The organism is Paracoccus sp. SSK6 (assembly GCF_039770665.1).
Taxonomy (GTDB): Bacteria; Pseudomonadota; Alphaproteobacteria; order Rhodobacterales; family Rhodobacteraceae; genus Paracoccus.
In genome coordinates this window covers 1-56,076 of record NZ_JBDPNJ010000016.1, presented here as the reverse complement: position 1 = coordinate 56,076, position 56,076 = coordinate 1, and the positions used below count along the sequence as shown (strand labels likewise).

The window sequence follows — 56,076 nt, the reverse complement described above, 5'->3', positions numbered from 1 at the left end:
CTGCCGCCCTCCTCACTTGCCAGAACAGCCCCACTGTCCCAGATGCAGAGACGCAGGCGGAGGTCGCACGGTATGTCGTGCGACTGCACGCCGCCGGCCAGGATTGCCGGGCAAAATTGGGCGCAGTGAAAAAATGGTCGGAAAGTCAAGAAAAAATTCGCGGGACTCCTTGACCCAGTCCGGAAATCGGACAGATGAAGCACAACCAACAAGGATTTTCGATCTTGCCGCCCGCAGAAAATCGATCAATACCAATCGCATACAGCCCAGCGCAAGTCGCCGAGTTGCTGTGCGTGCCGTATTCGACCATCTGCGCGGAGATCCGTGAAGGGCGGCTGCGTGCACGCCGGATTGGGAAGACATACCGCGTGCATCACGAATCACTTGATGAGTATCTCAAATGGCCCGACCCAAAAAGCCAGCCCGCCTCTACCAGCGCCCAGACACGGGTGAATGGATCATCCGGGACGCCGGCAAAGACAGCCGCACTGGACACCGCGGCGACGGCGGCCGAAGCGCTGCTGAGGAAGCTTTCGGCAAATACCTCGCGCAAAAACTGAGCAAAGCCGCCCTTCCGACAGAGCCCCAGGCGCTGGCCGATGTGTCGGTTTCCTTGGTGCTGACACACTACCTGGAAACACTCCGGGAGGAGATGGCGGCGCCGGAGCGCCAAGCCTATGCTGTGAAAGCCATGGCTGCTTTCTGGATGAACAAGACGGTTGCCCAGGTCGATGAAAAGACCTGCCGCGAATATGTCAAAACACGCCGGTCTGCATCGACGGCGCGTCGCGAGCTGGGAGTTCTGCGCGCCGCCCTTGGAGCGGCGCACCGTGCCCGGATCCTGGCCGCCTGCCCCGCCGTCTGGCTCCCTTCCAAGGGGAAGGCCAAGCCTGACTGGCTACAGCGCGATGAGTTCGCCAAACTGCTCTGGGAGTTGTGGAAGCACAAGCGCAGCCGCCACGCGGCACGTTTAGCCCTATGCCAGTTCTACACCGGAAGCCGCCCCCGCACCGTGGCTCGAACGACTTGGGCGCGACGCGACGACGGCCCTTGGCTGGATTTAGACCGCGGGATCTGGTGGCGGTCCGGAGCAGATGAGCATGAGACGGTGAAGGCCCGCCGCCCGCACGGCATCCCACCCCGCCTGGCGGCTCATCTGCGGCGCTGGAAGAGGGTGCATGGTGGCACCTACATCGCCGAACATCCACGCCACGCAGGGCAGCCGGTTATGGACATCGGAGTTGCCTTGGCCGCGGCCGCCAAGCGTGCCGGCGTAAAGCGCATTACGCCGCACACCTTGAAGCATACTGCCATCACCCTGTTCATCCAAAGCGGTGGCAGCGCGGAAGACGCTTCGGACTATTTCTCCACCTCGATTGAGACGATCCAGAGCAACTACTGGCACCACTCCCCAACGCACCAGGCACGTGCAGTGGCACATATGGTCAATCTTGGAAGGAAAAATGGAGGAGAGAAAAGACCCTTGTGAGGGTCTCTGTTTAATCGTCGAGAGGTAGCTGCATCTGCTCGAACAATTCCTCCGGGTCGACCTTTCCGGAGAGAACTTTATAGAACGCAGCCTCACCAGAACTGCCTGGTTTGAAGGTCTTCGTCGTGAGGTCGGAGTCCTCGAGCTTCACATCTGCCAACGCTTTTAGGTAGCCTTTCGGGGAGACGACCCGTTCGCTCTCGAGCTGGGACAAGGAGGGATAGATGTCCCTCAGCCGCCGCATGAACGCACGGAACGCATTTGTCTTTGGCAAAATGCTGCTCTTCTTTCTCGTCTCCTCCCAGGCCTTGGGCCATTTCATCCGAACGGCCTCAAAGAAGTTATTCACGTTGTCCGCAATGTCAAAGTCATCCCCGTCGATGAACATGTTCCGGAACGGTGTGCGACCTTCCTCCCTGCCGGTAGCGCGTTCCAGCTTCTTGCCGTCGAGAAGAGCATTCCTATCAGCAAATGGATCGCGCGAAATAAGATCTGTGAGCGCCTCGACGAAGGCCGCTTGCGTAATCGTCTCATTGGAACGACCCGGAGTAACAACACCTAGACGCTTTATACGCTGATAAAGCGGACCCTCTGGTAAACTGTCGAGAGCGACGGCAATGTTATGGGCAGTCTTGAACGGGCTCCGAACCTCCGAGAGGTCTTCCAGTTCATAAACCAGGCTCTTGCTAACTTTGGTTTGAGCAAGGTTCACGGTTGCAAAAATCTGAGCTTGCACCGAGATGTCAGCTCCGACGAAGATGGAAACGTTGATGTCGAACGGCTTTCCGTCGATGTCATAAACGTCGTTTTCATCCAGAAAGCCTGCTAGCCGGTGCTGGCCGTCCAAAACCTTAGCGATACGGTGGAAGGGAAAACTAACGTCGCCCTCATCTTCAGGCACATAAGGTTTTAGAGTCATAAGCCGCAGGTCGGGGTCGTAGTCTACGCAGCGTTCATCGACTGCAACGATCACAGCCGTAGGAAACGTCGGATCTGGAGAAAGTATATATTTGCGAATTTCCTTGACCCGTTGCTTATTTAGGGGGCGTTGGACTCCAAGGTAGCGTTCAACGTCGCGCTCGTCCCGGACAAGACGCCGAACGTCGCTGAAAGTAACGGCAACTAAATCCTCGGCGGGGATAGATGCGCAAAAGAAAGAACCGCCCTTCTGCGACACTTCGAGAACCGGGAAGGGGCCAACCGATTTATTGCTCACTGCTTTTGGCCTTTCCTCTTGGCATACTCGTCAGCGAAGGTATTCGCCTGCTTCTTCTCCTTTCGCTCAAACGAGAAATCTGGATCTTGCTCCCACAAAATGACGCAATACCAGATTAGGAGCGAGACAACATAGACCAGCCAGCCTCGGTTGGTCAGTAGTTGCGCCATCAAAGTTTCAGGAAACCCCTCTGGATCCGACTTTGCGCTTCCGTAGGCCAACAGAGTCATACCGAGCAGGATTAGCGATGAAAGGATGATCCACGGCATTCCGCGCATGTTGTGAAGCAGCTGCTGCAGGTCACGAATCGACTTCATTTCCGTAAGGCGCTTAAGAAAATCGAACAGTAGGTAGAGCACGGGAGAGGCGAAAGATGCGGTATAGACAAACACCTCGGTGAAGGAAACGCTGGAAAGAACCCCAGTCTGGACATGCTCGGCGACGTCGGCATTTACCCCCGGCTTGCTCATGATAACTGCAGCAAATACTGGCGTAGTCGCGAAAAACCATAGGAAGAACGCTTTCGTCGCGGCGCTCCTCTGAACATCCCGCGGAAATCTCTTGATGAAGAAAATGGCGGGGATTGCTAGGAGGCCACAAAGGGCAAATCCGAAAACAGTAATAATCGTCATCTGCCCCCAACCGTAAAGCACTCGCACCTTGCGTTTTTGTATGAGCAAAATCAAGGCCAACGAAGCGAAGCCAACAAAGCCGCCTCTTCGAACGACTGTCGAGCCTTGACGCATCAAAACGCCCAGAAACCACCGCCCCCCGCCCACAATGACCAGCACGACCGGAGATTTTTTTCTGTAGTTTCAAGGTGCTTAGCATTGCCCCCCTGCCCTCCGAAGGCAGAGGCCAGGGGTTCGAATCCCTTCGGGTGCGCCATTTTCCATGACCCTCTGGACGTTGCGCGTTGTGTCAGGTCTTCTGACGCAAACGAGAGGGAACACGGCATGGACGATCTGGAACGGCGCATTGCGCAGGCGCGGGGGGATGAGCCCGCGGATCTGGTGCTGCGGGGCGGACAGGTCTTCGACCTGATCACCGGCACGATGATCACGGGCGATGTCGCCATCTGCGGCGACCGCATTATCGGCGTGGGAGAGGATTACGAGGGGTCGCGCGTGATCGACGTGACCGGACTGACGCTGGTGCCGGGCTTCATAGACACGCACCTGCATGTCGAAAGCAGCCTTGTCACGCCCTTCGAATTCGACCGCTGCGTGACGCCGCGCGGCATCACCACCGCCATCTGCGACCCGCACGAAATCGCCAATGTGATCGGCCTGGACGGCATCCGCTGGTTCCAGCAGGCTAGTGAGCGCACGGTGATGGACCTGCGGGTGCAACTGTCGTCCTGCGTGCCCGCTACCGACATGGAAACCTCGGGCGCCCGGATCGAGGCCGAGGATCTGCGCGCCGTGATGGGCCATCCGTCGAATATCGGCCTGGCCGAGTTCATGAACTATCCCGGCGTGATCCACCGCGACCCCGCTGCCATGGCCAAGCTGCGGCTGTTCCAAGGCGGCCATATCGACGGCCATTGCCCGCAACTGTCGGGGCGCGACCTCTCGGCCTATGTCGCGGCGGGCATCCGCACGGAGCACGAGGCGACCACGGCGGAGGAAGCCCTGGAAAAGCTGCGCAAGGGGATGCGCGTGCTGATCCGCGAAGGTTCGGTCAGCAAGGATCTGGTCGCCCTGCAGCCGGTGCTGACCGACGTGACGGCGCCCTATATGTGCTTGTGCACGGACGACCGGAACCCGCTGGACATCGCCGAACACGGGCACCTCGACCACATGATCCGCGAGTTGATCCGGCGCGGCAGCCCGGTCCTAGCGGTCTATCGCGCCGCATCCCTGTCAGCGGCCGAGGCTTTCGGGCTGAAGGACCGGGGCCTGATCGCACCGGGCCTGCGCGCCGATATCGTGGCCCTGGACAGTCTGGAAAGCTGCCGGGCGCAGATGGTGCTGTGCGGCGGGCGCGTGGTCGATGACGCGGGTTTTGCCGCGCGGGGCGATCTGGCCCCTATCAGCCGCCATTCGGTGAAGGCTCCCGCGATTGCGGCGCAGGATTTCCGCTGTCCGGGCAATCGTCGTGAAACCCCGGTGATCGGCATTGTCGAAGGCAAGATCATCACCGCCCACCTGACCCATGACATTGCGCCCGAGGACGGCGATAAGCGGCCCGATCCGGCCCGCGACCTTGCCCGCATCGCGGTGATCGAGCGGCATGGCAGGAACGGCAACATCGCCACGGGCTTCGTGCAGGGCTTCGGGATGCGTCGCGGCGCCATCGCCTCGACCCTGTGCCACGACCACCACAATATCGCCGTGGTCGGGACCGACTACGCCGACATGGCCTTGGCCGCGAACCGCCTGTCCCAGATCGAGGGCGGCTTTGTCGTGGCCGATTCCGGGCAGGTTCTGGCCGAACTGCCTCTGCCCGTCGCGGGCCTGATGAGCCTTGAGCCCTTCGAGTCCGTGCGCGACCGCCTGGTCCTGCTGCGCGACGCCGCCAGATCGCTTGGCGTCACGCTGGAAGAGCCGTTCCTGCAACTGGCCTTCCTGGCCCTGCCGGTCATCCCCGCCCTGAAGATCACCGACCGCGGCATGGTGGATGTCACCCGCTTCGAGATCATCGCGGGATGAAAGCTAAGTCCGAACAGTGGTTTGGAAGATTTTGGCTGGGGCGGTAGGATTCGAACCTACGGTACACGGTACCAAAAACCGATGCCTTACCACTTGGCCACGCCCCAACTGTGGGAGGGTGAATAGCCAAGGCCGCGCGGGGGTGCAAGCCGAAAATTCACAAAACTTGTCTGTTCCTTGGCGGCGCATTATGCGGCCCCGATGGAACAGGTCGATCTTCTGATATTGGGCGCCGGAGCGGCGGGATTGTTCTGCGCGGGCTCGTCCCTGCGGCAGGGACGGCGCGTTCTGGCGCTGGATCATGCCGGCGATCCGGGCGAGAAGATTCGCATCTCGGGCGGGGGACGGTGCAATTTCACCAATCTTGCGACGGCGCCGGATCGGTTCCTGTCGCAGAACCCGCGATTCGCGGCCAGCGCCTTGTCGCGCTATAGTCCCGGCGACTTCGTGCGGCTGGTGGATCGGGCGGGGATCGCCTGGCACGAAAAGACGCAAGGGCAGCTTTTCTGCGATGGCAAGGCGACGCAGATTACCCGGATGCTGCTGGACCGGATGGGGGACGCGGAACTGCGGATGCAGACGGCGATCCAGCAGGTTCGGCATGATGGGACCGGCTTCATCATTGAAGCCTCGGGCGGAACGATCCGGGCTGCGCAGCTTGTGGTGGCGACGGGCGGCAAGTCGATCCCGAAGATCGGCGCCACCGGCCTTGCCTATGAGATCGCGGCGCAATTCGGCCTGCGGCTGGTTCCCACGCGCGCGGGCCTTGTTCCCCTGACCTTCGCGGAACAGGAGCTTGCCCTGTGCCGCCCGCTGGCCGGTGTCTCGACCGAGGCCGAGATTCGCCATAATGGCGGATGTTTCTGCGATGCGCTGCTGTTCACGCATCGCGGCCTCAGCGGGCCGGTGATCCTGCAGATCTCCAGCTTCTGGCGAGAAGGGGAGGATCTGCGGATCGACCTTGCCCCCGGCCGGGACATCGCGGCAGAGCTGAAGACCGCGCGCGGGCAGGCAGGCCGGGTCAATGTCACCTCGGCCCTGGGGCGCATCCTGCCTGCCCGTCTGGCGACAGCGATTTGCGACGAGATGGGCTTGGCGCAGGCGCGGCTGGCCGATCAGCCGAATGCGCGGCTGGACGCCCTGGGCGCGCGGGTCAACCGCTGGCAGGTCCGGCCCGTGGGCACCGAAGGCTATCGCACGGCGGAAGTGACCCTTGGCGGCATCGACACGCGCGACCTGGACGCGCGGACCATGCAGGCCCGCAAGGTGCCGGGGCTGTTCTTCATCGGCGAGTGCGTCGATGTGACGGGTTGGCTGGGCGGATACAATTTCCAATGGGCCTGGGCATCGGCGGACGCCGCAGGCCGCGCGGCCTAGCCCATCACTGGGTCGGCCTTGGCCAGCCGGTCGAAGGCCATCAGCGATTTGACCAGCGCGGACATCCGGTCCAGCGGGATCATGTTCGGCCCGTCCGAGGGGGCGCAATCGGGATCCTCATGCGTCTCGATGAAGACCCCCGCCACGCCAAGCGCCACCGCAGCCCGCGCCATCACCGGCGCGAATTCGCGCTGCCCGCCTGACGATCCGCCCTGCCCGCCCGGCTGCTGCACCGAATGGGTTGCATCCATGATGACCGGATAGCCCGTGCGCGCCATGATCGGCAGCGACCGCATGTCGGCCACCAGTGTGTTGTAGCCAAAGCTGGCGCCGCGTTCGGTCAGAAGGATCCTGTCATTGCCGGTCGAGGCCACCTTGTCGGCCACGTTCGGCATGTCCCAAGGCGCCAGGAACTGGCCTTTCTTGATATTGACCACCGCGCCCGTCCGGCCCGCCGCCAGCAGCAGATCGGTCTGGCGCGACAGGAAGGCGGGGATCTGGATCACGTCCACGGACTGCGCTGCCAGGACCGCCTGTTCGGCATCGTGGACATCGGTCAGCACCGGGCAGCCAAGTCGTTCCCGGACGGTGGCCAGCATCTGCAAGCCCTCCTCGATCCCCACCCCCCGACGGCCCTTCAGCGAGGTCCGGTTGGCCTTGTCATAGCTGGCCTTGAAGACATAGCCCGCGCCTGCCTTCGCGCAGGCCTCCGCCATCCGTTCCCCGATCATCATGGCGTGGTCCAGCGTTTCAAGCTGGCAGGGACCGGCAATCACCACCAGGGGCAGATCGTTGCCGCAGGAAAGGTCGCGGATGCGGATGTGCTTGGCTTGGGTCACGTGGATACCTGTTCGCGGAGGATGGAGGCTGTCAGCGATAGCATCAGATAGATACCCGAAAAGATCAGGAAGGCCACCAGCGTATTCTGGAACGCCTTGGGGTAGGTCGCCTCGTCCGGCGGGACGGGGGCGACGGACAGGGACAGATAGCGGACCTGCTTGTTGGCCTCGATCCGCGCGGCCTCCATCTGGGCGGCCGCCGTTGCCAGCAGTTCCTGCCGGGTCAGCAGGTCGCTTTCCGCAATCCGCAGCTCGCCCGAGATCAGGGCCAGCGAATTGCGGCCATCGTTGTTCTCGGTCAGTTGCGTCCGCGTCTGGGCGATCATCTCCTCCAGCCGGGTGATGTCGCCGCGCAGGGCGGTCACGCGGCTTTGCAGCGGCTGGGGGTTCGACAGCAACTGCCCTAGTTCCAGCCGCTTCGTCGCAAGCTGCGTTTCAAGGGCCGAGATCTGGTTCATCACCACCGTACCTTCGGCCACGGGATCCAGCACGCCCAGGGTCTGCTGCAATTCCTGCACGCGGCGCTGCGCGGCAAGAACCTTGGCCTCGGCGTCCTGATAAATGGCGACGGCGCCCTTCATCTGGTCGTCGCGCAGGCGCGAGGTCATCCGGTCCACCTGCTCCTCGGCATAGGCGATCAGGGCCAGCGAGAAGTCGTGGCTTTGCTGCGGATCGGGGGCGATCACCTCCATGTCGATCATCCCCTCGGTCGGGTCATAGCCGATCTTGACCGAGTTCTTGTAAAGCTCGAACGTTTCCTCGTTCGTCGCGTCAGGCGGCAGGCGCTTGACCGGATCGATGACGGGATCCTGGTAGGCGGCGCGGAAGCCCTTGTCCGCGTCCAGCCGCAGCATGGCGTCGCGCGATGTCAGATAGCTTTGCACGGCAACCGAATCGGTGTTCGTCGCAAGCTGCGATCCCGACAGCAGACCGCCCAGGCCACCCGCGCCCGACCCTCCCTGGCCTTCCGCCGACTGGATGCGGAACTGCGACACGGTCGCATAAAGCGGCGTGGCGACGCGGAAGTAATACCAGCCCGCCAGCGCCGTCGGCAGCAGCACGAAGGCCAGCAGACGCAGACCCAGCAGGACCATCCGCCGCCGCCTGCGCCGCGCGATGTCGCGCTGGATGCGGAAGATCTCGGCGGCGCGCTTCTCCTCGGTCAGCACCTCTCGCGACGGCAGTTCGGGCTTGGTCGGACCCACCTCGGTGCCGGGCTTCGGCGCGGGCACGGCGCTCTGCTTGCGCGGCATCACCGCAGGCGTGTTCGCCGCAGGCCTGGCCTGCGCACGGCTGCCTTCGCTGGACAGGATCTGCCCCAGCGCGGCGCGGTGCGAGGGGTCGATGCCGCGCTGGCGCAGGCGCAGCACCGCTTCCTCGTCCGAGGCGGCCTCGATCTGGTGCAGGTCCGCGATCCGCCGGGCGATCCGCAACTGGCGTTCGGACAGGTTTTCCTTTCGGATCAGGTCAAGCTGCGCGTCCAGATCCCCCTCATCCTGCGGCGCGGGCGCATTGGTGGGCGGAACATGCGACAGCCCGTCATCGACGGGATCGGTGCGCATGAAGCGCGCACGCTCATCCTCGGGGGCCGCATTCGCCGTCTCGGGCTTCTTGCGGACCGAAATGCGGATGCTCGAATCCGAAAAGGGTTGCGCGGTTTCCGGCGCAGCATGTCCCCCGATCTCGGGGCGCACGGATTCGGCCACCGAGGCGTGATAGCGGCGGACCTTAGGCGGTGTAGTCATAATACTGTTTCGCCTCGGCAAGGGATTCGAAGGAATACAGCCGCCCGTCGCGCAGGATGGCGGCGGAACGGCAGAACTTTTCGATCGTGGCTGGCTGGTGGGACACGATCACCACGGTTGCGGTCTTCAGCCGGTCATACAGCACCGCGCCCGCCTTGCGGTTGAACTCCACATCCGTCGTCTGCGGCATGCCTTCGTCGATCAGGTAGATGTCGAACTCCAGCGCCAGCAGCAGCGAAAACGTAAAGCGCTGCCTCATGCCCGCCGAATAGGTGCCGACAGGCATGTCGAAATATTCGTCGATATCGGTCAGCCAGCGCGTGAAGGCCGAAACATAATCCGGGTCCAGCCCATAGATGCGGGCGATGTATCGCGCGTTTTCGTTCGCGGAATGCTTTGTGACCACGCCGCCCATGAAGCCCAGCGGAAAGGAAATGCGGCAGGTGCGGCGGATCGTGCCCTCATCGGGTTTTTCCAGCCCGCACATCATGTTGATCAGCGTCGTCTTGCCGGTGCCGTTCGGCGCTAGGATCCCCAGAGAATTGCCAAGCTCGACCCGGAAGGAGGCCCGGTCAAGAATCACCTTGCGCCGTGTGCCCGTCCAGAAGGACTTCGAGACATTGTCGAATTCCAGCATCAATCATCCCTGCCGCCGCGCGGCCCTTGGCCCGGATCGCCCGGCTGGCGACACTATTGTCAGGCGAACGCAGTGTCCAGTTTTCCCCTTCCGTGATGCCTGCCCGAAGCGCGTTTGTCACCCTTCAAACACGCAACATTTTCACTATCTGTTCCTCATGTCCCTGCTTGAACAGTCCATCCGTGCCTGCCGCCTTTGTGCCCCGCGCTTTGCCGCCACGGCCACGGCCCATGATCCCCGCCCCGTCGTCTGGTTCCGCCCCGGCGCGCGCATCCTTGTGGTGGGCCAGGCGCCCGGAATGCGCGTGCATCAAAGCGGGCGACCCTTTACCGACCGCTCGGGCGACCGGCTGCGCGACTGGATGGGGGTGGACCAGTCCATCTTCTATGACCAGGACCGCATCGCCATCGTGCCCATGGCCTTCTGCTTTCCCGGCTATGACGCGCGCGGATCGGACCTGCCGCCGCCGCCGCTTTGCGCGAAAACCTGGCGGGGTCAGGTCATGGCGCAGTTGCAGCCCCGGCTGACGCTGCTGGTCGGCGGCCATGCGATCCGCTGGCATCTTGGGCTGCGCGACGTGACCGGGGCCGTGGCGTCCTGGCGGGATCATGCGCCAGGGGTCTTTCCCCTGCCCCATCCATCCTGGCGCAACACCGGCTGGCTGCGGCGAAATCCGTGGTTCGAAACGGACCTGCTGCCCGACCTTCGTGCAGCCGTCCGAACGGAATTGACGCGCAACGACTGACCTTTTGGTCCGGCTTGCGCGTGCCCCATGTTGACAGGGCGGTGTGCGCTGCGCCATGCGCTGTCGGCATGACCACCGACATCCAGATCGCCCGCGCTGCCCGCAAGCTGCCCATCGCCGACATCGCCGCCCGGCTGGGCCTGGGCGACGACGACATCCTCCGATACGGCCCCGACAAGGCCAAGATCGCGCATCACGCGCTGGCAGGACTGGCCGACCGACCGCGCGGCCATCTGGTGCTGGTCACGGCCATCAACCCGACCCCTGCGGGCGAGGGCAAGACGACCACCACCGTGGGCCTTGGCGATGCGCTGAACCGCATCGGCAAGCGCGCCACCGTCTGCATCCGCGAGGCGAGCCTGGGCCCGAACTTCGGCATGAAGGGCGGCGCGGCAGGCGGCGGGCACGCCCAGATCGTGCCGATGGAGGAGATGAACCTCCATTTCACCGGCGATTTCCATGCGATCACCGCAGCGCACAACCTGCTCGCCGCAATGATCGACAACCACATCTACTGGGGCAACGACCTGGACATCGACACGCGCCGCATCACCTGGCGGCGCGTGATGGACATGAACGACCGCGCCCTCCGCGACATCGTGGTGGGGCTTGGCGGCGCCGCTAACGGGTTTTCACGCCAGACCGGCTTTGACATCACCGTCGCGTCCGAGGTCATGGCGATCCTGTGCCTTGCCCGCGACCTGGACGACCTGCACGCCCGCCTTGGCCGGATCGTCGTGGGCTATACCCGCGACCGCCGCCCCGTCACAGCCCGCGACCTCAAGGCCGACGGCGCCATGACCGTGCTACTGCGCGATGCCTTGCAGCCGAACCTGGTCCAGACCCTGGAGAACAACCCTGCCCTGGTCCATGGCGGCCCCTTCGCCAATATCGCCCATGGCTGCAACAGCGTGATCGCCACCGACACCGCGCTGCGCCTGTCCGACTATGTCGTGACCGAGGCAGGCTTCGGCGCCGACCTGGGGGCCGAGAAGTTCCTGGACATCAAGTGCCGCCTGGCAGGCCTGTCGCCTGCCGCCGCCGTGCTGGTGGCCACCATCCGCGCGCTGAAGATGAACGGCGGTGTTGCCAAGGAAAACCTGGGGACCGAGGACGTGGCCGCCGTGACGCGCGGCTGCGCGAACCTTGGCCGCCATATCGAGAACCTGCGCGGCTTCGGCCTGCCGTTGGTTGTCGCCATCAACCACTTCGCGGGCGACAGCCCTGCGGAAATCCGGGCTGTGCAGGACTATTGCGCCCGCCATGGGACCGAGGCGATCCCCTGCCATCATTGGGCCAGGGGCGGCGCGGGCGCGGAAGACCTGGCCCGTCGTGTCGTCAGCCTTGTGGAAAGCGGCAAGGCCGATTTCCGCACCCTTTATCCCGACTCGATGTCGCTGTGGCAGAAGATCGAGACGATCTGCACCCGCATCCACCGCGCCGCCCATGTCGAGGCCTTGGCCGGCGTCCGTGCCCAACTGGACCTGTGGGAGGAAGAAGGCCACGGCCACCTGCCCGTCTGCATCGCGAAGACGCAATATTCCTTTTCGACCGATCCCGACCTGCGCGGTGCCCCCGAAGGCCATGTCATCCCCGTGCGTGAGGTCCGGTTGAACGCGGGCGCGGGTTTCGTGGTGGCGATCTGCGGCCAGATCATGACCATGCCCGGCCTGCCCCGCCATCCGGCAGCCGAAACCATCGGCCTGAACGGCCTGGGCCAGATCGAAGGCCTGTTCTAGGCCGCCAATGGCACGCTTGGCGGAAGCCCGTGCCAGCGCCCATGGGTCGCGATCTGCAATGCCGCCAGCGCCGCCAGCGTCGGCTGCAAGGCCGCCCCATCCTGATCGGCCGTCCCGAATCCCAGCCGAGTGGGAAAGGAGCCGTCGGGCCGCTGGCTGGAGATGACATCCGCAAGCATGGGGGCGATGTCATGGTCGGGGTCGATCAGGCACAGGCAAAAGCCCATCTGCGCCAGCGGCACCAGATGCCCCTTCCGCTGCGCCCAATCGGCAAACCGCAGGCAGTTCGCATAGGCATCGCCGTAGGTGCGGACATCATCAAAGCGCGGCCGTTCCTCGCCAAAGCGATAGCATAGTCCCAGCACGCGGGCATAGGTGTCGATGGTATCGTCCGTCAGGCATTCCTCGGGCACGGGGCGGCGCAGGAATGCCGCGGCTTCGGCAAGAAGGTTGCGGCACGACAGGTCGGACAAGGCAAGGCGTTCAGGCAAGGGGCGGGCGCCGGGGAGGATCTGGATCAGATCCTGGGACGGCAGAAAGCGAAGCAGGGCGGAGCCGGGATAAATGCTGCTTGCGGGACTGCATTGAAAATCAAGAATGAACGTTTCGATAAACGAGGATGTAAAGCGGCTTCGGAGAAACGTTTGCAGCGGAGCCTCCGAGCCGCGAAAGCCACTGCAGATATTTGCAACAACTGCAATATTGGCCAGGTCAGTAATAGCCGGGCTTCCTGGAAGCGGCGCCATTGGCATCTGCTCTATCCGACCACGCAACCACTGCAAGCTTCGTGCAGTGATCAAGGTCAGAAGCTGCTTATAAGCCGGGTTTTGAGGCATGGCCGAGATCCTCCCTGAACCGATTACAGATTAGAAACCTCGATTAAGGATTTGGCAATATTTTCGACAGACAATTGGGAAAGGAAATCCTGTAAATTAAATGAAACTTTTTCACATATTGCATTCTGGCCGGCTCCTCGCAGCCAAAGGGTCTTTGAGCCGACGCTCTGTCGGGCCACTTGCCTGACTCACCCAACGGAAGGGACCATTTACGCATACCACCTGCACAATGATGGTATTGGGGCTTCGCGGCCGTGGCAACGCCAAGGTTGGGCGCGAGCATCACAAGATAAGGATGACAGGGATCGGATTTCAACTCTCACCTCCTTGCCTCCGCTGGCCAGGAGAAACACCGAACAGGACGATGATGTTGACGATGATGCCGGCCCCGAACATTGCGCCCAAAGGAGAGCCCACGCTTTCGGTCGTGGCCACCCTGCCTATGACCGATGCCGCGATCGGCGCGAGGATCCAGGCTTGACCGATGGACGGCTGCGCGTTCCCTGACGCGCCACCCTCAGCAGTCCGGCCAGTACAGAAAGCTGCCCCCAAAAGTTGAAGGTCACATGCGGTCCACCCGCGTCGCGCCCGATGCTGATCGTGCGCGGCTGGCATGATCCGTGCGGGTCAGGACTTGACCAGCGTCGATTTGCCTGCGCCGTTTTTGCCCGCCAGGGTATGGGTCCGGCCCAGTCAGATCGACAGATCGACGCCGTCCAGCGCGGTCACACCGGGAAAGTCGCCAGGCCGCGCGCTTCCAGATAGCCCATGGAGCCTCCGAAAACAGGCAAACGGCCCAAGGGGCCGATTGCCGTCTGTATCAGCCGTCCACGTTTTCTTTCGTCAGGAAGGCGTTGCCGGTATCCAGGTATCCGGCACCGGCACGCCGTCACCTGCGCCCAAAGCAGCATCTACCACGCGATGGTGACAGCCGGGTTCAGCGGCTCCTTGGGTGCCCTCAATCCTGTTGCCATGGGAGAGGCGAGTGCCGGGCGCAAGCGATAGCCATCAACTCCGCCCAAGGCACAGGACAATCGCGCCCTTGCCAGGGTGGATTGCGGGAACCCGGAGGTCCGGGTTCCCCAGGGGCTGCAAGCCTTACTGCTGCCAGCTTTTCACCAACTCGTCATAGCTGATGGTTTCCGGCTGCGGATCCTCGTTTTCCAGCTTCAGTTGCGGCGCGATGGTGCCATGTTCCTTGGCATAGTTGTTCCACCATTCAAGGTCATGCTCCTCGGCCATCTTCGGGCCGATGTCGCCCTGCACACCCGCGCGCTCCAGCCGCTCCATGACCTTTTCCTGCTCGGCACAAAGGCTGTCCATCGCTTCCTGTGCGGTCTTGGCGCCGGAGGCCGCGTCGCCGATGGCCTGCCACCACAGTTGCGCCAGCTTGGGGTAATCTGGCACGTTGGTCCCCGTGGGCGACCACTGCAGGCGGGCGGGGCTGCGATAGAACTCGATCAGCCCGCCCAGTTTCGGCGCGCGGTCGGTGAAGGACTGGTGGTCCAGCGTGGACTGGCGGATGAAGGTCAGGCCCACATGGCTTTTCTTCACGTCCACGGTCTTGGATGTGACGAACTGCGCGTAAAGCCAGGCGGCCTTGGCACGGTCGTCGGGCGTGGACTTCATCAGCGTCCAGGATCCCGCGTCCTGGTAGCCCAGCTTCATGCCGTCCTGCCAATAGGCGCCGTGGGGCGACGGCGCAAAGCGCCATTTGGGCGTGCCGTCCTCGTTCACGACCGGCAGGCCTTCCTTGACGAAGTCGGCGGTGAAGGCGGTATAGGTGAACATCTGCTGCGCGACCTCGCCCTGGCTGGGGACCGGGCCGCTTTCGCTGAAGGTCATGCCCTGGGCGGCGGGGGGCGCGTATTTGCTCATCCAGTCCAGGTATTTCTGGATCGCATAGACCGAGGCCGGGCCGTTGGTGTCGCCGCCGCGCGCCACGCAGCTTCCGACCGGGCGGCTGTTCTCATCGACGCGGATGCCCCATTCATCCACCGGCAACCCGTTCGGGATGCCCTTGTCGCCGTTCCCCGCCATCGACAGCCAGGCGTCGGTGAAGCGCCAGCCCAAGGACGGGTCTTTCTTGCCGTAGTCCATGTGGCCGAAGACCTTCTTGCCGTCGATCTCTCGCCCCGTGAAGAACTCGGCGATGTCCTCATAGGCCGACCAGGTGACCGGCACGCCCAGGTCATAGCCGTATTTCTCCTTGAACTCGGCCTTGTTCGTCTCGTCGTCGAACCAGTCCTTGCGGAACCAGTAGAGGTTCGCGAACTGCTGGTCGGGCAGTTGATACAGGTTCCCGTCCGGCGCGGTGGTGAAGGACTTGCCGATGAAGTCGTCGATGTCGAGGTTCGGGTTGGTCACGTCCTTCCCGGCATTCGCCATCCAGTCGGTCAGGTTCCGCGCCTGCTGATAGCGCCAGTGGGTGCCGATCAGGTCGCTGTCGTTGACATAGGCGTCATAGATGTTCTCTCCCGACTGCATCTGCGTCTGCAGCTTTTCGACGACATCGCCCTCGCCGATCAGGTCGTGGGTCAGTTTGATGCCGGTGATCGCCGTGAAGGCGGGGGCAAGCACCTTGGATTCGTATTCGTGGGTGGTGATGGTTTCCGACACCACCTTGATTTCCATCCCCGCGAAGGGCTGGGCAGCGTCGATGAACCACTGCATCTCGGCCTCTTGCGCGGCGCGGTCCAGGCTGGACATGTCGCCGATCTCGGCGTCCAGGAAGGCCTTGGCCTCCTCCATCCCGGCCTGCGCGCCGGTGACCATCAGCGCAAGCGCCATGGCCGTCGTCAGTTGGAACTTCATGTCTTCTCCTCCCCAGGATGGGCCTTTTACGGCCCGGTTTTCACACCCAGCGGAACACCGCCGCGGCGTAGATCAGTGACAGGATCAACCCTCCCCAAGCGGGCGTTCCTACAAAGCCCAGCCAGGCAAGGTTGATGAAGGCCGCGCCGAGCAGGCTGATGAACAGCCGGTCGCCCCGCGTGGTCCAGATCCCCAGAAGGCCCCTGCGCGGCGTCTCGGGCGACCGGATGGCGGCCCAGGTGAAGACCAGCAGCAGCGCCGCGATCACCCAGAAGAACAGCGCGGTCGGAAAGGTCCAGGCCATCCAGCCACCGGGGTTGAGGCTGCCGGTCCATTCGCGGACGCCATCCTCGGTCGGGACCAGGGCAATCAGCCAGGCGAGTACCCCCAGCATCAGCAGGGCGGCGGCGGCGAAGCCCATGGACAGGGAACGGCTGCGCATCACACCCTCCCCAAGGCAAAGCCCTTGGCGATGTAGTTCCGCACGAACCAGATCACCAAGGCGCCCGGCAGGATCGTCAGCACCCCCGCCGCCGCCAGCACGCCCCAATCAAGGCCCGAGGCGCTGACCGTGCGGGTCATCGTCGCGGCGATGGGCTTGGCATTGACGCTGGTCAGCGTGCGGGACAGCAGCAGTTCGACCCAGGAAAACATGAAGCAGAAGAAGGCGGCGACGCCGATGCCGCTGGCGATCAGGGGCATGAAGATCCGCGTGAAGAAGCGCGGGAAGGAGTAGCCGTCGATATAGGCGGTCTCGTCAATCTCGCGCGGGACGCCGGACATGAAGCCTTCCAGAATCCAGACCGCCAGCGGCACGTTGAAGAGGCAATGCGCCAAGGCCACGGCGATGTGGGTGTCGAACAGGCCCACGGCGGAATAAAGCTGGAAGAAGGGCAGCGCGAAGACGGCGGGCGGGGCCATGCGGTTCGTCAGCAGCCAGAAGAACAGGTGCTTGTCGCCAAGGAAGCGGTAGCGGCTGAAGGCGTAAGCCGCCGGCAGCGCCACGGCCAGCGACAGCGCCGTGTTCATGACGACATAGATCAGGCTGTTGACATAGCCCATGTACCAGCTCGGGTCCGTCAGGATCACGCGATAGTTGGCCAGCGTCGGGTTCAGGGGCCAGAGGCTGAAGGTGCCGGTGATCTCGGCATTGGTCTTCAGGCTCATGTTCACCAGCCAGTAGATCGGCACCAGCAGGAACAGCAGATAAAAGGTCATCACGACGGCCGACCCGAGGGATGCGCGCCGGGCCGTCATGGCGTGTCCCTCTGCGCGGTCATGACGGTGTAGAACACCCATGAGATCAGCAGGATCACGAGGAAGTAGATCAGGCTGAAGGCCGCCGCCGGGCCGAGGTCGAACTGCCCGATCGCCATCTTCACCAAGTCGATGGACAGGAAGGTCGTGGCGTTGCCGGGACCGCCGCCGGTGACGACAAAGGGTTCCGTATAGATCATGAAGCTGTCCATGAAGCGCAGCAGCACCGCGATGAGCAGGACGCCCGACATCTTGGGCAGTTCGATGAAACGGAAGACGCCCCAGCGGCTGGCCTGGTCGATGCGGGCAGCCTGGTAATAGGCGTCTGGGATGGACTGCAGGCCGGCATAGCAGAGCAGCGCGACAAGGCTGGTCCAGTGCCAGACGTCCATGACGATAATCGTGGCCCAGGCGTCGATGGGATCGTTGACATAGTTGTAGTCGATGCCCAGCGCCGCCAGCGTATGCCCCAGCAACCCGATGTCCACGCGGCCGAAGACCTGCCAGATGGTGCCCACCACGTTCCACGGGATCAGCAGGGGCAGCGCCATCAGCACCAGGACAAGGCTGGCCCAGAAGCCGCGCTTGGGCATGTTCAGCGCGATGAAGATGCCCAAGGGGATCTCGATCGCCAGGATGATGGCCGAGAACAGAAGCTGCCGGCCGAGCGCTGCATGGATGCGGTCCGACTCCAGCACCTCCTGGAACCAGCCGAGGCCGTTCCAGAAGAACTGGTTGTTGCCGAATGTGTCCTGCACCGAGTAGTTGACCACCGTCATCAGCGGGATCACGGCGGAAAAGGCCACCAGCACCAGCACCGGCAGGACCAGGAACCAGGCGCGGTTGTTGACGGGCTTGTCCATCACGCGGCCCTTTCCAGTGGCTCGATGCGCCAGTCATCGACGAAGACGCCGATGCGGGCGGGGTCCAGCGCCACGCGGTCGAATGTGGCGGGGATCGGCTGATCCTCGGGGACAACCATGTTGAAGGGCGCGCCCCCGACCTCGCCGCGCAGGATGCGGTGGTGGCCCACGTCCTCGGCGCGGATCAGGCGGAAGGGCAGGCCCTCGGTCGAGGGACGCGCGGCGTCGGGGCGGATGCCGATCTGCACGCGGCCTTGCGGCACCGGATAGGCGGCGCCAAGGGGAATGGTGGTCCCGGCAATGCGGGCGGTGGTGCCCTGCACCTCGGCGTCCAGCAGGTTCATGCCGGGCGAGCCGATGAAATAGCCGACGAAGGTATGGGCGGGCGCGTCGAAGAGCGATTGCGGGGTGCCCGCCTGCACGACGCGGCCCTCGGACATGACGACGACCTCGTCGGCGAAGGTCAGAGCCTCGGTCTGGTCGTGGGTGACATAGATCATCGTGTGGCCGAACTCGCGGTGCAGAGCCTTGAGCTGGGTGCGCAGCTCCCACTTCATCTGCGGGTCGATCACGGTCAGCGGCTCGTCGAAGAGGATCGCGTTCACGTCCTGCCGCACCATCCCGCGTCCAAGGCTGATCTTCTGCTTGGCATCGGCCGTCAGGCCGCGGGCGCGACGATCCAGCGTCTCCTCCATCCCGATCATGCGGGCCACGGCCTCCACCCGCGCGGCGATCTGCGCCACTGGCAAACCCCGGTTCTTCAGCGGGAAGGCGAGGTTCTGGCGGACGGTCATGGTGTCGTAGACGACCGGGAACTGGAACACCTGCGCGATGTTGCGCCCCGCCGTGGGCAGGTCCGTCACGTCGCGGTCGCCGAACAGCACCCGCCCGCGCGAGGGCCGCAGCAGCCCCGAGATAATGTTCAGCAGCGTAGTCTTGCCACAGCCGGACGACCCCAGCAGCGCATAGGCCCCGCCGTCGCGCCAGGTCAGCGACATCGGCTTCAGCGCCCAGTCGGCATTCGCCTTGGGCGCGGGGCTGTAGCTGTGGGCGAGGTTGTCCAGCGTGATCCGCGCCATTCACGCCGCCCGCGCATAGGGGGCGGCGCGGGCGAGCCGTCCGCCTTCGTCGAACAGATAGACATGCGCCGGATCCAGCCACAGCGTCAGCGGTCCCTGCGGCAGCCTGCGGATACCGGGGACCAGTCCGACCCAGCGGTCCTCGCCATGCAGCAGGTGCAGATAGGTCTCGGCCCCCGTGATCTCGGTCGCGTCTAGACGCGCCGACAAGGGCACAGCGCGGGGGAACTGTTCCAGCGTCAGATGCGGCGCACGGAAACCTGCGGTGTAGAAGCCGTCGGGCACATCCACGGGCCAGCGGGCAGTGTCCAGCAGGGCCTCGCCGTCCCGCACGGCGATGCGCTTGAAGTTCATGGGCGGGTCGCTGAACACGCGCGCGGTCACGGCGTCCTGCGGGGCGCGGTAGACCTGCGGCGTCGGGCCGAACTGCGTCACCCTGCCCTCCCACAGCGTCGCGGTGTTGCCGCCCAGAAGCAGCGCCTCCTCGGGCTCGGTCGTGGCATAGACGAAGATCGCGCCGGATGCCTCGAAGATGCGGGGGATTTCGGCCCGCAACTCCTCGCGCAGCTTGTAGTCGAGGTTGGCCAGCGGCTCGTCCAGCAGCACCAGCCCCGCGCCCTTGACCAGCGCGCGGGCCAGCGCCGTGCGCTGCTGCTGGCCGCCCGACAGTTCCAGCGGTCGGCGCTCCAGCATCGGCGTCAGGCGCATCATCTCGGCCGTCTGGCGCACGCGGGCGTCGATCTCGGCCCGCGCCACCCGCTGCAGGCGCAGGGGCGAGGCGATATTGTCGTAAACGGTCATCGAGGGGTAGTTGATGAACTGCTGATAGACCATCGCCACGCCGCGCTTCTGCACCGGCTGGCCAGTCACGTCCTGACCCTGCCAGAAGATCCGCCCGGCGCTGGGCTGGTCCAGTCCCGCCATCAGCCGCATCAAGGTCGTCTTGCCCGACAGCGTCGGCCCCAGCAGCACGTTCATGCTGCCCGCCGCCAGCGTCAGATCGGTGGGATGGATCCAGACCTGCCCGCCGACCTCCTTGGAGACGCCCCGAAGCTCCAGCGTCATGCCGCGACCCTTTCGCTTGCGATGTAATCCTCGACCGCCGCGACCTGCTCGGGCGTCAAGCGAAGGCCCAGCTTGGACCGGCGCCACAGCACAGCCTGCGCATCACGCGCCCATTCGCGCCCAATCATCCAGCGAACTTCGGATTCGGTCAATGTCGCGCCTAAGTCGCGCCCCAGGTCGGCAGCCGTCTTCGCGCCGCCCAGTACCTGCGCGGCCTCGGTCCCATAGGCGCGAACCAGCCGGTTCGCCCAGCCCGGCGTCAGGAAGGGATGGTCGCGCCGCAGGGCGTTCGCCAGCGCCCCTGCCCCGTCCACCGGAAAGTCGCCGCCGGGAAGATGCGCGCCTGCGGTCCAAGGCCCGCCCGCGCCGGGCAGATGCGGGGACAGCTTCGCCAGCGCGGCCTCGGCCAGACGGCGATAGGTGGTGATCTTGCCGCCGAAGACATGCAGGCAGGGCGCGCCCCTGTCGTCCAGCGACAGCACATAATCGCGCGTCGCCGCCGTGGCCGAGGACGAGCCGTCATCGTAAAGCGGCCTGACCCCCGAATAGGTCCAGACCACGTCGGCGGGCGTCACGGGGCGCCGGAAATAGTCTGAGACAAAGCGGCAGAGGTAATCGACCTCCTCGGGTGTGCAGGTGGCCTCGCCGGGCGGGCCCTTGTGGTCCATGTCGGTCGTGCCGATCAGGGTGAAGTCGTTCTGGTAAGGAATGGCAAAGACGATCCGCCCGTCCTGCCCTTGCAGGAAATAGGCCTTGGCATGATCGAACAGCCGTCGCGTCACGATATGGCTGCCGCGCACCAGCCGCACCCCTTCGGTCGAGGGCAGATGCGCAACGTCGCGGATCACCTGCCCCACCCACGGCCCCGCCGCGTTCACCAGCACGCGCGCGGGGAAGCTGCGGCCGTCGGCCAGCCGGACGGTCCAGCCGTCGCCCTCGCGCCGCGCCTCGGTCACCTTGGCGCCGACCATGATGTCGGCCCCGCGCGCTGCGGCGTCGCGGGCATTCAGGACCACCAGCCGGGCATCGTCCACCCAGGCGTCGGAATATTCATAGGCCCGCACCAGCCGGTCCTGCAGCGGCGCGCCTTCGGGCGCGTTCCGCAGGTCCAGCGAACTGGTGCCCGGCAGGATTTCCCGCGCACCGAGGTTGTCATACAGAAACAGCCCCCCGCGGATCACAAGGTTGGGGCGATGCCCGCGCGCCCAGGGCATCAGCACCGACAGGATCCGCGACACCGGCGTCTTCCCGGCAAAGCGCATCTGCGGGTCCAGCGGCAGAACGAAGCGCATGGGCCAGGCGATATGCGGCATCGCGCGCAACAGCACCTCGCGTTCGCGCAGCGATTCGCGCACCAGCCGCAGTTCGAGGAACTCCAGATAGCGCAGCCCGCCGTGGAACAGCTTGGTCGAGGCGCTGCTGGTGGCCCCGGCCAGGTCGCCCTGTTCCGCCAGCCGGACGGAAAGGCCCCGCCCGGCGGCATCGCGGGCAATCCCCGTGCCGTTGATCCCCCCACCGATGACGAACAGATCCGTCGCAGCCGGCATGTTGCTCCTCTCCCCGCAGGGCAAGTCGAACATCCACGCGCGGATTCTGTCAACATGGATGTTCGTTTCCGTGCAGTTTCTTTCACTTGACAGATGGCCGTCGCGCGTTCTTCTGGAAGGATGAACATCAGGCAGATGCAGATCCTCGAAGTCGTGCGCACCTCGGGCCGGGCCAGCGTCGAGGAACTGTCGGCGGGACTGGGGGTGACGCCGCAGACGATCCGCCGCGACCTGGCGGAACTGGCCGACCAGGGCGTGCTGGACCGCGTCCATGGGGGCGCGATCCTGCGCAGCGGCGCCAGCAACATCGCCTATGCCGAACGCCGCCGCATGAACGAGGAGGCCAAGGCCGCCATCGGCCGCGCCTGCGCCGCCCAGATCCCCGACAACAGTTCGGTGATCCTCAACATCGGCACCACGACCGAGGCTGTGGCCCGCGCCCTGCTGGGCCACCGCAACCTGACGGTCGTGACCAACAACATGAACGTGGCCAATATCCTGGCTGCCAACGACAGTTGCGAGGTTCTGGTCGCGGGCGGGCTGCTGCGGCGGACGGATGGGGGGTTGATCGGCGACCTGACCAGCGAGTTCATGGCGAATTTCAAGACCGACTACGCCATCATCGGCTGCTCGGCCCTGGACGAGGACGGCGACATTCTGGATTTCGACCTGGCCGAGGTGCGGGTCAGCCGCGCCATCCTGCAGCAGGGGCGCGAACGCTGGCTGGTGACGGATTCGGCCAAGCTGGCGCAGAAGGCCCCGATCCGGGTGGCTTCCCTTGCCCAGCTTGACGCGCTGTTCATCGACCAGCCGGTGCCGGAGTCCTTGTGCAAGATGTGCGACGCAGGGGGAACGCGCGTGGTGGTGGCACCCCCCGGCAGTTGAGCCGGACAAAAGTCTGGTCTGCCGAACCGCCCTTGCCGTGCTAGCCTGTCGCCGGGGCTGTGGGAGGGCGGAATGACCGATCGTCATCACGTCAGGGAGATCGAGCAGGTTCTGGACGGCACGCAGACGGGGCGCGACAGTTTCGTGTCGGCGTCTTGGCGGCGCTGCGTCGAACTCTACGGCATGGATCCGTCGCGCAACGATCCCGCCCATATCGTGACCGAGGCGGAGCTTCGCGATCACCGCAAGCAGGCGGAATGGATGATCGGGGCGGCACGGTCCAGCCTACAGAGCCTGTTCCGGCAGGTCGCCGGGCAGAACTATGTCCTGCTTCTGACGGATGCGAAGGGCGTCTGCGTCGATTTCTTCGGGGACGACTTTTTCGTCGATGACCTGCGCGCGGCCGGGCTTTATCTGGGTTCCAACTGGTCCGAGGACCTGGCGGGCACCTGCGGCGTCGGGGCCTGCATCGTCACGCAAGCGCCGGTGACCGTTCATCAGGACGATCATTTCGGCAATGCGCATCTTTCGCTCAGCTGCACCGCCGCGCCGATCTTCGACAGCTTGGGCGGTCTGGCGGCGGTGCTGGACATTTCGCTGCTGCGCTCGCCCACGCCGAAGCGCAGCCAGAACCTTGCGATGAGCCTTGTGACCAATGCGGCGCGGCGGGTCGAGATGGCGAACCTCATGGCGGAAAGCCGGCGCGACTGGGTGCTGCGGCTGTCCGACAGCCCCGAATTCCTTGATGTCGATCCCGAGGCCGCTGTTCGGCTGGACGGCTCGGGCCGGGTTCTTGGCTATACCCGCGCCGCGCGCCGCCTGTTTCCCGATGGCGGCGCAATCCTCGGGCGCCGGATCGACGACGTGCTGGGGCTGACGGTCGATGACCTGCCGGACCTGATGCGCGACCGCCCGACCGAGGACCGGATCATCGAGATGCGGGACGGCGGGGCGCTGTTCGGCCATGCCATCGCCCCGCAGGCGCCGCGCACCGCGCCACGCAGCAGCCGCCAGGGCGGCCCGCTGGCGGGGCTGGCGGGCGACGATCCCGCCATGGAGCAGGTTCTTTCGCGGGCGGCGAAGCTGGCGCGCACCACCGTGCCGCTGCTGATCACCGGGGAAACGGGGACCGGCAAGACAAGGCTGGCCCGCGCGATCCACACGGCGGGAACGGCAAGCGGCTTCCTGGGCCTCGATTGCGCCGGGCTGTCCCCCAGGGCGCTGCAGGATGCCTGCCGCGACGTGAAAAACCCGACAACGCTGCTGCTGCGCCGGATCGAGGATCTGCCCGAAGACACGGCCGCCGCGCTTGCGGCGCTGTTGGACAGTCACGGCTGCCTGAGGCCGGTGGCGACCACATGCGTCGGGGCTGGCGCCCTGGGTCTTTCCCGGCCGCTGTTCCACCGCATCGCCGGCGCCACGCTGAACCTGCCGCCCCTGCGCCAGAGGCAGGATCTGGGCTGGCTGCTGGACCGGCTGCTGCGGCGGCGCGCACCCGATGACATGCGGCTCTCGCCCTCGGCCCGTGCCGCGCTGCTTGGCCGTCCCTGGCCCGGCAACCTGCGAGAGCTTGAGCAGGTGCTGGATGTGGCGGTCGCGCTTTGCGAAGGGCGGGTGATCGATCAGCCCGACCTGCCCGCGCCCGTCGGTGCCGCGACCCCGGTAACCGATCCCGAAGAATCGCTGGAGCAGGTCATGGAGGCCTGCGGCTGGAACATGTCCTGCGCCGCGCGGCGGCTGGGGGTCAATCGTTCGACCATCCTGCGCCGCCTGCGCAAGGCCGGGTTGCAGCCGCCCGCCTGAGATGTTGCGCGGCGTTGCGCCTGCAACATGCCGCATCGCAGCGTCCGTTTTTCCGGCAGCGGTGCCGATCTTTTCGTGGATCGCCTGGAGAAACGGCCCCGATACTCCTTCAAGGATGAGGAGGAGAGGCAATGCTTGATTCAACCGTAACGTCCCGCACGCAGCAGGTGCTTTATACATTGAACGCCGCGCTGCAGGCGGGCGATGTGGATGGCGCCAAGGCGCTGTTCGCCACCGACAGCTATTGGCGCGATCTGGTGGCGGTAACGTGGAATCTGAAGACGGTCGAAGGCCCGGAGGGCGTGGCCGACATGCTGTCGCAGCAGTTGGCGCACACGAAGCCTGTTAATTTCCAGATCCAGGCCGGAGAGATCCCCGCCGAGGAGGACGGCGTCATCACCGCCTGGATCACCTTCGAGACGAAGGCAGGGCGCGGCTGGGGCCTGATGAGGCTGAAGGACGACCGCATCTGGACCCTGCTGACGGCGCTGCAGGAACTGAAGGGGTTCGAGGAGAACCGCGGCAAGCGCCGCCCGATGGGTGCCGAACATGGCGCGCGCAAGAACCGCACCACCTGGAAGGAAAGCCGCGAGGCCGAGGAAGCCAGCCTTGGCTATGACATCCAGCCCTATACGGTGATCGTGGGTGGCGGCCAGGGCGGCATCGCGCTGGCGGCAAGGCTGCGGCAGCTGGGCGTGCCGACCATCGTGCTGGACAAGCACAACCGCCCCGGCGACCAGTGGCGCAGCCGCTACAAGTCGCTGTGCCTGCATGACCCGATCTGGTACGACCACCTGCCCTATATCAAGTTCCCCGACAATTGGCCGGTCTTCACGCCCAAGGACAAGGTCGGCGACTGGCTGGAAATGTACACCAGGGTCATGGAGATCAACTACTGGACCCGCTCCGAGGTGCAGTCGGCCCAATATGACGAAGTCTCTGGCACCTGGACCGTCCTGGTCAACCGCGATGGCGAACAGGTCAAGCTGAAGCCCACGCAGCTTGTGCTGGCCACCGGCATGTCGGGCAAGCCGAACATGCCGACATTCCCCGGAATGGACCGCTTCAAGGGGACGATCCAGCATTCGTCGCAGCATGACGGACCGGACGCCTGGACCGGCAGGAAGGTCGTCGTCATCGGGTCCAACAACTCGGCCCACGACATCTGCGCCGCCCTGTGGGAGGCGGATGCCGACGTGACCATGGTGCAGCGTTCATCGACCCATATCGTCAGGTCGGACAGCCTGATGGAGATCGGGCTTGGCGCGCTTTACTCCGAGGAGGCCCTGGCCAATGGCGTGACGACCGAGAAGGCGGACATGATCTTCGCCTCGCTGCCCTATCGGATCATGCACGAATTCCAGATCCCGCTTTACAAGCAGATGCGCGAACGCGACGCCGAGTTCTATGCCGGGCTTGAGAAGGCGGGGTTCGAGCTTGACTGGGGCGACGACGAATCGGGCCTGTTCATGAAATATCTGCGGCGCGGCTCGGGCTATTACATCGACGTGGGCGCCAGCCAGCTTATCATCGACGGCGAGGTGAAGCTGGTCAAAGGCCAGGTCGATCATTTCGAGGAAGATGCCGTGATTTTGAAGGACGGCACGCGCCTTGAGGCGGACCTTGTCGTCATGGCTACGGGCTATGGCAGCATGAACGGCTGGGCGGCCGATCTCATCAGCCAGGAGGTCGCCGACAAGGTGGGCAAGGTCTGGGGCCTCGGCTCGGACACGACCAAGGATCCCGGTCCCTGGGAAGGCGAGCAGCGCAACATGTGGAAGCCCACCCAGCAGGAAAACCTGTGGTTCCACGGCGGCAACCTGCACCAGTCGCGGCACTATTCGCTGTATCTTGCGCTTCAGCTCAAGGCGCGGATGGAGGGTCTGGATACGCCGGTCTATGGCTTGCAGCAGGTGCATCACCTGTCGTGATGCACCTTGCGCCCGGCTGCCTTCCGGCCGGGCGCTCCATTCCGGGGTTTGGAGAAGATGATGAAGGCGACAGCCTGTCCTGCCCAAGGAATCGGCCAGCTTCAACAAGCCTCTGGGCCGGAATGGAGGATCACCACCGACGGCGTGATGGACATTCCTCATCGGGTTTTATGACGCGGAACGGGATAGGCAGATTACACGCGAAGATTGCAGAAAACATTGAGGGGCTGTGTCACAGCCTTGGACGCTCATTGAAATATCGGTTCTCAAATTTATTCGACAACTCTTGTTGGAACAAATCTGCCGTCGAAAAACCAGATGAATATTTCTCCTTTCGGTTGAATCATCGAATGTAAGTACAATATGTCTTTATTCGCGGACAATTCATACAAGGGAGATGCGGGTCCGCAGCTCGGTGTCGGTGCTTTGGGACTGTCGCGGTTTCTTAGTAAAGAGAGGTCTCCTCATGAGCATCTGCAAATACCTTACTGCGGCTACGCTTGCGACTGCGCTCAGCGTCAGCATCGCTTCCGCAGCAACCTTCACGATCGATCCCGGCGACGTGACTGTCACAGGAAAGGATTTCTGCTTTCCCGGTGACTGCAAGCTTGACGGCGCCGTTCTGGGAAACAGCTTCGATCTGAACACTGTGGGCGAAACTGCGTCTGTCGATGACCTGTTCGATTGGAAGGTTCTGCTGACCAAACCCTGGGCTTCCGGTGGAGGCAAGTATTCAGTCAACGTTGACTTGAACTTCTCGTCTCCTTCGAATGCCGCTGCGGGAGGATCGGGCTATGCAGGCTTTATCACGGTTTTGGGAACCATCACGGGCGGTATCCTTAAATGGACTGCCGGTTCGGGCTCGGTGGACTTTGGCGATGGCCATGTCCTGAGCTATTCCTTCAAGGATGCCGCCGAACTCGGATTTGGAACGGGGACTACGACCGGGGCGACCTTTACCTTGACCGAAGCGCCGGCGCCTGTTCCCCTGCCCGCCTCTGCCTTGTTGCTGCTCGGCGGAGTGGGTGCCCTTGGCGGCATCCGGGCCCGCCGCAAACGCCAGAGCTGAGTCTAGAGGCGCTCTCTGGAAACAAAGCAACTCAAGACAGCCCGGATCTTCGATCCGGGCTGTCTTTCTTGTCACGGCCAGGTTGGTACACGGGCATCGTGCAGGCAGACGGGTTCACAGGCCTTGACGGATTACCCGGCGCTACGCCGTCGAAAAGGTGCCCGACCCACATCGCCGCAAGAGCAGGTCGCCCTGAGGCAAGAGCCGGCAAGCCCCTCTTCGATGAGCTGGAAACCTGACTGGCTGCAGCCATGCGCTCTGCCGCAGGCCCAAAGCCCATGCTTGGATTGAAAACAGCCCGCTGAAGCTGGATAACACCATCTGCGAGCGGCCGGTCAGCCTGCCGACTCCCGGAGAAAAAAATGACCTCTTCATGGGTTCCGAAGGTGGCGGCAAAGCCGCAGCCATCGCCTATGCGCTTGCCGGAACCTGCCGGATGAACGGCGGCGATCCAGAGGCACTGCTGACCTCGGTGCTGACCCGCATCGCCGACCACAGGATCAATCGCATCGACGAACGCCTGCCTGCGAAATGGCAGAAAGCCAGAAAACGAACGGCACTCACGCCGGGGATAGGAATGTCTGGGGTACGTTTCCTGGGGTTTACGGGTTCACAACCCGATTCACATTCCGCGACAGGCGAAAGCCAGTTCGCCCAGGTTTTGCCGACTTCTGATGTGATACTGGCGGAGTGGAAGGGATTCGAACCCTCGAGACGGTTTCCCGCCTGCACCCTTAGCAGGGGTGTGCCTTCGACCACTCGGCCACCACTCCGCCGGCCGGTATAGGGGTGGGCTTGGGCGGAGACAAGGGGTTTTTCAAAGGCTTTCAATCGAAACTGACGGCTCAGCCCTTGCGGCGGAAGGTGGCGTAATGGGGCACGCGTCCCTCGCGCAGGGCCTTCTGTTCGTATCGGGTGCTGAGCCAGTCGTCCCAGGCCACCGGCGTCTCGGCCATTAGGTCGAAGCCCGCCACAGGCACCTCCTCCAGCGTCTGGCGCATGTAGTCGGGGATGTCGGTCGCCACCCGGAACTCGGCGCCGGGCTTCATCACGCGGGCCAGCGGGATCAGGTGTTCCGGCGTCACGAAGCGGCGGCGATGGTGGCGCGCCTTGGGCCAGGGGTCGGGATAGTTCAGGAAGGCGCGGCTGATCGAGGCGTCCGGCAGCACGTCCATCAAGTCGCGCGCATCGCCCGGATGCACGCTGACATTGGTGACACCCGCCGCGCGGATCTTGCCCAGCAGCATGGCGACGACGTTGATGAAGGGCTCGCAGCCGATGATGCCGATGTCGGGGTATCGGGCGGCCATGTGGACCATGTGCTCGCCCCCGCCAAAGCCCACCTCCAGCCAGATCGGGCGGTCGTCGCCGAAGATCGCCATCGGGTCGATGGGGCGGCGGTCCGGGTTGTCCTGCACGGTTATGCCGCGCGGACGCAGGTCGCCCAGATCCTCGGACAGATAGCCCTTCTGGCTTTGGCGCAGGGTCTTGCCATGCCGCCGGCCATAGAAGTTGCGGCGCGGCGGGTTCGGATCGAAGGCGGATTTGGGTGTATCGGACATGGGGCGGGCATTGCACCGGCGGGCAAGCCGGGTCAAGCCCCCTGCCCTGCGGCTTACTCGCCCATCAACCGGCTGATGATGACCGTCACCTCGGGCTTCTTGCCGATCTCCTCCATGGCGACCTGGCGGGTGATGCGGCGGATCGCCTCGTCCATCTTGGCGTCGTCGCGGACCACGCGGGCATCGGCGCCTTCCAGGAATTCGGACAACTCGCCCTCGATATGCGCGCCCAGGTCATCGCCGCCGCGAGTGCGGCCGGGCAGGCCCATCAGTTCGACCCAGGCATCGGGCAGGACATTGTCATCCTCGTCCACGATGACGCTGACCAGGGCATGGCCGTTCAGCGCCATGCGGATGCGGTCGCGCACGACGCCGTCCATGGCCCCGATCAGAACGGTGCCGTCCAGATAAAGGCGCCCGGTTTCCACCTGATCCACGATCCGGGGCATGTCGCCCGTCAGGTCCAGCATGGTGCCGTTGGTCGCGATTTCCGCCGCGATGCCGCGGCCCCGCGCCAGCATCACATGCTCGCGCAGGTGCAGGTGCTCGCCATGCATGGGGATCACGATCTCGGGCTTGAGCAGTTCGTGCAGCGCCTCGATATCAGGGCGGTTGGCATGGCCCGAGACGTGGTAAAGCCCGTCATCGGCGTCATAAACCTCGACGCCCATCTCGCTCAGCGCGTTCATGATGCGCCCGACGGATCGTTCGTTGCCGGGGATGGTCTTGGAACTGAACAGGAAGCTGTCGCCTTCCTTCAACTGCAATCCCAGATAGCGCCCGCGCGACAGTTGCGCGCTGGCGGCGCGGCGTTCGCCCTGCGATCCGGTCGCCAGCAGCATCACCTGGTTGCGCGGCAGGCTTGCGGCCTCCTCGGGGCCGATGGTGTCGGGGAAATCGGTCAGCACCCCTGTTTCCAGGCCCACCGCCACCATCTTGCGCATGGCGCGGCCCAGCAGGCAGACCTTGCGGCCCCCGGCGATCGCGGCCTCGGACAGGGTTTTCAGGCGCGCGATGTTGCTGGCGAAGGTGGTGGCCACGACCATGTTCTTCTGCGCCATCACCCATTCCAGGATGGGATTGGCCAGCATCGCCTCGGACCGGCCGGGATGGGTGGAAAAGATGTTGGTGCTGTCGCAGGCCAGAACCTTGATGCCCCGGCCCTCGGCTGCGATATCGTGCCAGGCAATCGGGTCGAAGGGATCGCCCACGACCGGGGTGCCGTCCAGCTTGAAGTCGCCGGTATGCACCACCCGCCCCGCAGGCGTGTCGATGATCAGCGCCGCGCTTTCGGGGATCGAGTGGCTGACCGGCACGAACTGCACGGTGAAGGGGCCTGTCTGCGTGACCTCGGGGCGCGGCCCGGTGATGTTCACGACCGAGGGGGAATGGCCTGCCTCCTCCAGCTTCAAGCGGGCCAGGGCGCCGGTGAACTGGCGTGCATAGACCGGTACCTTCAGGCGGCCATAAAGATGGCCCAGGGCGCCCAGGTGATCCTCGTGCCCGTGGGTGATGAAGATCGCCTCCAGCCGGTCGCGGTTCTGTTCCAGCCAGGTCAGGTCGGGCATGATCAGGTCGATGCCGGGGCTGGAGTCCATGTCGCCGAAGCTGACGCCCAGATCGATCAGGATCAGGCGTTCGCGGCCGGGCTGGCCATAGCCGTAGACATAGGCGTTCATGCCGATTTCGCCCGCGCCGCCCAGCGGCAGATAGATCAGGCGGTCAGCCATTGCCCATCTCCTTGTTGTAATCGTGAATGAGCCGCAGCCCGTGCATTGTCAGATCGTCTTCGATTGCATCGAACAGGTCAAACCCCTGATCGAACAGCGGCGCAAGGCCTCCGGTTGCAATGACCTTCATCGGACGGCCGCGTTCGGCGCGGATCTGGCGCACCACGCCGTCCACAAGCCCGATATAGCCCCAGAAGATCCCCGACTGGATGCAGGCCACCGTGTTGGTGCCAATCACGCGGGCGGGCATGGTCACATCGACATGCGGCAGGCTGGCCGCGCCCATGTGCAGCGCCTCGAGCGACAGGTTCACGCCCGGCGCGATGACGCCGCCGATATAGGCGCCGTCCACGTCCACCACGTCGAAGGTCGTGGCCGTGCCGAAATCCACCACGATCAGGTCCGGCCCGTGCCGGTCGAAGGCGCCCACGGTGTTGACCAGCCGGTCGGGGCCGACCACGGTGCCGCTGTCCACACGCGGATTGACGGGAAGCAGGCAATCGGGCTTGCCCACGACCAACGGGCGCGTGTCGAAGTAACGGTTGCAGAGGACGCGCAGGTTGAACACGACGCGCGGCGCGGTCGAGCTGATGATGCAGGCGTCGATGTCCAGGGCGAATTTCTGTCCCGCGATCAGCGTGGACAGCCAGACGAAGTATTCGTCCGCCGTGCGCCGGTGATCGGTGGCGATGCGCCAATGGGCCAGGAACTTCTCGCCGTCCCAGATCGAGAAGATCGTGTTCGTGTTGCCGGTGTCGATGCACAGAAGCATGGGTCAGGGCCTGGGGAAATAGACATCGGCGGCGGGGATTGCCTGGCGTCCGCGCGGTCCGGTCAGGATCAGGGCGCCGGTGTCGTCGATGCCGTCGAAGCGGCCTGTCGTCTCGGTCGTGCCGGTGCGGGCCGTGATCGTCTCGCCCAGCATGGCGGCGCGGGCGAGCCATGCGGCGCGGATGGGGGCAAAGCCGAAATCGCGCGTCTGTCGCTGCCAATGGTCAAAGGCCAGCGCCAGGGCTGAAAGGAAGTCGTCGGGACTGATCGACAGGCCGGTCTCGCCCTGCAGGCTGACCGGGCGCATGGCGCCGGGTTCGACCGCATCAGCGTCGGGCGCGGCGGCCAGGTTGACGCCGATGCCGATGACCAAAGCCTGGATCGCGCCGCCCGACCCCACGCTTTCCAGCAGGATCCCCGACAGCTTGCCGCCATTCAGCAGCACGTCATTCGGCCATTTCAGCGCGACGTTCAATTGCGGCCCGCAAAGCTGGCGCAACGCATCGTGAACGGCAAGCGCCGCGACAAAGGACAGCCGCGCCGCATCCGCCGGGCCTCCTTCCGGGCGCAGGACCAATGAGGCCGCGAAATTGCCGGGCGGATCAGACCACATCCTGCCCCGGCGCCCGCGCCCCGCCGTCTGCCGCCGCGCCATGATCCAGGTCGGGCCGGACAGGCTTGGCGCCAGGCGCATCGCCTCGGCATTGGTGCTGTCAACGCGGTCCAGGACGTGGCGGGCCACGCCCTGGGGCCAGGGTGTCAGCGCGGCGCCGTTACTCAACGGCCGGAGCCTGGCCCGAGGTGTCGGGAAGAAGCGCCGCCTCGGCGGGCACCACCGGCGCGGCGACCAGCGACTCGGCGGCGGTCGCGGCGGCGGTGTCGATGCCCCACATGGAGACGGCACCGATCAGCAGCAGCGCCGCCGGGACGATCAGCGCCAGATACTGCACGGCGCCCATGCGGCTTTCGATGCCCTCGTTCTCGGCCCCGAACCACATGTAATAGACGATGCGCAGATAATAGAAGGCCCCGATCACCGATGCGATGACGCCCAGGATCGCCAGCCAGGACATGCCCGCCTGCACGGCAGCGGTCAGCACGCCGTATTTCGCGAAGAAGCCCAGGAAGGGCGGCACGCCCGCCAGGCTGAACATCAGGAACAGGACGGCAAAGCCCTTGACGGGTTCGGCCTGCGCAAAGCGGTTCAGGCTGTCCAGGTCGGTGATCGGGCGGCCATCACGCTCCATCGACAGGATGAAGGCGAAGGTGCCGACGTTCATCACCGCATAGATCGCCATGTAGAGCAGCATCGACTGCACGCCATAGGCGGTCCCCGCGGCCAGACCGACCAGGGCGAAGCCCATATGCGCGATCGAGGAATAGGCCATCAGGCGCTTGATGTTGCGCTGCCCGATCCCGGCAATGGAGCCGAGGAACATCGACAGCACGGCAAGCGCCGCGATGATCTGGCCCCAGTCGCCCGGCACGTTGCCGAAGGCGTCGAACATCAGCCGGGTGATCAGCGCCATGGCGGCGACCTTGGGCGCGGTGGCAAAGAAGGCCGTCACCGGCGTGGGCGCGCCTTCGTAAACGTCGGGCGTCCACATGTGGAAGGGCACCGCCGAGACCTTGAAGGCCAGCCCGACCAGCAGGAAGACCAGGCCGAACAGCAGGCCGATGGACAACTGCCCACCCACGACCGTCTGCACGATCCCGGCAAAGCTGGTGGTGCCTGCAAAGCCATAGACCAGCGAGGCGCCGTAAAGCAGCATCCCGGACGACAGCGAACCCAGGACGAAATACTTCAGCCCGGCTTCGGACGACTTCACGCTGTCGCGGCGCATGGCGGCGGCGACGTAAAGGGACAGCGACTGAAGCTCCAGACCCATGTACAGCGACAGCAGGTCGCTGGCCGACACCATCAGCATCATGCCGACAGAGGCCAGGGTGATGAGGATCGGAAACTCGAAGCGCATCAGCCTGTTGCGCTCCATGTAATCCGCGCTCATCGCCAGGACGGCGGCGGCGGAGACCAGAATCGTGACCTTGGCGAAGCGCGCGAAAGCGTCATCGGTGAACATGCCGAAGAAGGCCACCTGCGCCGGGCGGTCGGCAAAGCCTACATAAAGCCCGGTCGCCAGCAGCACCGCGACCGTGGCCCACAGGATGGGCCGCGCGATGGCGTCCTTGCCAAGGTAGGCCCCGGCCATCAGCGCAGCCAAGGCATAAAGCGCCAGCACCAGTTCCGGCAGGATGGTCGAGAAATCGAGCGCGGTCATCGTGCTTACCTCAATGGCTGGCAGCGGCCGTTTCCGCCTGGGCGGTCACGGCCAGCCCGTCGCGTCCGTCATGCGGCAGGGCCTCGTGATAGTTGACCAGCAACGCCTGGACGGCGGGGCCGGTGATGTCGGTGACGGCGCGCGGATAGACGCCCAGATACAGCGTCATGATGATCAGGGGCACGAAGGTCCACTTTTCGCGCGGGGTCATGTCGCCGATGGTGCGCAGGCTTTCCCTGACCAAGGCGCCCAGGGTGACGCGGCGATACAGGAACAGCGCGTAACCCGCCGACAGGATCACGCCGGTCGCCGCCACGAAGGCCACCCAGGTGTTGGCCTTGAAGGTGCCCATCAGGGTCAGGAACTCGCCCACGAAGCCCGAGGTGCCGGGCAGGCCCACGTTCGCCATGGTGAAGAACAGGAAGACCAGCGCATAGACCGGCATCCGGTTGACCAGCCCGCCATAGGCATCGATGTCGCGCGTGTGCATCCGATCGTAGATCACGCCCACCAGCAGGAACAGCGCGCCCGAGATGAAGCCGTGCGACAGCATCTGGAAGATCGCCCCGTCAAGGCCCTGCTGGTTCGCGGCAAAGACCCCCATCGTCACATAGCCCATGTGCGCCACCGACGAATAGGCGATCAGCTTCTTCATGTCGGTCTGCGCCAGCGCCACCAGCGAGGTATAGACGATGGCGATGGCCGACATCCAGAAGACCAGCGGCTGCAGCATGTCGCTGGCGACCGGGAACATCGGCAGGCTGAAGCGCAGGAAGCCATAGCCGCCCATCTTCAGCAGCACGGCGGCCAGCACGACCGAGCCTGCGGTCGGCGCCTGGACGTGGGCGTCGGGCAGCCAGGTATGGACCGGCCACATCGGCATCTTGACCGCGAAGCTGGCGAAGAAGGCCAGGAACAGCAGCGTCTGCATCCCGCCGACGATGGTGAAGCCCATCACCCGCATGGTTTCCGACGGGAAGTCGAAGGCCAGCATCTGGGCGATGTCGGTCGTGCCCGAGGTGCGGATCATGGCGATCATCGCCACCAGCATCAGGACCGAGCCGAGGAAGGTGTAGAGGAAGAACTTGAACGTCGCGTAGATGCGGTTCGCGCCGCCCCAGATGCCGATGATGAGGAACATCGGGATCAGGCCTGCCTCGAAGAACAGGTAGAAGAGGATCAGATCCAGCGCCGTGAAGACGCCGATCATCAGCCCTTCCAGCACCAGGAAGGCGATCATGTATTCCTTGACGCGGGTCTTCACGTCCCAGGTGGACAGGATCGTCAGCGGCATCAGGAAGGTGGTCAGCATGACGAACAGAACCGAGATGCCGTCCACGCCCATCTTGTAGCGCAGGCCCATGATCCAGGGATGGTCTTCCACGAACTGGAAGCCGGTGTCCGCCGGATCGAAGCCCGCCAGCACGAACAACGAGATCAGGAAGGTCGCCGTGGTCGCGATCAGCGCCAGCCACTTGGCATTGCGCTGCGCGGCCTCGTCCTCTCCGCGCAGGAACAGGGCCAGGATCCCCGCCGCCACGATGGGCAGGAAGGTGATGATCGAAAGAAGGTTCGTCATGTCAGTAGGCGCCCCGCATCATCACCCAGATCAGCAAGCCCACGATGCCAAGAACCATCGCGAAGGCGTAGTGGAACAGATAGCCCGACTGCACGCGACCGGCGAAGCGCGTCAGGCGCGGGATGATTCCCATGGCCACCCCGTTGATGGCGCCGTCGATAACCGCTCCGTCGCCGCCCGTCCACAGCTTGCGGCCGATCCACAGCGCGGGACGGACGAAGATGAAGTGATAGATCTCGTCGAAATACCACTTGTTCAGCAGGAAGCGGTACAGCGCCGGCTGCTGCGCGGCCAGTTTGGCCGGCGCGTTGGGATAGCGGATATACATCAGCCAGGACAGTCCGAGCCCGATCAGCATCGCGACGAAGGGCGACAGCTTCACCCAGGTCGGGACCGAATGCGCATCGTGCATGACATGGTTGTCGGACCGCATGAAGATCGCGCCCTGCTCGAAGCCGGACAGGGCCTCGTGGCCTTCGGCCGCCGCCTCCTCGGACGGGTCGCTGGCGTCACCGGCTGCGGCATGGGTCGCAGCGTCTTCCGGTTCCGCGTGCGCATCCTCGGCCGCCGCAGCATCGAGCGCCTCGCCATGGCCACCTTCGGCCTGTGCGTGGGCTACTTCGGGCAGGCCGAAGAACCGCTGCACGTTGTCGCCGAAGAAGCTGCCGTACCAGATCATGCCCGCGAAGATCGCGCCCAGGGCCAGGACGGCCAGCGGCACGGTCATCACCGGCGGGCTTTCATGGGCATGGTGATGCGCGTGCAGCGGATCATGGTGGCCGTGGTCGTCATGCCCATGCGCGTCGTGGCCATGCGCGACGGGTGCGGGCTGCACTTCTTCCTCGGACTTGATTTCGGCATCCCAGACCCGCTGCGGACGCGGCGCACCCCAGAAGGTCAGGAACATCAGCCGCCAGCTATAGAAGCTGGTCATCAGCGCCGCGATCACCAGCAGCCAGAAGGCATAGCCCACGCCTGAGGCATAGGCGCTTTCGATCACGGCGTCCTTGGACAGGAAGCCCGCGAAGCCGATATGGGTCAGCGGAATGCCGACGCCGGTGATGGCCAGCGTGCCGATCAGCATCGCGGCGAAGGTATAGGGCACCTTCTTGCGCAGCCCGCCATAGTTCCGCATGTCCTGTTCGTGGTGCATCGCGTGGATCACGGAACCCGCGCCCAGGAACAGCATGGCCTTGAAGAAGGCGTGCGTGAACAGGTGGAACATGGCGACCGAATAGACGCCCACGCCCGCCGCCACGAACATATAACCCAGCTGCGAACAGGTCGAATAGGCGATCACGCGCTTGATGTCGTTCTGGACCAGGCCCACCGTCGCTGCGAAGAAGGCGGTCGAGGCGCCGATGATCGTCACGAACATCTTGGCTTCGGGCGCGAATTCGAACAGCGGCGACATGCGGCAGACCAGGAAGACGCCTGCGGTCACCATGGTCGCGGCGTGGATCAGCGCGGACACTGGCGTCGGACCTTCCATGGCGTCCGGCAGCCAGGTGTGCAGGAAAAGCTGCGCCGACTTGCCCATGGCGCCCACGAACAGCAGGAAGGCCAGCAGGTTCGCCGCGTTCCAGTCGGTCCACAGGAAATGGATCTGCGCCTGTGCCAGTTCATCCACCTGCGCGAAGATCGCGTCGAACTGGATCGAGCCCGTCATCCACCAAAGCCCGAAAATCCCCAGCAGGAAGCCGAAGTCGCCGACCCGGTTGACAATGAAGGCCTTCATGGCGGCGGCGTTGGCCGAGGGCTTGCGGTAATAGAAGCCGATCAGCAGGTAGGAGGCGACGCCCACGCCTTCCCAGCCGAAGAACATCTGCAGCAGGTTGTCCGCCGTCACCAGCATCAGCATGGCGAAGGTGAAGAAGGACAGATAGGCGAAGAAGCGCGCCTTGTAGTGTTCGTGATGCGTCCAGTTGTCGTCATGGGCCATGTAGCCCATCGAATACAGGTGGACCAGGGCGGACACCGTCGTCACGACGATCAGCATGATGGCCGTCAGCCGGTCCAGACGGATGGCCCATTCGCTGTTGAAATCGCCGGACACCACCCAGTCCATGACCGGGATGTGCTGCGTCTCGCCCGCGAAGGTCGAAAAGACGATCCAGGAAAACAGCGCGGCGACGAACAGGATGCCGGTGGTCAGAAGCATCGCGGCCTTTTCGCCGATCATGCGCCAGCCGAAGCCCGCGATCAGCGCGCCCAGAAGCGGCGCGAACAGGATGAATTGCACCATGACCGCTCAGCCCTTCATCACGTTGACATCATCGACCGCGATCGAGCCGCGGTTGCGGAAGAACACCACCAGGATCGCCAGGCCGATGGCGGCCTCGGCGGCGGCCACGGTCAGGATGAACATGGTGAACACCTGCCCCGCCAGATCGCCCAGATGGGCCGAGAAGGCCACGAAGTTGATGTTGACCGACAGCAGGATCAGTTCGATCGACATCAGGATGACGATGACGTTCTTGCGGTTCACGAAGATGCCGAAGATCCCGGCGACGAATAAAATCGCCCCTACGACAAGGTAATGTGTCAAGCTGATCATCGTCTTTTCGTCCCTCCGGGCCATCCGCCCGTTCAATATCAGTCAGCGATGCAAGGGCCTTACAGCCCCTGCCCCGGCTTCACGTCGCGCAGTTCCATGGCCTTGGCCGGGTCGCGCCACATCTGTTCCAGCACGTCCTGGCGCTTGATGTCGCGGCGGTGGCGCATGGTCAGGGTGATCGCGCCGATCATGGCGACCAACAGGATCAGGCCCGCGATCTGGAACGGCAGCAGATAGCGGTCATAGAGCACCGTGCCAATGGCTTGCGTGTTCAGCCCATGGTCCAGGATGGGCGCGGTGCGCAGCCCCTCGGCCTGGATCGAGGCCTCCCACCCGCCGAAGGCGATGGCAAGCTGGGCCAGCAGGACGATCCCGATCAGGGCCGCCAGTGGCAGATAGCCCGCCAGTTCGCCGCGAAGCTGCGCGAAATCCACGTCCAGCATCATCACGACGAACAGGAACAGCACGGCCACGGCGCCGACATAGACGATCACCAGCAGCATCGCCACGAACTCGGCCCCCTGCAGGACGAACAGCCCCGCCGCCGAGATGAAGGCCAGGATCAGCCACAGCACCGAATGGACCGGATTGCGGGACAGCACCACCATGAAGCCCGCCAGGCAGACCGAGATGGCAAACAGGTAGAAGGCGAAGGTGATCATTCCGGCTGTTTCCCTTCATGTTCGGTGAATACGCCCTGCGCGATTTCCAGGGCCTTCTGCATGGCCGGAATGCCGCCGAACATCCCCATCTGGTAGATGACCTCGGCTACCTCGCGCGCACTCGCGCCCGCCTCGATGGCGTGGCGGATGGTCAGGCGCAACTGCGGCTCGGCGTGCGCCCCCTGCACGGTCAGCGCGGCGAGCGTCACCAGAAGCCGGGTCTTGGCGTCCAGGCCGTCGCGGTTGAAGGTGCGCCCGAACCACATCTCCAGCATGTCCGCCGGCATGGTCGGGATCATCTTCTCGAAGGCGCGCGGGTCAAGGGTTTCCAGCGCAGGGTTGAAGGCGCGGGCCATTTCCTGCCCGGACTGCATCATCTGCTGGAACAGCTTGGCGAAGGCGTCGCTCATCTGTAGGGCGCGTCGATGGACAGGTTGCGGGCGATCTCGGCCTCCCAGCGGGCGCCGTTGTCCAGAAGCTTCTGCTTGTCGTAGAACAGCTCCTCGCGCGTCTCGGTCGCGAATTCGAAGTTCGGGCCTTCCACGATGGCATCGACCGGGCAGGCTTCCTGGCAGAAGCCGCAATAGATGCACTTGGTCATGTCGATGTCATAGCGCGTGGTGCGGCGGCTTCCGTCCTCGCGCGGCTCGGCGTCGATGGTGATGGCCTGGGCCGGGCAGATCGCCTCGCACAGCTTGCAGGCAATGCAGCGTTCCTCGCCGTTGGGATAGCGGCGCAGCGCATGTTCGCCCCGGAAGCGCGGCGATAACGGACCCTTTTCATGGGGATAGTTGATCGTCGGCTTGGGTGCGAAGAAGTATTTCACGGCCACGCCGAATCCCTTCAGGAAATCGACCATCAGGAAATACTTGGTTGCGCGGACGATGTCGAAGGCCATCAGAAATCTTCCCCTTGCTTGGGCGCGGCGAAGCGGTCGAAGGCCGCCACGTATTCGCGCACCCTGGCGCCGTCACGGGACTGTTCGGCACTGTCCAGATTGTTGGCCAGGAAATGCGCGAATTCCGCCTTGTCGGTTTCCGACGCATTTGCCAGCACTTCGGCGATCTTGTTGGAATAAGCCATGGATTACGCTCCTGCCCAGCGGGCCCAGAAGGAACCGAAAACCTCGTACCGCGCCAGGAAGGCGATCAGGACGACCCAGCCCAGCGACAGGGGCAGGAACACCTTCCAGCCGATCCGCATCAGCTGGTCATAGCGATACCGCGGCACCAGCGCCTTCACCATGGCGAACATCCAGAACCAGAAGACCATCTTCAGGAACATCCAGAGCGCGCCGTCGGGAATGCCGGGAATGGGCGAGAGCCAGCCGCCGAAGAACAGCAGCGAAATCAGCGCGCACATCAGCCAGATGGCGATGTATTCGCCCGCCATGAACAGCAGGTAGGGGGTCGAGGAATATTCGACCATGAAGCCCGCGACCAGTTCTGATTCAGCCTCGGCCAGATCGAAGGGCGGACGGTTGGTTTCGGCCAGGGCGCTGACGAAGAACAGCACCAGCATCGGGAAATGCGGCAGCCAGTACCAGGACAGCAGACCTGCGCCCGCCTGCGCCTCGACAATGGCGCTGATGTTCATCGACCCGGTCGAGATGATGACGCCGATGATGATCAGGCCCAGGCTGACCTCATACGAGATCATCTGCGCCGCCGCCCGCAGCGACGACAGGAACGGGTATTTCGAGTTCGAGGCCCAGCCGCCCATGATCACGCCATACACCTCGAGCGAGGAGACGGCGAAGATGAACAGGATGCCCACGTTGATGTCGGCCATTACCCAGCCGGGTGCGAAGGGGATCGCGACAAAGGCCAGCAGCGCCAGCGTCATCGACAGGAAGGGCGCCAGGAAGAAGACGAACTTGTCCGCCCCGGCGGGAATGACGATTTCCTTCAGCACGTATTTCAGCGCGTCCGCGAAGGTCTGCAGCAGGCCCCAGGGACCAACCACGTTCGGGCCGCGCCGCATCTGCACGGCGGCCCAGATCTTGCGGTCGCCATAGACCAGAAAGATCAGCGACAGCATGACGAAGGCGATCACCGCCAGTCCCTGCGCCAGCAGCAGGATCGCCATGCCCAGAGAGGATGCCCAGAATTCAGCCATGCCCGTCCCTATCTCCTTACGCCGCGGGAATGCCGCGCGCCTTGCACTCGCGCAAGGTTTCTTCCGTTTCCATCACCCGCAGACCCATCGGCTTTCTGTCCGACAGCGTGAACGCGGCCCCGATCATCAGCTTGCCATCGCGCGTGTCCTGCAGCGTGCGCACATGGCGCCCGTAAGGTCCGCCATTCTGTTTGGCCCAACCAGCCAGCGCGCAGGTGGCATACGAGAAGGCGATGTCGGCGTCCACCCCCTTGCGCAAGGTGGCCGTCACCTCGACCAGATCCGACTTGCCGCCGGGGCTGAGCGATGCCACGCGCGCGCCCATGAAATCGGCGGGATCGACCTCGGTCCCCTCGGCCCAGGTGGGCAGCGCGGGCTGGGTGCGGGCGGCAAATTCCTCAAGCGCCTTTTCCTGGGCGGTCTGGCGCGGCGGCAGGTCGGACGCCACGCCCGCGCCCAGGTCCAGATCCAGGTTCGCGTTCAGCGCCATCAGGTCGGCCTCGGTCACGGCAAAGGCGTCCTGCCCTTCGGGGCTGTCCAGCGCCATGGTGGTCACGCTGCCGTCGGGCTCCAGAATCAGGATCTCGCCCGACTTGGTGGAAATGCGCGCCAGGGTCAGCGGTGCCTTGCCCTCCGCCGCGCCGGGGGTGACGACCTTGGCGGTCATCGTCTCGGGCTTGGGCTTCGGCCGACCGTCGCCAGCATCATTCCCGCAGCCGGCCAGCAGCGCAGCCCCGGCAAGGGCTGCGACGGCAAGACGGGGCTGGCGGGATGCTGGCCACATGTCTGTCACTCGGCCGCCATGGCAGGCGCGTTGCGCGCCGCCGCCATCCGGGACAGCTCGCCCATCAGGGGCGAAGACCGGGCGATCGGGTTCGTCAGGTAGAAGTCCTTGACCGCATAGCGGAACGTCGCCTTCCCCATGTCCAGCCGGTCCAGCGCGCGCCATTCGTTTTCCGGCACCTGGTCGATCATCGCCAGATGCGGCACGGCCTGGACCAGGGCGCGGCGCAGTTGCGTCAGGCTGTCCCAGGGCAGCGTCTGGCCCAGTTCGGCCGACAGCGCCCGCAGGATGGCCCAGTTCTCCTTGGCCTCGCCCGGCGCGAAGTTTGCGCGCAGCGCCAGTTGCGGGCGGCCCTCGGTGTTCACGAACAGGCCGTTTTCTTCCGTGTAGCAGGCGGCGGGCAGGATGATGTCGGCGCGATGCGCGCCCCGGTCGCCATGGCTGCCCTGATAGATCACGAAGGCGCCGGGGGCCACGTCCACCTCGTCCGCGCCCAGGTTGTAGATCACCTCGGCCCCGTCGATGGCGGCAGCCATGCCGCCCTCGGTCACGGCGCCCACGTCCATCGCGCCAACGCGCGAGGCTGCGGTGTGCAGGATCATCAGCTTGCAGTCGTCCAGTTCGCAGATGCGCATGGCATTGGCCAGCACGGCCTCTCCATCCGCCTCGCGCAGCGCTCCCTGCCCCACGATCACGATGCCGGGCGTGCCTGCGGTGGATTTCAGATCGTCCTTCACCAAATGCGACAGCACCGCCCGGTCATTGCCGTGGTGGTGATAGTCATAGGTCAGATCGACCGGATCCCCGATCAGCGCGACCTGCGCGCCATGCGCCCAGGCCTTGCGGATGCGGGCGTTCAGCACCGGCGCTTCCTCGCGCGGGTTGGTGCCAATCAGCAGGATGCGTTTCGCGCTGTCGATATCGGCAATCGTCGCCGTGCCGACATAGGCACCGCGATTGCCCGCAGGCAGACGCGCGCCGTCGGTGCGGCATTCGACATTGCCGCCCAAGCCTTCGACCAGTTGCTTCAGGCTGAAGGCGGCCTCGACCGGGGCCAGATCGCCCACCAGACCGGCCACCTTGCGGCCCTTCATCGCGGCTGCGGCCGCCGTCAGCGCCTCATCCCAGGTCGCCGGGCGCAGCTTGCCATTGTCGCGGATATAGGGCTTGTCCAGCCGCTGGCGGCGCAGCCCATCCCAGACGAAGCGGGTCTTGTCGCTGATCCATTCCTCGTTCACGCCGTCATGGTTGCGCGGCAGGATGCGCATGACCTCGCGGCCCTTCACGTCCACGCGGATATTGCTGCCAAGCGCGTCCATCACGTCGATGGTCTCGGTCTTGCGCAGTTCCCACGGGCGGGCCTTGAAGGCATAGGGCCGGCTGACCAATGCGCCCACCGGGCACAGGTCGATGATATTGCCCTGCAGGTTCGAGGCAAGCGTTTCGTTCAGATAGCTGGTGATCTCGCTGTCCTCGCCGCGCCCGGTCTGGCCCATCTGGCTGATGCCCGCGACCTCGGTCGTGAAGCGCACGCAGCGGGTGCAGCTGATGCAGCGGGTCATGTGGGTTTCGACCAACGGCCCGAGGTTCAGTTCCTCGGCAGCGCGCTTCGGCTCTCGATACCGGCTGAAGTCCACGCCGTAAGCCATTGCCTGGTCTTGCAGATCGCATTCGCCGCCCTGGTCGCAGATCGGGCAGTCCAGCGGGTGGTTGATGAGCAGGAACTCCATCACGCCTTCCCGCGCCTTCTTCACCATGGGGCTGTTGGTGCGGATCTCCGACGGCGCGCCATCGGGACCGGGCCGCAGGTCTTTCACCTGCATGGCGCAGGACGCGGCAGGCTTGGGGGGGCCGCCCACGACCTCGACCAGGCACATCCGGCAGTTGCCCGCGATGGAAAGGCGTTCGTGATAGCAGAAGCGCGGGATCTCGATCCCCGCCTGCTCGCAGGCCTGGATCAGGGTCAGGTTGGGATCGACCGCGATCTCAACATCGTCAATCTTGATCGTGCGCAAATCGGCCATCGGCTTTCTTCCTTACCTGGCAACCAGAAGCGATCCGGCGATCGTCTTCCGGGCTATCTCTTGCTGCCCCAGACGGCAGAACGTGTCGGGCTGGCCATTCACTACCCCATTGGCGACCATGTACCGGTCTGCCTCGGCATAGATGCGGCGACGCTCCTCCTTGCTGTCGAGGAAGGCGTCGATCTGCGCGTCGGTGTAACCCTGGTCCTTGGCATAGCGCTTCAGCTTTCGCGCCTCGGAGAACGCGCGGACAAGGCGCGCGTCAAGCGTCGGGCAACCCCGACGCAGCATGTCGGCCACCCGTGCCTGGACCAGGCTGTCGTTGATGTGGCGTTCCTGCGACAAGGGCGGCAGGGCGGCGGCGGGCGCGGCAAGCGCAACCACGCAGGGCAGCGCAACAAGCGCCGCCCTTGCCCTGCCCCGATATGCCGCCAGCCCCCTCATTCCGCAGCCATCGCCCCCATGCGGCCGGTGCGCTTGGCCTTGATGCGGTCCTCGATCTCCTCGCGGAAATTGCGGATCAGGCCCTGGATCGGCCAGGCGGCGGCATCGCCAAGGGCGCAGATCGTGTGGCCCTCGACCTGCTTGGTCACGTCGAACAGCATGTCGATTTCCTCGACCTCGGCATCGCCGCGCACCAGACGCTCCATCACCCGCATCATCCAGCCGGTGCCTTCGCGGCAGGGCGTGCACTGGCCGCAGCTTTCGTGCTTGAAGAACTTGGACAGCCGCCAGATCGCCTTGATGACATCGGTCTGCTGGTCCATCACAATCATGCAAGCGGTGCCGAAGGACGACCGCAGCTCGCGCATCCCGTCATAGTCCATGATGGCGTTTTCGCACTGCTCGGCGGTCAGCACCGGGCAAGAGGCGCCACCGGGGATCACGGCCTTGAGGTTCTTCCAGCCGCCGCGCACGCCGCCGCCATGCTTCTCGATCAGTTCCTTCATGCTGATCGACATGGCTTCCTCGACCACGCAGGGCGTGTTGAGGTGCCCGGTCAGGCCGAACAGCTTGACGCCCGCGTTGTTGGGGCGACCGAAGCCCGCGAACCATTCCGGCCCGCGCCGCAGGATGGTCGGCGTCACGGCGATGGATTCGACGTTGTTCACGGTGGTCGGGCAGCCGTAAAGCCCCGCGCCCGCCGGGAACGGCGGCTTCATGCGGGGCATCCCCTTCTTGCCTTCCAAGCTCTCCAGCAGCGCGGTTTCCTCGCCGCAGATATAGGCCCCGGCGCCGTGATGCAGGTACAGGTCGAAGTCCCAGCCGGACCCGGCGGCGTTGGCGCCCAGCAGCCCCGCGTCATAGCATTCGTCGATGGCGGCTTGCAGCGCCTCGCGCTCGCGGATGAACTCGCCGCGGATATAGATATAGGCCGCGTGCGCCCCCATGGCGAAGCTGGCGATCAGCGCGCCCTCGATCAGCGTATGCGGATCGTGGCGCATGATCTCGCGGTCCTTGCAGGTCGCGGGTTCGGATTCGTCGGCGTTGATGACCAGATAGGACGGGCGGCCATCGGATTCCTTGGGCATGAAGGACCACTTGAGGCCGGTCGGAAAGCCCGCCCCCCCGCGCCCGCGCAGCCCGGATGCCTTCACCTGCTCCACGATCTTGTCGCGCCCACGGGCGATGATCTCGGCGGTGCCGTCCCAGTGACCGCGCTTGCGTGCGCCCGCCAGGCTACGGTCGCCCATCCCGTAGAGGTTGGTAAAAATGCGATCCTGATCTTTCAGCATCCTGCTCTCAATCCTCTCATCCGGGCGTCACGCATTCCTGCGCCGCCAGATACGCCAGGTCACGATCAGCGACCAGACAAAAGCACCAATGGCGGCCAGATCCGCCAGAAAAGCCCATTTGCCGGCCCAGCCATATTGCTGCCCCAGCCATTGAACCAGAAGCCAGCCGCACATCGCGACGGCGATCACCAGGGCTGCCAGCCGCATCTGGCCCGCGTCGCGATCCTGCCCCGTTCCAGCCATCGTCCGACCTTCCGCTGCTAGCCGCCTGTCGTCTCGTCCTTCTGTTCCGCGTCCTCGATCCTGCGGATGCCGGCCGGGTTGCGGTCCGATACCGGGCGCGCGACTGACCCCGCCTGCGCCTCCTGCTCGGTCACGCCGGTCGCGTCCGCAGGCTTGCCCTCAGCCGGGCGCGGTTCATGTTCGGGGGCGGTGTCGCGGCCCGTCCGGTCGTCCGCCGCGGCATCGGGATTGCGCAGCCACTTGGTCAGGATCGGAACCTCGGTCCCGTCGATGCGCTTGACCGTCTCGCCGATGTCGCGCGCCAGGGCGGCGCTGGCGTTCAGGCTGTCGCCCTGCCCCTTCAGACCGGCCAGACTGGTCGGCCCGCCCAGCGGCTCGGACGAGAAGCGCCCGTTCTGCGGACCCGGCAGCGGCACCTGACCGGCCGAAAAGGCGTCGATCAGTTCTTCCAGCCGGGCAGGCGTCAGGTCTTCATAGAAATCCTTGCCGATCTGGGCCATGGGCGCGTTCGAGCAGGCACCCAGGCACTCGACCTCTTCCCAGCTGAACTTGCCGTCAGCGGACAGCGTGTGCGGCGTCGGCGCGATCTTGCGCTTGCAGACCTCGATCAGTTCCTCGGCCCCGCAGATCATGCAGGTCGTGGTGCCGCAAATCTGGATATTCGCAACCGTTCCAACAGGCTGAAGCTGGAACATGAAGTAGAATGTCGCAACTTCCAGCGCCCGGATATAGGGCATCCCCAGCAGTTCGGCGCAGTATTCGATGGCGGGCCGCGACAGCCAGCCTTCCTGTTCCTGCGCGCGCCACAGCACCGGAATGATTGCCGATTGCTGGCGGCCTTCCGGGTATTTGGTCATCTGGGCATAAGCCCAGTCCAGATTGGCAGGCGTGAATTCGAAGCTGTCCGGCTGGACGGGCGAAAGACGACGGAGCATCAGCGGTCAACCTCTCCGAACACGACATCGAAGGTGGCAATCATTGCGGGGACATCGGCCAGCAGGTGGCCCTTGGCAAGGAAGTCCATGGATTGCAGGTGTAGAAAACCGGGCGCGCGCAATTTGGCGCGATAGGGTTTGTTCGTCCCGTCGCTGACCAGGTAAACGCCGAACTCGCCCTTGGGCGCCTCAACGGCCGCATAAACCTCGCCCGCCGGAACCCGGAAGCCTTCGGTGTAAAGCTTGAAGTGGTGGATCAGGCTTTCCATGTCGCGCTTCATATCGCCGCGCCTGGGCGGGGTCAGTTTGCCGCGCGCCAGAACATCGCCCGCAGGTTCGGCCCGCAGCTTCTGGATGGCCTGCTTCATGATCTTGGTCGATTCCCGCATTTCCTGCATGCGGATCAGATAACGGTCATAGCTATCGCCATTGCGGCCGACCGGGATCTGGAAGTCGAATTCGTCATAGCATTCATAGGGCTGCGACCGCCGCAAGTCCCAGGCCAACCCCGACCCGCGCGCCATCACCCCCGAATAGCCCCAGTCCAGGGCATCCTGTTCCGTGGCGATGCCGATATCCACCAGGCGCTGCTTGAAGATCCGGTTCTCGGTCAGCAGCGTGTCCAGGTCGTCCAGGATTTTCGGGAAGCGGTCGCACCACGCGTCGATGTCGTCGATCAGATCGGGCGGCAGATCCTGATGCACGCCGCCGGGCCGGAAGTAGTTCGCGTGCAGGCGCGACCCGCTGGCGCGTTCGTAGAAGATCATCAGATCTTCACGCGGCTCGAACCCCCACAAGGGCGGGGTCAGGGCGCCCACGTCCATGGCCCCGGTCGTCACGCCCAACAGGTGGTTCAGGATGCGGCCGATTTCCGCATACAGAACCCGGATCAGGCTGGCCCGGCGTGGCACCACGGTGCCGGTCAGACGCTCGATCGCCAGGCACCAGGCATGTTCCTGGTTCATGGGCGAGACGTAATCCAGCCGGTCGAAATAGGGCAGGTTCTGCAGGTAGGTCCGGCTTTCCATCAGCTTTTCGGTGCCGCGATGCAGCAGGCCGATATGCGGATCGGCGCGTTCCACGACCTCTCCGTCCAGTTCCAGCACCATGCGCAGCACGCCATGGGCCGCAGGGTGCTGGGGACCGAAGTTGATGTTGAAGTTGCGGATCTTCTGTTCGCCCACCAGCGTGTCCAGCGAGCCGTCGTCATAGGTGTTGGTGCGGATATCGCCGTCCATGGCCTTACCCCTTGGTCTTTTCGTCGCCGGGCAGCACGTATTTCGCGCCCTCCCACGGCGAGAGGAAGTCGAACTGGCGGTATTCCTGCGTCAGCCGGACGGGTTCATAGACCACGCGCTTTTCGGATTCGTCATAGCGAACCTCGACATAGCCTGTGGTCGGGAAGTCCTTGCGCAGGGGATAGCCGCTGAAGCCATAGTCCGTCAGGATGCGCCGCAGGTCCGGGTGACCCGAGAACAGGATCCCGAACATGTCGAAGACCTCGCGCTCGAACCAGTTGGCGCAGGGAAAGATGCGCGTCATCGACGGGACGATCTCGTCCTCGCGGATGGCGATCTTCACGCGGATGCGGTGGTTCTGGTACATCGACAGCAGGTGCCAGACCACGTCGAAACGCTGCGGGCGTTCGGGATAGTCAACGGCGGTGATGTCCACCAGCGTGGAAAAGCGGCAGCTGCTGTCGCTGCGCAGGAACTCGATCAGGTCCACGATGCCGGATAGCGTCGAGGTCACGGTCAGCTCGCCAAAGGCGACAGTCGCCTCCAGAACCTGGTCTCCGCAGCGCAGCTTCAGGTGTTCGGCCAGTTGGTCAAGCGCCTCGATGTCGGGATAGACAGCCATGGCTTACCTCACCAGCGTGCCGGTGCGCCGGATGCGGCGCTGAAGTTGCAGGATGCCATACAGCAGCGCCTCGGCCGTGGGCGGGCAGCCGGGGACATAGATGTCCACGGGGACGATGCGGTCGCAGCCGCGCACCACGGAATAGCTGTAATGGTAATAGCCGCCGCCATTGGCGCAGCTTCCCATGCTGATGACATAGCGCGGTTCCGGCATCTGGTCATAGACCTTGCGCAGCGCCGGGGCCATCTTGTTGGTCAGCGTGCCCGCCACGATCATCAGGTCCGACTGGCGCGGGGAGGCGCGCGGCGCCGTGCCGAAGCGTTCCACGTCATAGCGCGGCATCGAGGTATGCATCATCTCGACCGCGCAGCAGGCCAGGCCGAAGGTCATCCAGTGCAAGGAGCCGTTGCGGGCCCAGTTGATGATGTCCTCGGTCGTGGTCAGCAGGAAGCCCTTGTCCTGCAATTCGCGATTCAGCGCGGCGGTCGCGACCTCGCGGTCGGGACCGGCCGTATTCGCCCCGGTCATCACGCCCATTCAAGCGCCCCCTTCTTCCATTCGTAGGCAAAGCCCACGGTCAGCACCGCCAGGAACACGATCATCGACCAGAAGGCCGCATCCGTCAGGCCCGCGAAGCTGACCGCCCAAGGAAACAGGAAGGCCACTTCCAGGTCGAAGATGATGAACAGGATCGACACCAGATAGAATCGCACGTCGAACTTCATCCGCGCATCGTCGAAGGCGTTAAATCCGCATTCATAGGCACTGACCTTTTCCGGGTCCGGGTTGCGCACGGCAATCACCACGGCGGCGAGGATCAGGACCAGCGCCAGGGCGGACGCCATCCCCGCAAAGACGAGGATCGGCAGATAGTCCTGCAGCAGAGTTTCCACGGGCAAGTTCCCCTTGTCGGCCGCGGAAAAGCTGTGGCTGCCCGCGACGGGTTAGCTAAGCGCCCGTTTAGACCCGCGGGCCAGCGGGGTCAACGGGCGCCTGATCTGGATCGCAGCCCCTGGCCGGGGCCACCCTGGCGCCGATATGTTCATGCGGGATGCCCTGTTCCAGACGCTGCCTGCGGTTCCCGTCCACAGGTGCCGCGACGTTACGACCGGACGGGGCAAGGGGTCATTGCCGCGCCGCAACGCAAAGAAGGCAGCCCAGGGACTGCCTTCGATCCTTAAGCCTTTTCGGGGATCACATCCCAGCGGCCTTGCAATCGGCCAGGGTGATGATCTCCATGTTGATCTTGCCCGAGAACTGGTCGGCGTCCTGGTTGCCTTCCACGCCGGTCGTGGCGGTCGCCGCGGCATCGGTATCGCCAGCGGCGGCCGTGGCCGGATCGGGCGTGTCGTCATCCTGATTGCCTTCGTTGCCGGTGGTCGGCTTGGCGGTATCCATGGTTCCGGCATCCGCGTCAGGCCCCGTGCCGGACACCGAGTCGTCGTCGGCATTGCCCGAGTTTCCGGCATCGCCACCGGCCTCGGTCGCGCCGGCGGCCTGGTCGTCCGATCCCATCGCAAGGGTGCGGCAATGTTCGGCCACGGCCGCGCGGTCCGCCTCGTTGATCTGCTGGGTGCCGATCATGTTCTGCGCAAAGGCGGTCGAGCCGAAGCCGAGAACGGCAGCCATGGCAAGCGGGGCGGTAAGCGTCTTGATCTTCATCGCAATCCTCCAAGTGTGGCGTTAGGCATTGAATTGCCGGACCAACACGCAAGCCGCCCGCTTGTTCCGCCCGGCCCCAACACAAGAACGTAGAACATGGCGCGGGAACCGCCCGATGGGTGGCTGCATTGCTTCACCCCATGCGTTGCGTTTGGCCCGCCAAAGGGTTATTTCTGCCCGAACCGCGACCGAAAAGGACATGGCCTTGCGCGATCTTCGGATTCCCGACCAGCGACACCCGGAAAAAGCCCACCGGCCCGACCAGGCGCAACCCAAGAAGCCCGACTGGATCCGCGTCAAGGCCCCCACCTCCGAGGGCTACAAGCGCACCCGCGACATCATGAAGGACAACCGCCTGTCCACCGTCTGCGAGGAAGCGGGCTGTCCGAACGTGGGCGAATGCTGGTCCCAGGGCCACGCCACCATGATGATCATGGGCGAGATCTGCACGCGCGGCTGCACCTTCTGCAACGTGGCCACCGGCAAGCCCAACGCGCTTGACGTGTTCGAACCGGGCCGTGTCGCCCATGCCGTCCAGAAACTGGGGCTGAAGCATGTCGTCATCACATCGGTGGACCGCGACGACCTGGACGACGGCGGGGCGGATCATTTCGCGCAAACCATCCGCGCCATCCGCCACCGCAGCCCCGATTCGACCATCGAGGTTCTGACCCCCGACTTCCTCAAGTCGAAGCCCGGCGCGCTTGAGGTCGTGGTCGAGGCGCGGCCCGATGTCTTCAACCACAACCTGGAAACGGTTCCGGCGCTCTATCCCACCGTCCGCCCCGGCGCGCGCTATTTCCATTCGCTGCGCCTGCTGCAGAAGGTCAAGGAACTGGACCCGGCGATGTTCACCAAGTCCGGCATCATGGTCGGTCTGGGAGAGGACCGGGGCAGCGTCTTGCAGGTCATGGACGACATGCGCGCGGCCGACATCGACTTCATGACCATCGGCCAGTATCTGCAACCCACGCCCAAGCATCACCGCGTGGACCGCTTCGTCACGCCCGAGGAATTCGCGGGCTATGAAAAGGCGGCCTATGGCAAGGGCTTCCTGATGGTCTCGGCCACGCCGCTGACGCGGTCGTCCTATCACGCGGGCGACGATTTCGCCCGGCTGCGCGCCGCCCGGCTGCAAAAGCTGGGCCGCGCCTGACCCCTTGCAAATATCCGCGGCCCGGAATAATCGGGTCGCAAGAAGGCCCGAGTGACGGAATGGTAGACGTAGCGGATTCAAAATCCGCCGCCGCAAGGCATGTCGGTTCGAGTCCGACCTCGGGTACCAGCCTTTTCCCCTGACGATCGAGGATGGCGGCCCTAATGGGCCTGCCCCTTCTTGCGCAGCCGGGCGTTGCGCGCCCACATGTTCAGCCCCTCGACCAAGGCTGAAAACGCCATGGCGGCATAGACATAGCCTTTCGGGACATGCACGCCGAAGCCTTCCGCGATCAGGGTGGTGCCGATCAGCAGCAGGAAGGACAGCGCCAGCATCACGATGGTGGGGTTCTTGCCGATGAATGCCGCCAGCGGGTTCGCGGCCAGCAGCATCACGGTCACGGCGGCAAGAACGGCCACCACCATGATCTCCACATGCGGCGTCATGCCCACGGCGGTGATGATGCTGTCGATGGAAAACACCAGATCCAGGATCAGGATCTGCACGATGGCGCTGCCGAAGGTCATGCCCGCAACGCCGACCATCGTGTCTTCGTGGTCGGCCGGATCGACGTGGTGATGGATTTCCTTTGTGGCCTTCCAGACCAGGAACAGGCCCCCGGCGATCAGGATCATGTCTTTCCAGGACAGTTCATTCCCCAGGATCGTCACGACCGGCTGCGTCAGTTGCACGATCCAGGCGATGGTGGCCAGCAAACCCAGCCGCAGGATCAGCGCCAGGCCGATGCCCACCTTGCGCGCCCGTTCCCGCTGCCCTTCCGGCAGCTTGTTCGACAGGATCGAGATGAACAGCAGGTTGTCTATGCCAAGCACGACCTCCATCACGACAAGGGTGGCAAGGGCCACCCAGGCTTCGGGTTGCTGCACAAGGGCGATGATGTCCTGCATCCGGGAATCCTTCGAGAAAGCGTCGGTCGGGAAGTCCCTTGTTTCCCCGTGGGTTCCGTCGCACCTGCCGCAAAGGCCGGTGCTGCGTCATTGGGACGCAGGGGCTATCCCGCCATCACCCGTTCCCCCGCCTGCGCCAGCGTCGCGGCCAGATCGTCCAGCCAGCCGCCCGCGGGGGTCGAGGCGCGGCGCAGAAGCAGCACCTCTCGCGCGGGCTGGGGGTCGGGAAAGACCACCACCGACAGGCCGGGGGCGGCCGCGCGTTCCTGCCGAAGCGCCAGTTGCGGCAGGAAGGTCAGCCCCATCCCCTGCGCGGCAAGCCTGCACAGCGTGGACAGCGAGGCCGCGCCCAGATCCAGCCGCGCGCCCCGGCGGGTCAGGCCGCAAACCTCCAGCGCCTGGTCGCCCAGGCAATGGCCTTCGTCCAGCAAAAGCAACTGGCCGGGATCCAGGTCACGCGGCTCGGGGCGGCGCGCCCCGATGCGGGCGATCTGCTCGGCGCTGCCCGCCAGCAGGAAGCGGTCGGCGAACAAGGGCGTCGCGGCAAGGTCCGGGCTTTCGGGCGCGGTCGCCACCACGGCTACGTCCAGCCGCCCCTGGATCAGTTCCTCGACCAGCCGGTCGGTCTGCGCCTCGCGCAGGTGCAGGTCGCGGCCGATGTCCTGGGCGCGCAGGACGGGCAGCGCCTCGGGCAGCAGATAGGGGGCGACGGTGGGGATCATCCCCAGCATCAGCCGTCCGCCCCGCCCCGGCTGGCGCATCCCCTGCTCCAGCCCCGCCATCGCGGCCATCACCTGCCGGGCATAGGCTTCCAGCGCGCGGCCCTGCGGCGTCAGTAGCACCCCCGCTGCGGTTCGTTCGACCAGGGGCGCGCCGACCTCCTCCTCCAGCGCGCGGATCTGCATGGACAGCGCGGGCTGGGTGACATTCATCACCTCGGCCGCGCGGGTGAAATGCGCCTGCTGCGCCAAGGCCAGGAAATAGCGCAACTGGCGAAGGGTGATGTTCATCAGACAACCTTATCGAACTGATCGAATTATCCAATTTCTCTTTATTGCTTTGATTTGGCACAAGCAATCAACCAAGGAAGGAGCCAGACAGTGACCCAGGACAGAACCCGGCCCAGGATGACCACCACGGCAGGCGCGCCGATCGCGTCAAACCAGCACAGCGAGACGGCGGGCGATCGCGGCCCGGTCTTGATGCAGGACTACCAGCTTCTTGAAAAGCTGGCCCACCAGAACCGCGAGCGGATCCCGGAACGCGTCGTCCACGCCAAGGGCTGGGGCGCCTTTGGCACCTTCACCGTGACGCAGGACATCACGCAGTACAGCTGCGCCTCGATCTTCGGCCAGGTCGGCAAGACCACCCCGATGCTGGCGCGGTTTTCCACCGTGGCGGGCGAACTGGGCGCGGCCGACCATGAACGCGACGTTCGCGGCTTTGCCCTGAAGTTCTATACCGACGAAGGCAACTGGGATCTGGTCGGCAACAACACGCCCGTGTTCTTCGTGCGCGACCCGCTGAAGTTCCCCGACTTCATCCACACGCAGAAACGTCACCCGCGCACCAACCTGCGCAGCCCGACGGCGATGTGGGATTTCTGGGGCCAGGTGCCCGAATCGCTGCACCAGGTGACGATCCTGATGTCGGATCGCGGCCTGCCGCAGGATCCGACCTTCATGGACGGCTTCGGCAGCCACACCTATTCCTTCTGGAACAAGGACGGCGAACGCTTCTGGGTGAAGTTCCACTTCAAGACCAAGCAGGGCCACCGTTATTACACCAACGGCGAGGCCGCCGAGATCATCGGCCATACCCGCGAAGGCTATCAGGAGGCGCTGTTCGGCAAGATCGAGCGGGGCGAGTTCCCGCGCTGGACCATGTTCGTGCAGATCATGCCCGAACTGGACGCGGAAAAGACGCCCTATGATCCGTTCGACCTGACCAAGGTCTGGCCGCATGGGGATTATCCGCTGATCGAGGTGGGCGAGTTCGAGCTGAACCGCAATGCCGACAACTATTTCGCGCAGATCGAGCAGGCGGCCTTCAGTCCGTCGAACAAGGTGCGCGGCATCGGCTACAGCCCCGACAAGATGTTGCAGGCTCGCGTCTTCAGCTATGCCGACGCGCATCGCTATCGCCTTGGCACGCATTACGAACACCTACCGGTGAACGCGCCGAAATGCCCGGTCCACCACTATCACAAGGACGGGCAGATGAACTTCTTTGGAGGGGTGACGGGCAGCACGGATGCCTATTACGAGCCGAACAGCCGTGGCGGCGCGACCGAGGATCCGTCCTTCGCCGAACCCCCGCTGCGTCTGAACGGCGTGGCCGCGCGCCAGCCGCACCGGCAGTTGATCGACGACTACGAACAGCCCCGCGCGCTGCATGACCGGGTGCTGAACGACGAGGAGCGCGCCCGGCTTTACAAGAACATCGCCGCCGCGATGGAAGGCGCGGACGAGGATGTGGTCGAACGCGCCCTGGTCCACTTCGACCGGATCAGCCCGGCCTATGCGGCAGGGATCCGTGCCGCGCGCGCCGAGAAAGCCCAGAAGGCCATCGCGGCCGAGTAAGTTCCTGTGGCCCGTAAAGAGTGTCGTTTTTAAAGCTTGACGAGTGACTGTTACTGAAAGGGGCGCCTGAATGGCGCCCCTTTTCAAATGCCCCTACCCGATCAGCCGGGAACCGCTGCCATAGGTTTCCTGGTAATGTCGTTCCAGCCGCATCAGGGCCAGGCGCAAGACGATCTTGCCCGACCGTGCCGACCACCCCAGGCGGCGCTCGGTCAGTTCGATCCCCTCAAGGAAACAGCAGACGCGCAGCACGATGTCGCCCATGCCGGGACCAAGGTCGCGCAGTGCCATGGCCACCCGGTCGCGCGCCGATTCCGAGCCTCCACGATAGCCGCTGCCGCTGCGGCTGACATCGATGCCCGAGGTCATGAAGCCGGTCCAGTTCTGCGTGACGCGCGGTCCCATCTGCGCCAGTTCGAAATCCTCGCGCAGGCGTTCGCCCGCAGCCACCATGCCGGGCGACAGGAAGGGCTTGCCCGCCCCGTCGCGGCGGCGCGCCAGCAGCAGAAGCGGGCTTTCGGCGATGTTGACGCGGGTGCGGCGGCGGCGGCCGTCCTCGGGGTCTTCGATGACGCGGCTGTCCCAGACACGGTGCCGTTCGGCATGATCAAAACCGGCGGCGGCCTCGGCCATTCCCATGTTGTCGTTCGCCACGGGGCTGGCATCGGTGAAATCGGCGGGACCGGGGACGGCCTTCCGCTGGCGCGGCGATCTCAGCATGTCGCGCAACGCGTCGCGCCCGGCGGCGGCGATGGCATAGCGCTGCATCCGGCCCGGAGCGGCCGAGGGCACGACCCAGCCCTTCAGCGCCATGACTTCGGCGATCCAGCGTTCAAGAACGGCGGTGCGGATCTCGTCGCGGCTGATGATGGCCTTGTCCATGCCATCCGCCGTGACCAGAACCGCGCCGGGTTCGGCCAGGCGGCGCAACAGGCGCATCGCCTGCTTGTCATCCAGCTTGCGGGGGCGGTCCGCGCCCTCGGCCAGGGCGCCATCGACCAGGGGGTCGTCGCGCCGCGCCTCGAACCGGCGGATCCGGCGCAGGATGGTCGAGGCGTGGCAGCCTTCCGATCGCGCCAGGGCGCGGATCGACTGCCCCCCTTCGACATGGCGGAGGTAAAGGCGGGCATCGTCGGGCATATCGCCAGCGGGCGCCGGGCTGGCCCCGGTTGGCGAACGGTGCTCCGCGGCAAGGCTGTCGATGGCGAAATCACCGGTCAGAAGCGTCATGTCTGGTCCCTTGTCATCCTTGGCAGCCGGGGGAACTGAACTACCTTGGGTTGCGTTAAGCGTGGTTAATGAAACGGCTGATAAACAGCAGATAGCCGCAACATTCCC

General features: G+C 64.7%; 51 protein-coding genes and 3 tRNA genes. 12 read left to right on the top strand and 42 right to left on the bottom strand.

The features are described from left to right. Nucleotides 1–400 precede the first annotated feature (400 nt). Nucleotides 401–1,489, top strand: coding sequence for a hypothetical protein (locus tag AAIL68_RS11850; RefSeq protein WP_347139983.1), 1,089 nt, complete (start codon nucleotides 401–403; stop codon nucleotides 1,487–1,489). Between the two features lie 10 nt (nucleotides 1,490–1,499). Here AAIL68_RS11850 and AAIL68_RS11845 read toward each other — a convergent pair whose 3' ends face one another. Both AAIL68_RS11845 and AAIL68_RS11840 read right to left on the bottom strand, forming a co-directional pair. Continuing rightward, nucleotides 1,500–2,705 (bottom strand): DGQHR domain-containing protein, encoded by a 1,206-nt coding sequence (locus AAIL68_RS11845; RefSeq protein WP_347139982.1) that lies wholly within the window; start codon nucleotides 2,703–2,705, stop codon nucleotides 1,500–1,502. After that, entirely contained in the window at nucleotides 2,702–3,496 is a 795-nt protein-coding gene (locus tag AAIL68_RS11840; RefSeq protein ID WP_347139981.1) for a hypothetical protein, read from the bottom strand. The genes AAIL68_RS11845 and AAIL68_RS11840 overlap by 4 nt, the downstream gene beginning before the upstream one ends. A 165-nt stretch (nucleotides 3,497–3,661) precedes the next feature. On the opposite strand from AAIL68_RS11840, the gene ade reads away from it, so the two are divergent. Next, nucleotides 3,662–5,359: an adenine deaminase gene (gene ade / locus AAIL68_RS11835; protein WP_347139980.1), complete on the top strand. Its 1,698-nt coding sequence runs from the start codon at nucleotides 3,662–3,664 to the stop codon at nucleotides 5,357–5,359. A 32-nt stretch (nucleotides 5,360–5,391) separates the two neighbouring features. Here the strand turns inward: ade and AAIL68_RS11830 are convergent. Beyond that, nucleotides 5,392–5,466: transfer RNA gene (locus AAIL68_RS11830), tRNA-Gln, on the bottom strand. Nucleotides 5,467–5,560: 94 nt separating this feature from the next. On the opposite strand from AAIL68_RS11830, the gene AAIL68_RS11825 reads away from it, so the two are divergent. Continuing rightward, complete coding sequence (locus AAIL68_RS11825; RefSeq protein WP_347139979.1) at nucleotides 5,561–6,736, top strand: NAD(P)/FAD-dependent oxidoreductase; 1,176 nt, start codon at nucleotides 5,561–5,563, stop codon at nucleotides 6,734–6,736. Here AAIL68_RS11825 and kdsA read toward each other — a convergent pair. From kdsA to AAIL68_RS11810, 3 genes are read right to left on the bottom strand one after another with little or no spacing between them, the layout of a single operon-like run. Then, complete coding sequence (gene kdsA, locus AAIL68_RS11820) at nucleotides 6,733–7,575, bottom strand: 3-deoxy-8-phosphooctulonate synthase (protein WP_347139978.1); 843 nt, start codon at nucleotides 7,573–7,575, stop codon at nucleotides 6,733–6,735. The genes AAIL68_RS11825 and kdsA overlap by 4 nt on opposite strands. Continuing rightward, the gene (locus AAIL68_RS11815; RefSeq protein WP_347139977.1) at nucleotides 7,572–9,320 is read right to left on the bottom strand and encodes a capsule biosynthesis protein; all 1,749 of its coding nucleotides are present in this window, start codon (nucleotides 9,318–9,320) and stop codon (nucleotides 7,572–7,574) included. The genes kdsA and AAIL68_RS11815 overlap by 4 nt, the downstream gene beginning before the upstream one ends. Continuing rightward, nucleotides 9,304–9,957 carry an ATP-binding cassette domain-containing protein gene (locus tag AAIL68_RS11810; protein WP_347139976.1) on the bottom strand — a complete coding sequence of 218 codons (654 nt, stop codon included), beginning with the start codon at nucleotides 9,955–9,957 and terminating at the stop codon, nucleotides 9,304–9,306. Before AAIL68_RS11810 ends, AAIL68_RS11815 begins: the two co-directional genes overlap by 17 nt. 157 nt (nucleotides 9,958–10,114) lie before the next feature. Here AAIL68_RS11810 and AAIL68_RS11805 point away from each other — a divergent pair, with 157 nt between their 5' ends. After that, nucleotides 10,115–10,702 carry a uracil-DNA glycosylase family protein gene (locus tag AAIL68_RS11805; protein ID WP_347139975.1) on the top strand — a complete coding sequence of 196 codons (588 nt, stop codon included), beginning with the start codon at nucleotides 10,115–10,117 and terminating at the stop codon, nucleotides 10,700–10,702. Nucleotides 10,703–10,770: 68 nt separating this feature from the next. Beyond that, nucleotides 10,771–12,441, top strand: coding sequence for a formate--tetrahydrofolate ligase (locus AAIL68_RS11800; protein WP_347139974.1), 1,671 nt, complete (start codon nucleotides 10,771–10,773; stop codon nucleotides 12,439–12,441). Here the strand turns inward: AAIL68_RS11800 and AAIL68_RS11795 are convergent. From AAIL68_RS11795 to glpD, 8 genes are all read right to left on the bottom strand, one after another. Next, nucleotides 12,438–13,187, bottom strand: coding sequence for a hypothetical protein (locus AAIL68_RS11795; RefSeq protein ID WP_347139973.1), 750 nt, complete (start codon nucleotides 13,185–13,187; stop codon nucleotides 12,438–12,440). The genes AAIL68_RS11800 and AAIL68_RS11795 overlap by 4 nt on opposite strands. Before the next feature lie 1,188 nt (nucleotides 13,188–14,375). Continuing rightward, complete coding sequence (locus tag AAIL68_RS11790) at nucleotides 14,376–16,091, bottom strand: ABC transporter substrate-binding protein (RefSeq protein WP_347139972.1); 1,716 nt, start codon at nucleotides 16,089–16,091, stop codon at nucleotides 14,376–14,378. 40 nt (nucleotides 16,092–16,131) lie between these two features. Further along, complete coding sequence (locus AAIL68_RS11785; RefSeq protein ID WP_347139971.1) at nucleotides 16,132–16,533, bottom strand: DUF2160 domain-containing protein; 402 nt, start codon at nucleotides 16,531–16,533, stop codon at nucleotides 16,132–16,134. Continuing rightward, nucleotides 16,533–17,348, bottom strand: coding sequence for a carbohydrate ABC transporter permease (locus AAIL68_RS11780; protein ID WP_347139970.1), 816 nt, complete (start codon nucleotides 17,346–17,348; stop codon nucleotides 16,533–16,535). The genes AAIL68_RS11785 and AAIL68_RS11780 overlap by 1 nt, the downstream gene beginning before the upstream one ends. Beyond that, the gene (locus tag AAIL68_RS11775) at nucleotides 17,345–18,211 is read right to left on the bottom strand and encodes a sugar ABC transporter permease (RefSeq protein WP_347139969.1); all 867 of its coding nucleotides are present in this window, start codon (nucleotides 18,209–18,211) and stop codon (nucleotides 17,345–17,347) included. The genes AAIL68_RS11780 and AAIL68_RS11775 overlap by 4 nt, the downstream gene beginning before the upstream one ends. Beyond that, nucleotides 18,211–19,290: an ABC transporter ATP-binding protein gene (locus AAIL68_RS11770; protein ID WP_347139968.1), complete on the bottom strand. Its 1,080-nt coding sequence runs from the start codon at nucleotides 19,288–19,290 to the stop codon at nucleotides 18,211–18,213. The genes AAIL68_RS11775 and AAIL68_RS11770 overlap by 1 nt, the downstream gene beginning before the upstream one ends. Further along, nucleotides 19,291–20,355 carry an ABC transporter ATP-binding protein gene (locus AAIL68_RS11765; protein ID WP_347139967.1) on the bottom strand — a complete coding sequence of 355 codons (1,065 nt, stop codon included), beginning with the start codon at nucleotides 20,353–20,355 and terminating at the stop codon, nucleotides 19,291–19,293. Then, on the bottom strand, nucleotides 20,352–21,902 hold the full coding sequence (glpD, locus tag AAIL68_RS11760; protein WP_347139966.1) for a glycerol-3-phosphate dehydrogenase: 1,551 nt from the start codon (nucleotides 21,900–21,902) through the stop codon (nucleotides 20,352–20,354). The genes AAIL68_RS11765 and glpD overlap by 4 nt, the downstream gene beginning before the upstream one ends. 120 nt (nucleotides 21,903–22,022) lie before the next feature. Here glpD and AAIL68_RS11755 point away from each other — a divergent pair, with 120 nt between their 5' ends. From AAIL68_RS11755 to AAIL68_RS11740, 4 genes are all read left to right on the top strand, one after another. Then, nucleotides 22,023–22,787 (top strand): DeoR/GlpR family DNA-binding transcription regulator, encoded by a 765-nt coding sequence (locus tag AAIL68_RS11755; RefSeq protein ID WP_347139965.1) that lies wholly within the window; start codon nucleotides 22,023–22,025, stop codon nucleotides 22,785–22,787. A 72-nt stretch (nucleotides 22,788–22,859) separates the two neighbouring features. After that, nucleotides 22,860–24,590 (top strand): sigma-54-dependent Fis family transcriptional regulator, encoded by a 1,731-nt coding sequence (locus tag AAIL68_RS11750; RefSeq protein ID WP_347139964.1) that lies wholly within the window; start codon nucleotides 22,860–22,862, stop codon nucleotides 24,588–24,590. Between the two features lie 131 nt (nucleotides 24,591–24,721). Beyond that, complete coding sequence (locus AAIL68_RS11745; protein ID WP_347139963.1) at nucleotides 24,722–26,521, top strand: NAD(P)/FAD-dependent oxidoreductase; 1,800 nt, start codon at nucleotides 24,722–24,724, stop codon at nucleotides 26,519–26,521. 466 nt (nucleotides 26,522–26,987) lie between these two features. Further along, a complete protein-coding gene (locus AAIL68_RS11740) occupies nucleotides 26,988–27,590 on the top strand; it encodes a VPLPA-CTERM sorting domain-containing protein (RefSeq protein ID WP_347139962.1) in 603 nt (200 codons plus the stop codon). Between the two features lie 683 nt (nucleotides 27,591–28,273). Here AAIL68_RS11740 and AAIL68_RS11735 read toward each other — a convergent pair. The 25 genes from AAIL68_RS11735 to AAIL68_RS11615 form a co-directional block, all read right to left on the bottom strand. Then, a tRNA-Ser gene (locus AAIL68_RS11735) sits at nucleotides 28,274–28,363 on the bottom strand. A gap of 72 nt (nucleotides 28,364–28,435) precedes the next feature. After that, nucleotides 28,436–29,152, bottom strand: a complete 717-nt coding sequence (locus AAIL68_RS11730; protein WP_347139961.1) for a tRNA (guanine(46)-N(7))-methyltransferase TrmB — start codon at nucleotides 29,150–29,152, stop codon at nucleotides 28,436–28,438. Nucleotides 29,153–29,205: 53 nt separating this feature from the next. Next, complete coding sequence (locus AAIL68_RS11725; RefSeq protein WP_347139960.1) at nucleotides 29,206–30,882, bottom strand: ribonuclease J; 1,677 nt, start codon at nucleotides 30,880–30,882, stop codon at nucleotides 29,206–29,208. Continuing rightward, nucleotides 30,875–31,654 carry a type III pantothenate kinase gene (locus AAIL68_RS11720; RefSeq protein ID WP_347139959.1) on the bottom strand — a complete coding sequence of 260 codons (780 nt, stop codon included), beginning with the start codon at nucleotides 31,652–31,654 and terminating at the stop codon, nucleotides 30,875–30,877. Before AAIL68_RS11720 ends, AAIL68_RS11725 begins: the two co-directional genes overlap by 8 nt. Nucleotides 31,655–31,657: 3 nt before the next feature. Next, nucleotides 31,658–32,416 (bottom strand): biotin--[acetyl-CoA-carboxylase] ligase, encoded by a 759-nt coding sequence (locus AAIL68_RS11715; protein ID WP_347139991.1) that lies wholly within the window; start codon nucleotides 32,414–32,416, stop codon nucleotides 31,658–31,660. A 10-nt stretch (nucleotides 32,417–32,426) separates the two neighbouring features. Further along, nucleotides 32,427–33,932 (bottom strand): NADH-quinone oxidoreductase subunit NuoN, encoded by a 1,506-nt coding sequence (gene nuoN / locus AAIL68_RS11710; protein ID WP_347139958.1) that lies wholly within the window; start codon nucleotides 33,930–33,932, stop codon nucleotides 32,427–32,429. A 10-nt stretch (nucleotides 33,933–33,942) separates the two neighbouring features. After that, nucleotides 33,943–35,511 carry an NADH-quinone oxidoreductase subunit M gene (locus tag AAIL68_RS11705; RefSeq protein ID WP_347139957.1) on the bottom strand — a complete coding sequence of 523 codons (1,569 nt, stop codon included), beginning with the start codon at nucleotides 35,509–35,511 and terminating at the stop codon, nucleotides 33,943–33,945. Between the two features lies 1 nt (nucleotide 35,512). Then, on the bottom strand, nucleotides 35,513–37,756 hold the full coding sequence (gene nuoL / locus AAIL68_RS11700) for an NADH-quinone oxidoreductase subunit L (RefSeq protein ID WP_347139956.1): 2,244 nt from the start codon (nucleotides 37,754–37,756) through the stop codon (nucleotides 35,513–35,515). A gap of 6 nt (nucleotides 37,757–37,762) precedes the next feature. Next, entirely contained in the window at nucleotides 37,763–38,068 is a 306-nt protein-coding gene (gene nuoK, locus AAIL68_RS11695) for an NADH-quinone oxidoreductase subunit NuoK (protein WP_347139955.1), read from the bottom strand. Nucleotides 38,069–38,127: 59 nt separating this feature from the next. Next, complete coding sequence (locus AAIL68_RS11690) at nucleotides 38,128–38,730, bottom strand: NADH-quinone oxidoreductase subunit J (RefSeq protein ID WP_347139954.1); 603 nt, start codon at nucleotides 38,728–38,730, stop codon at nucleotides 38,128–38,130. Further along, the gene (locus AAIL68_RS11685; RefSeq protein ID WP_347139953.1) at nucleotides 38,727–39,140 is read right to left on the bottom strand and encodes a carboxymuconolactone decarboxylase family protein; all 414 of its coding nucleotides are present in this window, start codon (nucleotides 39,138–39,140) and stop codon (nucleotides 38,727–38,729) included. Before AAIL68_RS11685 ends, AAIL68_RS11690 begins: the two co-directional genes overlap by 4 nt. Then, nucleotides 39,137–39,628, bottom strand: coding sequence for an NADH-quinone oxidoreductase subunit NuoI (nuoI, locus tag AAIL68_RS11680; protein ID WP_347139952.1), 492 nt, complete (start codon nucleotides 39,626–39,628; stop codon nucleotides 39,137–39,139). Before nuoI ends, AAIL68_RS11685 begins: the two co-directional genes overlap by 4 nt. Further along, nucleotides 39,628–39,813: a hypothetical protein gene (locus AAIL68_RS11675; RefSeq protein ID WP_347139951.1), complete on the bottom strand. Its 186-nt coding sequence runs from the start codon at nucleotides 39,811–39,813 to the stop codon at nucleotides 39,628–39,630. The genes nuoI and AAIL68_RS11675 overlap by 1 nt, the downstream gene beginning before the upstream one ends. Before the next feature lie 3 nt (nucleotides 39,814–39,816). Then, entirely contained in the window at nucleotides 39,817–40,848 is a 1,032-nt protein-coding gene (gene nuoH / locus AAIL68_RS11670; RefSeq protein ID WP_347139950.1) for an NADH-quinone oxidoreductase subunit NuoH, read from the bottom strand. Nucleotides 40,849–40,864: 16 nt separating this feature from the next. Next, entirely contained in the window at nucleotides 40,865–41,632 is a 768-nt protein-coding gene (locus AAIL68_RS11665) for a hypothetical protein (protein WP_347139990.1), read from the bottom strand. Nucleotides 41,633–41,637: 5 nt separating this feature from the next. Next, nucleotides 41,638–43,656 carry an NADH-quinone oxidoreductase subunit NuoG gene (nuoG, locus tag AAIL68_RS11660; RefSeq protein ID WP_347139949.1) on the bottom strand — a complete coding sequence of 673 codons (2,019 nt, stop codon included), beginning with the start codon at nucleotides 43,654–43,656 and terminating at the stop codon, nucleotides 41,638–41,640. Nucleotides 43,657–43,668: 12 nt separating this feature from the next. Next, complete coding sequence (locus AAIL68_RS11655; RefSeq protein WP_347139948.1) at nucleotides 43,669–44,100, bottom strand: DUF5333 domain-containing protein; 432 nt, start codon at nucleotides 44,098–44,100, stop codon at nucleotides 43,669–43,671. Further along, on the bottom strand, nucleotides 44,097–45,392 hold the full coding sequence (gene nuoF, locus AAIL68_RS11650) for an NADH-quinone oxidoreductase subunit NuoF (RefSeq protein WP_347139947.1): 1,296 nt from the start codon (nucleotides 45,390–45,392) through the stop codon (nucleotides 44,097–44,099). Before nuoF ends, AAIL68_RS11655 begins: the two co-directional genes overlap by 4 nt. A gap of 27 nt (nucleotides 45,393–45,419) precedes the next feature. Continuing rightward, nucleotides 45,420–45,635, bottom strand: a complete 216-nt coding sequence (locus AAIL68_RS11645) for a DUF5337 domain-containing protein (protein WP_347139946.1) — start codon at nucleotides 45,633–45,635, stop codon at nucleotides 45,420–45,422. Between the two features lie 17 nt (nucleotides 45,636–45,652). Beyond that, nucleotides 45,653–46,570 carry an NADH-quinone oxidoreductase subunit NuoE gene (gene nuoE / locus AAIL68_RS11640; protein ID WP_347139945.1) on the bottom strand — a complete coding sequence of 306 codons (918 nt, stop codon included), beginning with the start codon at nucleotides 46,568–46,570 and terminating at the stop codon, nucleotides 45,653–45,655. Then, a complete protein-coding gene (locus AAIL68_RS11635) occupies nucleotides 46,570–47,808 on the bottom strand; it encodes an NADH-quinone oxidoreductase subunit D (RefSeq protein WP_347139944.1) in 1,239 nt (412 codons plus the stop codon). Before AAIL68_RS11635 ends, nuoE begins: the two co-directional genes overlap by 1 nt. A 4-nt stretch (nucleotides 47,809–47,812) precedes the next feature. Then, the gene (locus tag AAIL68_RS11630; protein WP_347139943.1) at nucleotides 47,813–48,430 is read right to left on the bottom strand and encodes an NADH-quinone oxidoreductase subunit C; all 618 of its coding nucleotides are present in this window, start codon (nucleotides 48,428–48,430) and stop codon (nucleotides 47,813–47,815) included. Nucleotides 48,431–48,433: 3 nt separating this feature from the next. Continuing rightward, nucleotides 48,434–48,967 (bottom strand): NADH-quinone oxidoreductase subunit B family protein, encoded by a 534-nt coding sequence (locus AAIL68_RS11625; RefSeq protein ID WP_347139942.1) that lies wholly within the window; start codon nucleotides 48,965–48,967, stop codon nucleotides 48,434–48,436. Beyond that, the gene (locus AAIL68_RS11620; protein ID WP_347139941.1) at nucleotides 48,958–49,323 is read right to left on the bottom strand and encodes an NADH-quinone oxidoreductase subunit A; all 366 of its coding nucleotides are present in this window, start codon (nucleotides 49,321–49,323) and stop codon (nucleotides 48,958–48,960) included. The genes AAIL68_RS11625 and AAIL68_RS11620 overlap by 10 nt, the downstream gene beginning before the upstream one ends. A gap of 301 nt (nucleotides 49,324–49,624) precedes the next feature. Further along, complete coding sequence (locus AAIL68_RS11615) at nucleotides 49,625–50,092, bottom strand: hypothetical protein (RefSeq protein WP_347139940.1); 468 nt, start codon at nucleotides 50,090–50,092, stop codon at nucleotides 49,625–49,627. Between the two features lie 199 nt (nucleotides 50,093–50,291). On the opposite strand from AAIL68_RS11615, the gene lipA reads away from it, so the two are divergent. Then, complete coding sequence (gene lipA / locus AAIL68_RS11610) at nucleotides 50,292–51,248, top strand: lipoyl synthase (protein ID WP_347139939.1); 957 nt, start codon at nucleotides 50,292–50,294, stop codon at nucleotides 51,246–51,248. A 45-nt stretch (nucleotides 51,249–51,293) separates the two neighbouring features. Then, a tRNA-Leu gene (locus AAIL68_RS11605) sits at nucleotides 51,294–51,377 on the top strand. A 32-nt stretch (nucleotides 51,378–51,409) separates the two neighbouring features. Here AAIL68_RS11605 and AAIL68_RS11600 read toward each other — a convergent pair. Then, nucleotides 51,410–52,156, bottom strand: a complete 747-nt coding sequence (locus tag AAIL68_RS11600) for a TerC family protein (protein WP_347139938.1) — start codon at nucleotides 52,154–52,156, stop codon at nucleotides 51,410–51,412. Nucleotides 52,157–52,260: 104 nt separating this feature from the next. After that, nucleotides 52,261–53,166, bottom strand: coding sequence for a LysR substrate-binding domain-containing protein (locus AAIL68_RS11595; protein WP_347139937.1), 906 nt, complete (start codon nucleotides 53,164–53,166; stop codon nucleotides 52,261–52,263). Nucleotides 53,167–53,283: 117 nt separating this feature from the next. On the opposite strand from AAIL68_RS11595, the gene AAIL68_RS11590 reads away from it, so the two are divergent. After that, nucleotides 53,284–54,738, top strand: a complete 1,455-nt coding sequence (locus tag AAIL68_RS11590; RefSeq protein WP_347139989.1) for a catalase — start codon at nucleotides 53,284–53,286, stop codon at nucleotides 54,736–54,738. 93 nt (nucleotides 54,739–54,831) lie between these two features. Here AAIL68_RS11590 and AAIL68_RS11585 read toward each other — a convergent pair whose 3' ends face one another. Next, complete coding sequence (locus AAIL68_RS11585; protein ID WP_347139936.1) at nucleotides 54,832–55,968, bottom strand: DUF6456 domain-containing protein; 1,137 nt, start codon at nucleotides 55,966–55,968, stop codon at nucleotides 54,832–54,834. Between the last annotated feature and the right edge of the window lie 108 nt (nucleotides 55,969–56,076).

Bases quoted from the DNA above. Each gene is read 5' to 3' on its own strand.
- AAIL68_RS11785 (WP_347139971.1), bottom strand. From the start codon at position 16,533: ATGCGCAGCCGTTCCCTGTCCATGGGCTTCGCCGCCGCCGCCCTGCTG.
- AAIL68_RS11825 (WP_347139979.1), top strand. From the start codon at position 5,561: ATGGAACAGGTCGATCTTCTGATATTGGGCGCCGGAGCGGCGGGATTG.
- nuoH (WP_347139950.1), bottom strand. From the start codon at position 40,848: ATGGCTGAATTCTGGGCATCCTCTCTGGGCATGGCGATCCTGCTGCTG.
- AAIL68_RS11705 (WP_347139957.1), bottom strand. From the start codon at position 35,511: ATGACGAACCTTCTTTCGATCATCACCTTCCTGCCCATCGTGGCGGCG.
- AAIL68_RS11790 (WP_347139972.1), bottom strand. From the start codon at position 16,091: ATGAAGTTCCAACTGACGACGGCCATGGCGCTTGCGCTGATGGTCACC.
- AAIL68_RS11740 (WP_347139962.1), top strand. From the start codon at position 26,988: ATGAGCATCTGCAAATACCTTACTGCGGCTACGCTTGCGACTGCGCTC.
- nuoE (WP_347139945.1), bottom strand. From the start codon at position 46,570: ATGCTCCGTCGTCTTTCGCCCGTCCAGCCGGACAGCTTCGAATTCACG.
- AAIL68_RS11720 (WP_347139959.1), bottom strand. From the start codon at position 31,654: ATGCTTCTGTGCATCGACACCGGCAACACGAACACGATCTTCTCGATC.
- AAIL68_RS11815 (WP_347139977.1), bottom strand. From the start codon at position 9,320: ATGACTACACCGCCTAAGGTCCGCCGCTATCACGCCTCGGTGGCCGAA.
- AAIL68_RS11615 (WP_347139940.1), bottom strand. From the start codon at position 50,092: ATGAAGATCAAGACGCTTACCGCCCCGCTTGCCATGGCTGCCGTTCTC.
- nuoF (WP_347139947.1), bottom strand. From the start codon at position 45,392: ATGCTGAAAGATCAGGATCGCATTTTTACCAACCTCTACGGGATGGGC.
- AAIL68_RS11770 (WP_347139968.1), bottom strand. From the start codon at position 19,290: ATGGCGCGGATCACGCTGGACAACCTCGCCCACAGCTACAGCCCCGCG.
- AAIL68_RS11805 (WP_347139975.1), top strand. From the start codon at position 10,115: ATGTCCCTGCTTGAACAGTCCATCCGTGCCTGCCGCCTTTGTGCCCCG.
- AAIL68_RS11755 (WP_347139965.1), top strand. From the start codon at position 22,023: ATGAACATCAGGCAGATGCAGATCCTCGAAGTCGTGCGCACCTCGGGC.
- glpD (WP_347139966.1), bottom strand. From the start codon at position 21,902: ATGCCGGCTGCGACGGATCTGTTCGTCATCGGTGGGGGGATCAACGGC.
- AAIL68_RS11590 (WP_347139989.1), top strand. From the start codon at position 53,284: ATGACCACCACGGCAGGCGCGCCGATCGCGTCAAACCAGCACAGCGAG.
- AAIL68_RS11725 (WP_347139960.1), bottom strand. From the start codon at position 30,882: ATGGCTGACCGCCTGATCTATCTGCCGCTGGGCGGCGCGGGCGAAATC.
- AAIL68_RS11690 (WP_347139954.1), bottom strand. From the start codon at position 38,730: ATGATCACCTTCGCCTTCTACCTGTTTGCCATCTCGGTCTGCCTGGCG.
- nuoL (WP_347139956.1), bottom strand. From the start codon at position 37,756: ATGGTGCAATTCATCCTGTTCGCGCCGCTTCTGGGCGCGCTGATCGCG.
- nuoG (WP_347139949.1), bottom strand. From the start codon at position 43,656: ATGGCCGATTTGCGCACGATCAAGATTGACGATGTTGAGATCGCGGTC.
- ade (WP_347139980.1), top strand. From the start codon at position 3,662: ATGGACGATCTGGAACGGCGCATTGCGCAGGCGCGGGGGGATGAGCCC.
- AAIL68_RS11750 (WP_347139964.1), top strand. From the start codon at position 22,860: ATGACCGATCGTCATCACGTCAGGGAGATCGAGCAGGTTCTGGACGGC.
- AAIL68_RS11630 (WP_347139943.1), bottom strand. From the start codon at position 48,430: ATGGCTGTCTATCCCGACATCGAGGCGCTTGACCAACTGGCCGAACAC.
- AAIL68_RS11775 (WP_347139969.1), bottom strand. From the start codon at position 18,211: ATGGACAAGCCCGTCAACAACCGCGCCTGGTTCCTGGTCCTGCCGGTG.
- AAIL68_RS11685 (WP_347139953.1), bottom strand. From the start codon at position 39,140: ATGAGCGACGCCTTCGCCAAGCTGTTCCAGCAGATGATGCAGTCCGGG.
- AAIL68_RS11645 (WP_347139946.1), bottom strand. From the start codon at position 45,635: ATGGCTGGAACGGGGCAGGATCGCGACGCGGGCCAGATGCGGCTGGCA.
- AAIL68_RS11655 (WP_347139948.1), bottom strand. From the start codon at position 44,100: ATGAGGGGGCTGGCGGCATATCGGGGCAGGGCAAGGGCGGCGCTTGTT.
- AAIL68_RS11635 (WP_347139944.1), bottom strand. From the start codon at position 47,808: ATGGACGGCGATATCCGCACCAACACCTATGACGACGGCTCGCTGGAC.
- AAIL68_RS11800 (WP_347139974.1), top strand. From the start codon at position 10,771: ATGACCACCGACATCCAGATCGCCCGCGCTGCCCGCAAGCTGCCCATC.
- AAIL68_RS11595 (WP_347139937.1), bottom strand. From the start codon at position 53,166: ATGAACATCACCCTTCGCCAGTTGCGCTATTTCCTGGCCTTGGCGCAG.
- nuoI (WP_347139952.1), bottom strand. From the start codon at position 39,628: ATGGCCTTCGACATCGTCCGCGCAACCAAGTATTTCCTGATGGTCGAT.
- AAIL68_RS11665 (WP_347139990.1), bottom strand. From the start codon at position 41,632: ATGTGGCCAGCATCCCGCCAGCCCCGTCTTGCCGTCGCAGCCCTTGCC.
- lipA (WP_347139939.1), top strand. From the start codon at position 50,292: ATGGCCTTGCGCGATCTTCGGATTCCCGACCAGCGACACCCGGAAAAA.
- AAIL68_RS11675 (WP_347139951.1), bottom strand. From the start codon at position 39,813: ATGGCTTATTCCAACAAGATCGCCGAAGTGCTGGCAAATGCGTCGGAA.
- AAIL68_RS11810 (WP_347139976.1), bottom strand. From the start codon at position 9,957: ATGCTGGAATTCGACAATGTCTCGAAGTCCTTCTGGACGGGCACACGG.
- AAIL68_RS11850 (WP_347139983.1), top strand. From the start codon at position 401: ATGGCCCGACCCAAAAAGCCAGCCCGCCTCTACCAGCGCCCAGACACG.
- nuoN (WP_347139958.1), bottom strand. From the start codon at position 33,932: ATGACCGCGCTCGATTTCTCGACCATCCTGCCGGAACTGGTGCTGGCG.
- AAIL68_RS11745 (WP_347139963.1), top strand. From the start codon at position 24,722: ATGCTTGATTCAACCGTAACGTCCCGCACGCAGCAGGTGCTTTATACA.
- AAIL68_RS11730 (WP_347139961.1), bottom strand. From the start codon at position 29,152: ATGTCCGATACACCCAAATCCGCCTTCGATCCGAACCCGCCGCGCCGC.
- AAIL68_RS11765 (WP_347139967.1), bottom strand. From the start codon at position 20,355: ATGACGCTGGAGCTTCGGGGCGTCTCCAAGGAGGTCGGCGGGCAGGTC.
- nuoK (WP_347139955.1), bottom strand. From the start codon at position 38,068: ATGATCAGCTTGACACATTACCTTGTCGTAGGGGCGATTTTATTCGTC.
- AAIL68_RS11795 (WP_347139973.1), bottom strand. From the start codon at position 13,187: ATGGCGCCGCTTCCAGGAAGCCCGGCTATTACTGACCTGGCCAATATT.
- AAIL68_RS11625 (WP_347139942.1), bottom strand. From the start codon at position 48,967: ATGGGCGTGATGACCGGGGCGAATACGGCCGGTCCCGACCGCGAGGTC.
- AAIL68_RS11600 (WP_347139938.1), bottom strand. From the start codon at position 52,156: ATGCAGGACATCATCGCCCTTGTGCAGCAACCCGAAGCCTGGGTGGCC.
- AAIL68_RS11780 (WP_347139970.1), bottom strand. From the start codon at position 17,348: ATGACGGCCCGGCGCGCATCCCTCGGGTCGGCCGTCGTGATGACCTTT.
- AAIL68_RS11585 (WP_347139936.1), bottom strand. From the start codon at position 55,968: ATGACGCTTCTGACCGGTGATTTCGCCATCGACAGCCTTGCCGCGGAG.